Here is a 55,865-nt window from a genome sequence, read left to right as displayed (position 1 = left end):
GCTGCTAAGCTGCTGGTTCAATTCAGAAGTCTGAAAAGATGAATCAGTAACCCGATTGCCGGTGTTCAATATCATCGCTACCTGAACAGCGCAAAGCTGCAACCGCGGTGAACACGGGTACCGGCTGGACCAGGAAAATGAACCGGAATAACGAGGTATTCACGCTGCCAACGGGGAAGCTGGCAACGTGGATGCTGGACGTCGGAGAGAACGTCCCGCACGAAATCCGCGCCGCACTGGTCGCGAGCCTGTTCGGCACGCTGCCCATTTTCTTCGGCGGCGTCTTCAACACGATCGCGGTTGCATGGGTGCTCGAACGGCGCCATCCGAATCTCGCGTTCAAGGCGTGGCTCGCGGTCGAAATCGCCGTATGCATCGCGCGGCTATGTGTGCTCGTTGCGGCGCGCCGCCGCTCGCAGCGTGGCGAACCGACGCTCACCGGCATGCACGTGCTGCTCGCGCCCGCGTGGGGCGCGACGGTCGGCTATGGCGCGCTCGTCAGCGTGCTGAGCGGCGACTGGGTCGCGGCTACGCTGTCGTTCCTGTCCGCCGCGGCGATGGTGGGCGGCATCTGTTTCCGCAACTTCGGCGCGCCGCGGCTCGTCGCCGTGATGATCTTCCTGTCGCTCGGGCCGTGCTGCGTCGGCGCGCTGTTCGCCGGCCAGCCGGTGCTGCTGCTGACACTCGTGCAGATTCCGTTCTATCTGTTCGCGATGAGCGCGGCGTCGTGGCGCCTGAACGCGCTGCTCGTGTCGACGATGAAGTCCGAGCGCGAGAACGACCGTCGCGCGCGGCACGACGACCTGACCGGACTGCTCAATCGCGCGGGTCTGTCGCATGCCACCGCGCGCGGCCACGGTTATGACCATCCCGGCGGCGTTAGGCCCGGCATGGCGCTGCTGTATCTCGACCTCGACGGCTTCAAGCCGATCAACGATGCGTACGGCCACGGTGTCGGCGACAACCTGCTCGCGCGCGTCGCGGACCGGCTGCGCGCGCTCGCGGGACCGGACGCGCTGGTTGCGCGGCTGGGCGGCGACGAATTCGTGATCGTCACGGACGTCGCGAAGGAACCCCAGCATCGCGAACTCGGCGACCGCCTGATCGCCGAGGTGCAGAAGCCGTTCCAGTTCGGCTCGGACGTGTCGGTATCGGTGGGCGTCAGCGTGGGGATCGCGCTGGTGTCGAGCGCGGACGACGAGATCGACGGCGTGCTGCGCGCCGCCGACGAAGCCATGTATGTCGCGAAGCGCGAAGGCAAGGGGCGCTGGTCGATGGCGGCGCGGCCACCGCTTGCGCGGACCGGCGACTTCGCCGATTCGATGAGCGACACCGACGCCTGAGCGCGGCTTCACCCGCATTCCACCCGCGCGATGCATCTTCGCCGCGCGCATCGATCTATCAAAAGATGAGGGTTAACGCCAGGGCGAATCGTCCTTGACGAACCTGCGTTGATTACTTAGCCTGAAGGTTAATTAGCTAATGGGTTAAATGAAGATGCCAGCCGATGCACTGAGCGCCACGTTCGCCGCGCTCGCCGATCCGACCCGTCGCGCGATGCTGGCGCGGCTCGCGGAAGGCGAGGCCACGGTCAACGAACTGGCGGAACCGTTCGATATGTCGCTGCCGAGCATCTCGAAGCATCTGAAGGTGCTCGAGCAGGCGGGTCTGATCGAGCAGAGCCGGCAGGCGCAGTGGCGTCCGCGCCGTCTGCAGGCGGCGCCGCTGCGCGAGGTTGCGGGCTGGCTCGAGCGCTATCGCAGCTTCTGGGAAGGCAGTTTCGATCGCATGGCCGACTACGTCGGCGAGCTTCACATCACGGAGAAGCAGCATGGCAGACGAAAGAAATGAATCCGGCCGGAATGGATCCAGCGCGGCGCACGGGGCCGACAGCGGCTATGCGCTCACGATCACCCGCACGCTGAACGTGCCGCGCGCGCTCGCGTTCGAGGTGTGGACCACGCCCGAACATCTCGCGCGCTGGTGGGGTCCGCGCGACGAGACGGGCCGCGATTTCACCACGCCGTTCTGCGAAGTCGACTTTCGCCCGGGCGGCGCCTATCGCATCTGCATCCGCTCGCCACAGGGCGACGACTACTGGCAGCGCGGCGTCTATCGCGAGATCGTCGAGCCGGAGCGGATCGTGTTCACGTTCGCGTGGGAGCGCGACGGCAAGGTCGAACGCAATACGCTGATCGAGGTGACCTTCGACGAAGCCGGCCCCGGGCGCACGTTGATGACGTTCCGGCAATCGGGTCTTGAAAGCGAGGCATCGCGCGACGGTCACCGCGTTGGCTGGACGCAGCTGATCGATCGCTTCGCCGACCGGCTGGATGAAGTTGTGGCCGCAAGGAGCGCACAGGGCTGACAGCGTTGACAGCACTGCAGGGCAGCACGTTGTTGACCCCATGAGCACCTCATGAGCACCTCAGGAGACACAGCATGAAGAAGACCTATCAAGGCAGTTGCCACTGCGGTCAGGTGCGCTTCGAGTGCGACCTCGACCTTGCCGAAGGAACGAGCCGCTGCAACTGCTCGATCTGCAGCAAGGCGCGCTTCTGGAAGGCCTTCGTGCCGGGCGCCGCGCTGCGCGTGCTGGCGGGCGAAGCGGCATTGCAGGATTACCGCTTCGCGTCGCACTCGATCCGCCATCGCTTCTGCGGGCAATGCGGCATCAAGGTATTCGGCGAGGGCAGCAACCCGGCGTTCGGCGGCCAGTTCTTCGCGGTGAATCTGGCCTGCTTCGACGATCTGCCGGCCGATGAGCTGGCCGCCGCGCCGCTGCGTTTCGAAGATGGCCGCCACGACGACTGGGCGCACGCACCGGCCGATACGCGGCTGCTGTAACGGCGCCGCAGAGGCGCGCGGTGAGCATGGCGGGGCTCCGGTTCAGTGCCGCAGGGCCACGGCGGGTTCCTGCATGCCGTGCGCCTTCAGCAGCCCCGTGACCATCGCGGACTCGGCCCGCGTGATCTCGTCGAGCGACGCATCGGCAAGCTGCGCCGCGAGAATGTCGAGCGCGGCGCAGAGCGCGCGGTAGCCGTCGTCGTCGAGCTGCCACGCGCCAGCGGTTTTCTGCGCCTCGTCGAGTTCGACCATGATCGCCTGCGCCGCCTCGATGTAGTCCGCGTCCGGCGCCTGCAGTTCGAGCCGGCACAGTTCCTCGGCAACGAGCAGATAGCGCCCGAGCGTCGCGAACAGCTCGCGCGAGCCGTGGCCGCGGCGGAACGCGTCGAGCGCGATGTAGCACTGCAGCAGCATCGAGCGGGTCACGGGCTCGTGCGATGCGCGGCTATAGGTTAGCGCGCGCAGCAGCGGCGACATCGAAGGGCGCATGGGGCGATGGGATTGGGCTTTGCGGTTCACGGTCACTCCTCGACCTGGATACGTCGCGCCGCCTGCTTCCAGCTGCTTTGAACTGTCTCGAACCGAAATCGGCGGCGCTGACGGATATAACGCGCGGACCGCTTCGCCGTGCACGCGCAACGCGTGATATTTGTAAGCGAATATTCGGTGTTTACCCCCACTCCAATCCGCTTTTGTTATCGCGCCATCCAATACTCGGATTGTTGCGGTATCGGCGGCTTCGTATAGTCGTGACATCGGCAGTTCAAGAACACAACGGAGACAGCATGAATCGCATCGATCTGGATGGGCGCGTCATCGTGATCACGGGCGGCGCGCGGGGCATCGGCTACGCGGTGGCGCAGCGCGCATTGCGCTCGGGCGCGGCCGTTTCGCTGTGGGACGTCGACGCCGCGCGGCTCGCGACGAGTCAGCAGGAACTCGCGGAACTCGGCAAGGTATCGACGGCGATCGTCGAGCTGACGAGCGAGCAGTCGGTCGGCGAAGCCACCGCGGAAACCGTCAAACAGCACGGCAAGATCGACGTGCTGATCAACTGCGCCGGCATCACCGGCGGCAACGGCAAGACCTGGGAGCTCGAACCCGACGTGTGGCGCCGCGTGATCGACGTCAACCTGATCGGCCCATACCTCACGTCGCGAGCCATCGTGCCGCTGATGCTGAAGCAGGGCTATGGCCGCATCGTCAACATCGCATCCGTCGCGGGCAAGGAAGGCAACCCGAACGCGTCGCACTACAGCGCGTCGAAGGCAGGTCTGATCGGCCTGACCAAGTCCCTCGGCAAAGAGCTCGCCACCAGCAACATCCTCGTCAACGCGGTCACGCCTGCTGCCGCGAAAACCGAGATCTTCGACTCGATGAAGCAGGAGCACATCGACTACATGCTGTCGAAGATCCCGATGAACCGCTTCCTGATGCCGGAAGAGGCCGCGTCGCTGATCCTGTGGCTGTCGTCGGAAGACTGCGCGTTCAGCACGGGTTCGGTGTTCGATCTGTCGGGTGGGCGCGCGACTTACTAGCGGCGTGGGGCGGCGAATGCCTTGAGCCCGCAGAAGACGGGCGTACCGGAAAGACATGGGAGACAAGATGAGTGTGCCCACCACACCCGCCACACCCGCATCGTCAGGCGATGCCATAACGCTCGAACGCGCGATCGGCCGCGTGATGCGGCGCCTGCTGCCTTTTCTGCTGCTGATGTACGTGCTGGCGTTTCTCGACCGCGCGAACATCGGCTTCGCGCAGAAGGCGCTGCAGCACGACACCGGCCTGTCGGACGTCGCGTTCGCGTTCGGCGCGGGCGTGTTCTTCATCGGTTACGCGCTTTTCGAGGTGCCGAGCAATCTGCTGCTGCATCGGGTCGGCGCGCGCATCTGGATGTGCCGGATCATGGTGACGTGGGGGCTCGTGTCCGGCGCGATGGCGTTCGCGCACACGTCCACCGCGTTCTACGTGCTGCGCTTCCTGCTCGGCATCGCGGAAGCCGGCTTCTTCCCCGGCATCATCTACTACCTCACGCACTGGTTTCCGCAATCGGCGCGCGCCCGCGCGGTCGGTGTGTTCTATTTCGGCGCGCCGCTCGCGTTCATCTTCGGCAGTCCGCTGTCGGGGCTGCTGCTCGAACTGAATGGCACTGGCGGTTTTGCCGGCTGGCAGTGGCTCTTCGTCGTCGAGGGCGCGCTCGCATCGTTCGTCGGCGTGTGGGCGTTCTTCTATCTCGACAACCGGCCTGCCGATGTCGCCTGGCTCGACGAGAACGAACGCGCCGCACTGCGCGTCGCGATCGCGGGCGACGACCACGCCGCGGCATCGCACGGTCCGCGTCATGTCGGCGCGGCGCTCGTCGACCGGCGCGTGCTTGCGCTGTCCGCGATCTATCTGCTGATCCAGATGGCCGTGTATGGCGTGATCTTTTATCTGCCGCAGCAGGTCGCGGCGCTGCTCGGCACGAAAGTGGGCTTGCGCGTCGGCCTCGTGACGGCGCTGCCGTGGCTGTGCGCGGTCGCTGTGACGTGGTGGGTGCCGCGCCGCGCGGATCGCGCCGGCGGTCATCGAGGCTGGGCGATGCTGCTGCTGGCGCTCGCGGGTTGCGGCATCGCGGTATCGGGCCTCGCGCATCAGCCGGTGGTCGGTCTCGTCGCGCTGTGCTTCGCGGCGAGCGGCTTCATCGCCGCGCAGCCGCTGTTCTGGACCTTGCCGACGCGCTATCTGACGGGCGCCGCGGCGGCGGGCGGCATCGCATTGATCAATTCGCTGGGCGGCCTGGGCGGCTTCTTCGCGCCGTCGCTGCGCACGTGGGCCGAGCACGCGTTCCAGTCGAGTTCGGCGGGGCTCATCGCGCTGGCCGCGGCGAGCGTGCTCGCGGCGCTCGCGATCGGCACGCTGCGAACCGGCGAAGCTACCGAAACATACGAATCAATCGAATCAAGCGCGGGAACAACCGCAGGATCAACCGCACAGGCAAAACGGAGTTCATCGACATGAGCATGCCCACTATCCGGCACGTGCGTGCCTTCACGGTCCGCGGCGGCGGCGCCGACTATCACGACCAGGGGGACGACCACTGGATCGACGATCACATCTCGACGCCGATGGCGCGCTATCCCGAGTACCGGCAGAGCCGCCAGTCGTTCGGCATCAACGTGCTCGGCACGCTGGTCGTGGAGATCGAGGCGAGCGACGGCACCGTCGGCTTCGCGGTCACGACGGGCGGCGAAATCGGCGCGTTCATCGTCGAGAAGCACCTCGCGCGCTTTCTCGAAGGGCAGCTCGTGACCGACATCGAGAAGATGTGGGATCAAATGTATTTTTCGACGCTCTACTACGGGCGCAAGGGCATCGTGCTGAACACGATTTCCGGCGTCGACCTCGCGCTGTGGGACCTGCTCGCGAAGGTGCGCAAGGAGCCGGTGTATCAGCTGCTCGGCGGTCCGGTGCGCGACGAGCTGCAGTTCTACGCGACCGGCGCGCGCCCCGATCTCGCGAAGCAGATGGGCTTCATCGGAGGCAAGCTGCCGTTGCAGCACGGCCCGGCCGAAGGCGAGGACGGCCTCAAGCAGAACCTCGCGAAGCTCGCGGACATGCGCTCGAAAGTCGGCGACGACTTCTGGCTGATGTACGACTGCTGGATGAGCCTCGACGTGACTTACGCGAAGCGTCTCGCGAAGGGCGCGGCGGAGTACGGGCTGAAGTGGCTCGAGGAAGCGTTGCCGCCTGACGACTACTGGGGCTATGCGGACCTGCGCCGCAACGTGCCGCCCGGCCTGATGGTGTCGACGGGCGAACACGAGGCTACGCGCTGGGGCTTCCGGATGCTGCTCGAAATGGACTGCTGCGATCTGATCCAGCCGGACGTCGGCTGGTGCGGCGGCATCACCGAACTGATCAAGATCTCGGCGCTCGCGGATGCGCACAACGTGCTCGTCGTGCCGCACGGCTCGTCGGTGTACAGCTATCACTTCGTCGTCACGCGGCACAATTCGCCGTTCGCCGAGTTCCTGATGATGGCACCGAAGGCCGACCAGGTGGTGCCGATGTTCACGCCGCTGCTGCTCGACGAACCGGTACCGGTGAACGGCCGGATGAAGGTGCCCGAGACGCCGGGCTTCGGCGTGCGGCTGAACCCGGAGTGCAAGCTCGACCGGCCGTACACGCACTGATACGCACTAGACACGCACGAAGGAGACGACACAGTGCTGCTCAAGGACAAGGTGGTGATCGTCACCGGCGGCTCGCGCGGCATCGGCCGGGCGATCGCGGTGGCGTGCGCGGCGGAGGGCGCCGATGTAGCGATTAACTATTGGGGTGACAACGACGCGTCGTACGGCAAGCGCTCGGCGATCGCCGACGTGATCGGCGAAATCGAGAAGCTGGGCCGGCGCGCGATCGCGGTGGAAGGCAACGTCGCCGCGCCGCAGACCGGCACCGACCTCGTCCGCCATGCGGTCGATGCGTTCGGCAAGGTCGACGTGCTCGCGAGCAACGCGGGCATCTGCCCGTTCCACGCGTTTCTCGACATGCCGCCTTCGGTGCTGGAGCGCACCGTCGGCGTGAACCTGAACGGCGCGTTCTACGTGACCCAGGCCGTTGCGCGGCAGATGAAGGAGCAGGGCACCGGCGGCTCGATCGTCGCGACGAGCTCGATCAGCGCGCTCGTCGGCGGCGGCGAGCAGACGCATTACACGCCGACCAAGGCCGGCGTGCATTCGCTGATGCAGTCGTGCGCGATCGCGCTCGGGCCGTACGGCATCCGCTGCAATTCAGTGATGCCCGGCACGATCGCGACGGACCTGAACGCCGAGGACCTCGCGAACGAGGAAAAGCGCAGCTACATGGAGAAGCGCATCCCGCTCGGCAGACTGGGGCGGCCGGAAGACGTGGCCGACTGCGTGGTGTTTCTGGCGTCGGACCGCGCGCGCTATGTGACGGGCGCGTCGTTGCTGGTGGATGGCGGGCTGTTCGTGAACCTGCAGTGAACGTTCAGTGAAGCCGCGGTGAATCCGGAACGCGTCCACTGCATGCGATGTTCACTGAACCGCTCAGTGAAAGGTTCAATGAAGCCTTCAATGAGGGCTTCAATGCGCGGCGACCGTCTTGCCGCCGTGCTGCGCGGGCGCGTGATCGTCGGCGGCGAGCGGCTGGGAGAAACGCCGCAACAGGCCGACGAAGTGCTCGGCCGGTTCGGCAAGCGGTTCGCCCTTGCGCGTGAGGATGCCGAAGCCCGGCAGGCTCTTGCCGATCTCGATCGGCAGCGCGACGAGCAGCTTGCCGCGCACGTGATCGCGCACGACGGATTCCGGCAGCATCGCGACCGCGTCGTAGTTTTCGAGCAGTTGCAGCGTCGCGAAGATCGACGCGCATTCGGTCAGGTTGACGGGCGTGGCGAGGCCCGCGCGCGCGAGTTCTTCCTCGAACAGCACGCGCGCCGGGCTGGTGAGCGGTTGCGCGACCCACGGCCACGCGATCAGTTCGGCGAGCGTGACGGAGGCGGCGCGCGCCAGCGGATGACGGGTGCGCACGATCAGCACCAGCGGTTCGCGCGCGAGCGGCTCGAAGCTGAAGTCGTTGTGCTGCAGTGGTGTGGTGAGACGGCCGAGCGCGAGGTCCACTTCGCGGCGGTGCAGCAGTTGCACGACCTGATCGCTGGTTTCGCCGAGAATGCGCACGTTCAGCAGCGGCCGTTCGGTCTTCAGCGACGCGACCGCCATGGCAAGCAGATCGGGCGCGGCGCCCATGATCGCGCCGACGGTCAGCTGCCCGTGGCCGCCCTTGCGCTTCACGTCGAGGTCTTCGGCGAAGCGCGTGAGTTCGGCGAGCGCGCGGCGCGCGTACGCGAGCGTGACGACGCCGAGCGGCGTGGGCTGCATGCCGCGCGCGTTGCGCTCGAACAGCAGGAAGCCGAGCGCTTCCTCAATGTCGCCGAGCATGCGGCTCGCGCTCGGCTGCGCGACGTTGATCGCTTCGGCGGCCTGGTGAACGTTGCGCGCGTCGTCGAGCGCGACGAGCAGCGCGAGATGCTTGAACCGGAGACGATTGACGAGCGCGACCGTGGAGGCAGGGTGGTTCATGGAGCGAAGGGCGGTGGGCACCCGAAGCGATTCGGTTTCTGGATCGCTCAATCTCAACAACGGATTGAGTGGCTATCGCAGCCGGAATTATAGTCGTTCCATGCCTGACGCAGAGCAGGCCGCGGAACAACATTGGAGACAGGCACGAATGGAGACGATCGCTTTCCGGATGGTGCTCAACCCCGGCACGCGCGACGAGTACGAGCGCCGCCATCGCGAGATCTGGCCTGAACTGGCCGATGCGCTCCACGACGCCGGCGTGCGCGATTACCGGATCTTTCTCGACGAGGCCACGCATCACCTGTTCGCTGTGCTGTCGCGCACGGACGATCACCAGATGAATGCGCTGCCCACGCTGCCCGTGATGCGCAAATGGTGGGACTACATGGCCGACATCATGCAGACGGAAGGCGATCACACGCCGTTTGTGCAGCCGCTCGCGCCGGTGTTCGAACTCGCGCCGCGCGGCGATGCCGCCCAATCGCTTTCAGCGCATTGACGAGGAGCCCATGATGCAGGTCGTCGATCCGCACATCCATCTGTGGGACCTGAAAACCCACCGCTATCCGTGGCTCGAGAATCCGGGCGTGTCGTTCGTCGGCGATGCCCGCGATCTGCAGCACGACTATCTGATCGCCGACCTGCTCGCGGACGCGAACGAAATCGACGTGCTGAAAGTCGTGCATGTCGAAGCGAATCACGATCCCGCCGATCCGGTCGAAGAAACGCGCTGGCTGCAGTCGGTTGCGAACGATCCGGCTTCGCGCGGCATGCCGAACGGGATCGTCGCGTGGATCGATTTCAGCGCGGCGAATGCGGCCGAACTGCTGGAGGCGCACGCGTCGTTCGCGAATACGCGCGGCGTGCGGCAGATCCTCAACGTGCACGGCAACAAGCTGTACGACTACGTCGGCCGGCAATACCTGCAGGAAAAAACTTGGCGCGAAAACTTCGCGCTGCTGAAGCGCCACAACCTGTCGTTCGACATGCAGCTCTATCCGTCGCAGATGGACGAGGCGGCCGAGCTTGCTCGCGCACATCCGGATACGGCGTTCATCGTCAATCACGCGGGCATGTTCGTCGACCGCACGAGCGTCGTCGGCTGGCGTGCGTGGCGCGACGGGCTGCGCAAGCTCGCGGCGTGCAACAACGTGTCGGTGAAGATCAGCGGCCTCGCGATGTTCGATCACGCGTGGACTGTCGAAAGTTTTCGTCCCTATGTGCTCGATACGATCGACGCATTCGGCGCAGAGCGCGCGATGTTCGCATCGAACTTTCCGGTGGATCGTCTGTTCGGCTCGTACGGCGACCTGTGGCGCGCGTATGCATCGATCGTGAGCGACCTCAGCGCGAGCGAGCAGGCCGCGCTGTTCCGGACCAACGCCGAACGCATCTACCGCATCTAGACCCACGTGCCGCGCGCACAGCGTGGCGCGAGCCAGGAGGAGACAGGCCGTGCAGCAAGACCACAACGGCGTTCCGCGACTACAGCTGAAGCACGCGAGCAAGACGTTCGGCCGCGTGCGCGCGCTCGCCGACGGCGATCTCGTGCTGCGTGCCGGCGAAGTGCACGCATTGCTCGGCGAGAACGGCGCAGGCAAGTCGACGCTCGTGAAAATACTCGCGGGCGTGCATCAGCCCGATACCGGCGAGCTTTACATCGACGGTGTCGAGCGGCAGTTCGCGACACCCGCGCAGGCGCGCGATTCGGGCATCGCGGTGATCTATCAGGAGCCCACGCTGTTCTTCGATCTGTCGATCGCGGAGAACATCTACATGGGACGCCAGCCGGTGGATCGCGTCGGCCGCATCCAGTACGACACGATGCATCGCGAAGTGGATGCGCTGCTCGCGTCGCTCGGCGTCGATCTGCAGGCGGAACAGCTGGTGCGCGGGCTGTCGATCGCGGACCAGCAGGTGATCGAGATCGCGAAGGCGCTGTCGCTGAATGCAAGCGTGCTGATCATGGACGAGCCGACTGCCGCGCTGTCGCTGCCGGAAGTGGAGCGGCTGTTCGCGATCGTGCGCAAGCTGCGCGAGCGCGACGTCGCGATCCTGTTCATCACGCACCGGCTCGACGAAGTGTTCGCGCTGACCCAGCACGTGACGATCATGCGCGACGGAGCGAAGGTGTTCGACGCGCCGACTACCGAGATGACCACTGCGTCGATCGTCGCGAAGATGGTGGGACGCGATCTGGAGAGCTTCTATCCGAAGGCCGACGTGACCCCCGGCGACGTGCGTCTGTCGGTGCATGGGCTTACGCGCATCGGTGTGTTCAAGGACGTGTCGTTCGACGTGCGCGCGGGCGAGATCGTCGCGCTAGCGGGGCTCGTCGGCGCGGGCCGCAGCGAAGTGGCGCGCGCGATCTTCGGTATCGATCCGCTCGATGCCGGCGAGATCCGCATCGTCGGGAAGAAGCTTGCACCGGGACGTCCGGCCGCGGCCGTCAAGGCGGGCCTCGCGCTCGTGCCCGAGGATCGCCGCCAGCAAGGTCTCGCGCTCGAACTGAGCATCGCGCGCAATGCGTCGATGACGGTGCTGCAGCGGCTCGTGCGCTTCGGCCTGATCTCGGAGCGTAGCGAAGTCAATCTCGCGACGCAATGGGGCAAGCGCCTGCAGCTGAAAGCGGGCGATCCGCAGTTGCCGGTCGCCACGCTGTCGGGCGGCAACCAGCAGAAGGTCGTGCTCGGCAAGTGGCTCGCCACGCACCCGAAGGTGCTGATCATCGACGAACCGACGCGCGGCATCGACGTGGGCGCGAAGGCCGAAGTGTACGGCGCGCTCGCGGACCTCGTGCGCGAGGGCATGGCGGTGCTGATGATTTCGAGCGAGCTGCCCGAAGTGCTCGGCATGGCCGACCGCGTGCTGGTGATGCATGAAGGCCGCATCAGCGCCGAAATATCACGTGCCGACGCCACCGAGGAACGCATCATGAATGCCGCGCTCGGTCAGTCCAATCCGCCTCTGGGATACGCCGCATGATGCGCCACTCGACGACCCATCCACCCGCGATGCCACAGAACCAGAACGGCAACGGGCGCCCGCGCAACGGTTCCGGCGGCGTACTCGCGGCGCTCGCGAAGAGCCGCGAAACCACCTTGTTCGTCGTGCTGATTTTGCTGATCGGCGGCACCGCGCTCGCGCGGCCGCAGTTCCTGAACCTGCAGAACCTGCGCGACGTGCTGCTCAACGTATCGATCATCAGTCTGCTCACGGCGGGCATGACGGTCGTGATCCTGATGCGCCATATCGATCTGTCGGTCGGTTCGATCGTCGGCGTGACCGCGTATGCGGTGGGCGCGCTGTATGTCGCGCATCCGCAGATGCCGGTGATCGTCGCGCTCGGCGCGGGGCTGCTGATGGGCATCGTGGCCGGCGCGATCAATGCGCTGCTGGTAGCGGTGGGGCGCGTGCCGTCGCTCGTCGCGACGCTGTCGACGCTCTACATCTTCCGCGGCGCGGACTACGCGTGGGTGCATGGCGGTCAGATCAACGCGACGAGCCTGCCGCCCGAATACTCGCGTCTCGCAACCGGCGAAGTGTTCGGCATTCCGACGCTCGCGCTGATCGCGCTGGTCGTGCTGATCGGCCTCTCCGTTTATCTGAAGCAGTTCCGCGCGGGACGCGAGCACTACGCGATCGGCTCGAATCCGGAGGCCGCGCGGCTTGCCGGCGTGAGCGTCGAGAAGCGCGTGATGATGGGCTTCCTGATTTCCGGCGCGATCGCGGGCTTCGCGGGCGCGTTGTGGCTCGCGCGTTTCGGCACCGTCGACGCGAGCACCGCGAAGGGGATCGAACTGCAGGTGGTGGCGGCCGCCGTGGTGGGCAGTGTCGCGATCAACGGCGGTGTCGGCACGATTCTCGGCGCGACGTTAGGCGCGCTGGTGCTCGGCGTGATCAGCATCGCGCTCGTCGTGCTGCACGTGTCGCCATTCTGGGAGCAGGCCATTCAGGGCGCGCTGATCGTCGCCGCGATCGCCGCCGATACCTTGCTGGCCCGCTCCGTCGCCAAACGCATGATGAGGAAACGCGATCATGGCTAAACCCGATGCCGCGCTCTTGACGCGCAAACCGCTGGTGCCGCTGCACTGGGAAACGCTGCTCGCCGTGCTGCTGATCCTGTCGCTGATTCTCGGCCGCGTGCTGTCCGTCGACTTCTTAAGCGCGGCGAACATCGGCAACGCGCTGGCCGATCTGACCGAAGTCGCGCTGATGGCGCTGCCGATGACGCTGATCATCGTCGCCGCGGAGATCGATCTGTCCGTCGCGTCGGTGCTCGGCGCATCGAGCGCGCTGATGGGCGTGCTGTGGCACATGGGTCTGCCGATGCCGCTGGTGATGATCATCGTGATCTGCGCGGGCGCGCTGGCTGGCCTGCTGAACGGCCTCGTGATCGTGAAGCTGAACCTGCCTTCACTCGCGGTGACGATCGGCACGCTCGCACTGTTTCGCGGTCTCGCGTACGTGCTGCTCGGCGATCAGGCGGTCGCGGATTTCCCGGCCGGCTACACGGCGTTCGGCATGAACATGCTCGGCTCCACATTCATTCCGCTGCCGTTCACGATCGTGATCGTGTGCGCGGTGGTGTTCACCGTGCTGCTGCAGGCTACCGCGTTCGGCCGCAGCCTCTACGCGATCGGCGCGAACTCCACCGCCGCCGCGTTTTCCGGCATCGACGTCGCGAAGATCCGCCTGCGTCTGTTCGTGATGTCGGGCGCGGTCAGCGCGCTCGCCGGCATCATCTACACGCTGCGTTTCACCAGCGCGCGCGGCGACAACGGCGAAGGCTTCGAGCTTTCGGTGATCGCGGCGGTGCTGTTCGGCGGCGTCAGCATTTTCGGCGGACGCGGTTCGATGATCGGCGTGCTGCTGTCGCTCTTGATCGTCGGCGTGCTGAAGAATGCGCTGACGCTCGTCGACGTGTCGAGCGAAACGCTGACGATCGTGACCGGCGTGCTGCTGCTCGCATCGGTGCTGATTCCGAACATGGCGGCCCGCTGGCGCGCGATGCGCGACCGCCGGCTGCTCGCGAAGTCCGCGGCGGCAAGCTAGGCGTTTCACTCCGGATTCACTTTGCGGAAATCATTCATTCAAGTAGTCAAAGAAGCAAACGAAGCACATCAACAACCTCGGACACCCGTCCGAACATCAAGTGAGGAGACACGCATGTTCAAACCACTACGTCACGTAGGAAAGGCGGTCGGAACGGCGACACTGTGCGCGGCGATGCTGGGTATTGCCGCGAGCGCATCGGCGGCCGGCATCAAGGAAGGCCTGAAGATCGCGTTCGTGCCGAAGCAGATCAACAACCCGTACGAGGTGATCGCCGACAACGGCGGCCTCGACGCGATCAAGGAGTTCAAGGGCGAAGGCAAGGCGGTGGGCCCGTCGGATGCCGGCGCATCGTCGCAGGTGTCGTACATCAACACGCTGATCACGCAGCACCAGAACGCGATCGTGATCGCGGCGAACGACGCGAACGCGGTCGTGCCGTATCTGAAGAAGGCGATGGCGCAGGGCATCAAGGTCGTGACGTTCGACTCCGACACGGCGCCTGCCGGCCGGCAGCTGTTCGTCAACCAGGCGAACGCGGAAGGCATCGGCCGCGGCCAGATCGAGCTCGTGTCGAAGCTGATGGGCGGCGAGGGCGAGTTCGCGATCCTGTCGGCGACGCCGAACGCGACGAACCAGAACACGTGGATCAAGTACATGCAGGAGGAGCTGAAGAAGCCGGAGTACTCGAAGATCAAGCTCGTGAAGATCGCCTACGGCAACGACGACGACCAGAAGTCGTTCGTCGAGACGCAGGGTCTGCTGCAGGCGTATCCGAACCTGAAGGCGATCGTCGCGCCGACGACGGTGGGTATCGCCGCGGCCGCGCGCTACATCTCGTCGTCGTCGAGCAAGGGCAAGGTGCAGGTGACCGGTCTCGGCACGCCTAACCAGATGCGCGAGTTCGTGAAGAACGGCACCGTGAAGGCGTTCCAGCTGTGGGATCCGGCCGAACTCGGCTACCTCGCAGCCTATGCGGCGGCGAATCTCGCCTCGGGCACGATCACCGGCAAGCAGGGCGAGAGCTTCGACGCGGGCAAGCTCGGCAAGCGCACGATCGGCGCGAACGGCGAAATCATCCTTGGACCGCCGACCACGTTCGATGCCACCAACATCGACAACTACAACTTCTAACGCCGAACCGTTTTTCGAGAGCCGGTGCCCGCAAGGGCACGAGGGCCGCTGGGTGGACCGCTCACGATCGCCGCGAACGCGACGTGAGCGGTTTTTTTTACGTCCGGCTGACCAAAAGGTCAGCGCGACATGCTCGCGAGGATTCGCGCCGTAACCCGCTGCATTCACACTGGCATGCGAAAATAGCCGCTCCTTCCCGATCAGCGAACGCGAGCGCAGCAGGTTTCATCATGCCGTCCAGCACCTTCATCCCCAGTATTCCCGCGAAGTCCGAAGACGATTTCGAGGTTTCGGCCGGCACGCGGATGCGCGGCTACCGGCGCTTTTTCGGTCAGCTGCGCGTGGTGCGCACAACCGATAACCGCCAGCTGTTCCCGTTCGATGGCGCGCCGGACATCGGCCCGTTCACGACGCAGCAGGAGGCGCTGGCGGCGGCGCAGGTGATGGGGGAACGGATCGTGCAGGGCGATCTGGATCACCCGGAGATGTGAGCACGACGCGCTGAACTCAATGCTTCGCGCACAACCGTTCGATCGTGGTCACCAGCAGTTCCATCGAAGCCGGCTTGCGGATGCAGTCGTCCCATAGCGCGTTCACTTCCGCGCGCAGCGATGCATCGGCCGCGGTGTGGATCAACACCGGAATATGCGCGAGATCGGGGCGTCCGCGCAGCCGGCGGCACAGTTCGACGCCGTCCATCAACGGCATCATCCAGTCGGTGATCACGAGATCCGGCGCGCGCGCTTCGATCATCGCCAGCGCTTCCTGGCCATTTCGCGCGCAACGGACGTCGTACTGCTCGTTTTCGAGCAGCATCTGCCAGACATAGAGAAGATCGGGCTCGTCGTCGACGAGCAGGATCGAATGCATGCTCGGGTCGCATATTTGTTGCTGAGGTAACGCTGACGCAGCAACAGGTGTTCCCGCAGTGTGGTAACTGCACCATAACATCCGTGCTGGCGGTGCCGGTGCGGCGAATGTGCGGCGTTCAATAACGGTGCGCGAGCCGCAATCGCATCAGTTCGCGGGTCGCGGCATCGAATTCGCCGAGATAGCGAAACTCGCCGGCGGCAAGCGTCGCGACCGCCATTCCATCGCGGTACAGCACGCGATTGCCGGCGATTGCCGGTACCTTGTCGCCCGGCAGCAGCGTGCCGACCACGTTGAGCGGATCTGTGGCGGCGACCGCGATATATGCGCCGTCGTTTGCCTGACGGCGCACGTCGCGCAGCAGTGGAATCGCTTCGGCCAGCGCGAACTGTTCGCCCGATACGCCTTGCACGAAACGCCCGCCGCGTACCAGACCGCGCGCTTCGAAACGCTGCAGCGTGCGCAGCAGTTCGCGCCACGGCGGCAGCCATTCCGCCTCGCGCGCGAGCAGGTGCCAGAACACCACGCCATAGCGGCGCAGCAGCGTGTTCACCACATGTTCGAGTATCTCCGGTGGCGTTTGCCGGTATCGCTGCGCGCGCGTCAACGCGGTCGTGTCTGAAGAAGACGGAGCGGCCGCATCGTTCGCGGCATCGTTGCCTGCAACGGATTTGCGGCGCACGAGCGCCCAGCGTCCCGCATCGTCCATCCCGCCGATCGGCGCGGCCAGGCGCGGACGCGGCCGGCGGCTGCCGAACTGCGACGTGCGTTTTGCCGCGGGCCGCAACAGCGCGCGCAGTCCCGCGAAGCTGTCCGCGTTGACGAGGCCCGCGCTCACCAGTTCGCCGAGCGCGCCGTCGAGTTCGACGGGCAGGAGACGCGTGTCGGTCAGCAGTTCGTCGTAGAACATCGCGCCGTGCGCGGACAACGCATCGTGCGCCTGCTGCGCGCGCGTCGACAGTTCGGGCTGTCCGTTCGCATCGACGAGCGAGGTCCACACCGGCACGTCGCGGCGCGGCAGCAGCACGATCGGCGTGCTGCGCACCGGGCCGCCCGCCGCCCGCTCGCGTGCCGCGAGACGGGTCCACATGAGTTTGCCCGCGCGACACAGGTCGTCGAGCGCCATGATCGAATAGTCCTTCAGCCGCGCCGGCAGAATCTCTTCTTCCCAAGCGCTGGCCGCGGCTTCAAACCCTTCGAGCTGCGCGAGCGCGGCGGCGAGCGCGTCGCGTCCTTCGCCGCGCGTATCGGGCGTCAGATGCTGCCAGACGAACAGGAAGCGCATGAAGTCGTGCCGTTCGACCGGCTCGATCTCGCGTCGCAAACGGCGCACCGTATAGCGATGGATGCGCGCGAGCAGATGCCGCTCGCACCATTCTTCATCGGCGGTGCCGGGCGTGAAGCGGCCGCGCAATACGTAGCCTTCCGCTTCGAGGCGCGTCAACGCAAGCGCGACCGTCGACGCCTGCAACGCGAGTGCGCGTGCGATCGATGGCACCGGCAGTGGACCGAAGCCCGACAGCCGCGCGCGCAGCAGGTCGACGAGCGCATCGTCTTCGGTCCACGCTTCCGTGTAGCCCTTCGGCGGTTGCAGCGGCGGCACCATCGGCGCATGCGGATAGATCGCGCGCACGCAGGTCACGCGTTCCGCGGGCAGCCACAGCGCGTCGTGCTCCGCGATCTGCAGGCGCGCCGCGCGGCCATCGGCGGCCAGCGCCGCAAGCCATGCGAGCCAGTTTTCGTGCGGCTTTGCCTCGCGTTCGCCGATGCACGCGAGCGCGACGAGCGCGTCGTGCATCTCGTCGGCGTTGCGCGCCTGCGGCCACGCTTCATCGCGCACGCTCGCGATCGCGTCGGCATCGAGCGCGCCGAGATCGTCCGCGGACTCCGGATCGGTCCAGCGGCGATTCAGCACCGCCTGCGTGCGGCGCTCTTCGAGCGGCGCATCGTCGAGATACGCGTACGGCTTCGCGGTGAGAATTTCGGCGGCGAGTGGCGATGGCGCGGGCAGATCGCGCGACACAAGCGCGATGTCGCCGCGTTCCATGCGTCGCAGCAATGCGAGCCAGCTGTCCGCATCCATCGCTTCGTGCAGGCAGTCGTCGACGGTCTGGTCGACGAGCGGATGGCTCGGCAATTCGCGTTCGCCGACGATGTTTTCGAGGCACGCAGCCTGATCGGGAAACACCGCGGCGAGCAGGTCGTCGCTGCGCATCCGCTGCAGTTGCGGCGCGGTCTTGCGGCCGCCCGTGAAGCGCGGCAGCGCGAGCGAGGTGGTCGCGTTCCAGCGCCAGCGCACGCCGAAGAGGGGCGCATCGAGCAGCGCCTGAACCAGCAGATGCTCGGCGGTGTTCGAATGCAGATAGCGCCACACTTCGTCGAGCGGAAAACTGTGGGTGCCAGTCAGCGACAGGATGATCGCGTCTTCGGTTGCAGCGGCCTGCAGCTCGAAGTTGAACGAGCGGCAGAAGCGCTTGCGCAGCGCGAGACCCCATGCGCGGTTCACGCGGCTGCCGAACGGCGCATGGATCACGAGCTGCATGCCGCCGGACTCGTCGAAGAAACGCTCCATCACCAGCGTGTTCTGCGTCGGCAGCGTGGTGAGCGCGGCACGGGCGCGCGCGAGGTATTCGACCATCTGCCGCGCGGCGGATTCACCGAGTTGCAGTTCGTCGTGCAGCCAGTCGAGCGCGGGTTGCAGGCGGCTTGTATTGTCCGCCGTCGCATCGTGCTGCCCGAGCCGCGCATCGATCTGCGCGCGCAGTCGCGCGACGCCGAGCGACAGCTCGTCGCTGCGGCCCGGTGCTTCGCCGAGCCAGAACGGAATGTTCGGCGATTGCCCGTGCGCATCCTCGACGCGCACGCGGCCCGATTCGACGCGCAGGATCCGGTACGACGCATTGCCGAGCTGGAACACGTCGCCCGCGAGACTTTCCACCGCGAAATCTTCGTTCACCGTGCCGATGTTGACCGCCTGCGGTTCGAGGATCACCGCGTAGTCCGCGTTCTCCGGAATCGTGCCGCCGGACGTGACCGCGACGAGCTGCCCGCCGCGCCGCCCGCGCAGCAGGCCATGCACCGCGTCGCGATGCAGATACGCGGCGCGCGGCCCGTGCCGGCCCGTATAGCCTTCCGCGAGCATCTTCAGCACCGCGTCGTACTGCTCGCGTTCGAGCGCCGCATACGGCGCCGCGCGCCGCACGAGTTCGAAGAGCGCATCTTCGTGCCACTCGGCGTTCGCGGTTTCCGCGACGATCTGCTGCGCGAGCACGTCGAGCGGCGCGCGCGGAATCACGAGCGCATCGAGTTCGCCGCGACGCACGCAATCGAGCAGCGCCGCGCATTCGAGCAGGTCGTCGCGCGACACTGGAAAAAGCCGCCCCTTCGGCACGCCGCCCACGTGGTGCCCCGAGCGGCCCACGCGCTGCAGGAACGGCGCGATCGCGCGCGGCGAACCGATCTGGCAGACCAGGTCCACATCGCCGATATCGATGCCGAGTTCCAGCGAAGCCGTGGCGATCAGCACTTTCAGCTGCCCGTGCTTCAGACGCTGCTCCGCATCGAGCCGGTATTCCTTCGCGAGACTGCCGTGATGTGCGGCCACCGCTTCCTTGCCGAGCCGCTCGGTCAGATGCCGCGCGACGCGCTCCGCCATGCGGCGCGTGTTGACGAACACGAGGGTGGTGCGATGCTGCGCGACGAGTTCGGCCATGCGGTCGTACACGCGCTCCCACACGTCGTTCGGCAGCACCGCTTCGAGCGGCACCGGCGGCAGTTCGAGCGCGAGATCGCGAGGCCGCGTGTGACCGACGTCGACGATTGCGCAATCGGCCGGCGTGGAGTCGCCCACTGGCGCGCCGCCCACCAGAAAACGCGCGACGTCCTCGATCGGCTTTTGCGTCGCGGAGAGACCGATGCGCGTGAGCCGCCGGCCGCATAGCGCATCGAGCCGTTCGAGCGTCAGCGTCAGATGGCTGCCGCGTTTGGTGCCCGCCATCGCGTGAATTTCGTCGACGATCGCCGTGCGCGCCGTCGACAGCATCGCGCGGCCCGAACCCGATCCCAGCAGCACGTAGAGCGATTCCGGCGTCGTCACGAGAATGTGCGGCGCGCGTTTGCGCAGCGCGGTGCGCTCCTGCTGCGTGGTGTCGCCGGTGCGCACGGCGGTGCGGATGTCGAGCGGCGGCAGGCCGCGTTTCGCGAGTTCTTCGGCGATGCCCGCGAGCGGCACCTCGAGGTTCAGATGGATGTCGTTCGACAGCGCCTTCAGCGGCGACACGTACACCACCAGCGTTTCGTCCGGCAGCGTGCCGTTTGCCGCGAGCCCCGCCTGCACGAGTTCGTCGAGCGCGGAGAGAAACGCGGTCAGCGTCTTGCCGGAGCCGGTGGGCGCCGCGACGAGCGTCGAACGGCCGCTGCGGATCGACGGCCATGCGGCCGCCTGCGCGCGGGTAGGCGACGCGAACGCGCGCCGGAACCAGCCCGCGACGGCGGGATGGAACGCGGCGAGCGGATCGTGGCCTTCGTCTGCCGCGGCACTCGCTGCGGCAGACGGTTCGGCGATCACGGTCTCGCGGATGGCGGACGAAGCGCGACGGGGCATCGGAAAGGATCCTGGGCAACGAAACAGCCGCGCGTCGTACTGATTGCGATCCCGCGGCGTTCACCGGATATGCCGCCAGTCTCGCAGGTTTTCAACGCGCGTGCCCGGCCTCCAGAGAGGTGCCGTCCGCTCTGCGCGATCTGCCGCGCTGCAGTATGCTCAACCGGCTCATCAACATCACTCACACGATGGAGACGCGACACATGCGCTATAACCAGCTGGGCCGCACCGGCCTGTTTGTTTCGGAGTTGTGTCTGGGAACGATGACGTTCGGCGGCGGCGAGGGCATCTGGCGGCAGATCGGCGATCTGCAGCAGGCGGATGCGGAACGCCTCGTCGGCCGGGCGCTCGATGCGGGCATCAACTTCATCGATACCGCCGACGTCTACGCGCAGGGCCTGTCCGAGCAGATCACCGGCCATGCGCTGAAGAACCTGAAGGTGCCGCGCGACAAAGTCGTGGTTGCAACCAAGGTGTTCGGCATGACGGCGGACTACCCGAACGCGCGCGGCGCCACGCGTTTTCACATCATGGACGGCATCAAGGCGAGCCTGAAGCGCCTGCAGCTCGACCACATCGACCTGTACCAGATCCACGGTTTCGACCCGGCCACACCGGTCGAGGAAACGGTGCGCGCGCTCGATACGCTCGTGCAGCACGGCCACGTGCGCTACGTCGGCGTGTCGAACTGGGCCGCGTGGCAGATCGTGAAGGCGCTCGGCATCGCGGAGCGTCATGGCCTCGCGCGCTTCGAGTCGTTGCAGGCGTATTACACGATCGCGGGCCGCGATCTGGAGCGCGAGCTGGTGCCGATGCTCGAAAGCGAAGGGCTTGGCCTGATGGTGTGGAGCCCGCTCGCGGGCGGCCTGTTGAGCGGCAAATATGGCCGCGACAAGCAGGCCGAAGCCGGCAGCCGCCGCACGACTTTCGACTTCCCGCCGGTGGAACGTGAGCGCGCATACGACTGCGTCGACGCAATGCGCGCGATCGCGGAGCAGAAGGGCGTGTCGTGCGCGCAGATCGCGCTTGCGTGGCTGCTGCATCAGCGCGTGGTGATGTCGGTGATCGTCGGCGCGAAGCGGGTCGAGCAGCTCGACGACAACATCGCGGCCACCGGGGTCGAGCTGAGCGACGCCGAACTCGCGACGCTCGACGACGTGAGCCGCCTGCCCGCCGAATATCCGGGCTGGATGCTCGAGCGCCAGGGTGGTCCGCGGCGCGAACAGGTGGCGGGCGGACGGCACGCGGCCCGACGTTAAACGTTCACTGGCGGGCGGGTCCGCCGTTTGCTTGTTCGTAGAGATTTGCCGACCGTCGCATTGCCGCACGGTCGTGCGTGATACTCGCGAACGGAGCAGGCGCATGACCGCGAACAGGATCGGCTGGTTTCACCGGGCGCACGGCGCGCCGCGGCAGGACGCGCGCGCCGACGCCCCAGCCGCGCGGGAAGCCCGCGAGGTCGCCTCTGAACGCGGCTGGTCCGGCAATCTGCGCACGGTGGTCGCGCTGTTCGGCGCGCCGGCCGCCTGGGTGGCGCAGGTGGCGCTCTCCAGCGTGCCGGTGCGGCTCTCCTGTCCCTCGCCGGACGAGGTCATTTCTTCCCAGCCGTTGTCATGGCTGCAATGGCTGGTGCTCGCGGCGAGCGTGGGCTGCGTGCTGCTCGCGCTGGCCGGCGCCGCGCTCGCGTGGCGCGAACTGTGGCGTACGAGCCGCGTGCCGTGGGATGGTCCGTTGAGTTCGCGTCATGTTCGCGCGGAGCGTGCGTGGCTGCTCGCGCGGATCGGCGCGATGGTCAGCACGATGTTCGTGATCGGTCTCGCTTCGACCGACTTCGCGGTGCTGGTCGGGGCCGCGTGCGTGGCCCCGTGATTCGATTCAATGTTGCCTGATTCAAGGCCCTGACTCACGGACGAGCGGCGACTTCGTCGAGATGCAGCAGCAGATCGGCGGGGTCGTCATAGACGCGTAATGCGCCCGCGCGCTCCAGTTCCTCCGCGCCATACCCACCCGACAGCAGCCCGACGCCGAGCGAGCGGCAGCGTCGCGCGGCCAGCATGTCCCAGATGCTGTCGCCCACCACCACCGTGTGTTCGATCGGCACGTTGAGTCGCGCGGCCGCGGCGATGAAGAGATCGGGGTCGGGCTTCGCGTACTTCACGTCGTCGCGCGTGACGACGACCGCTTTCGACGGATCCACGCCGAGCGCCTCCAGATTCACCGCCGCCGTTTCCATCCGCCCGCTCGTGGCGATCGCCCAGCGCGTGCCGCTTTCATCGAGCGCCGCGAGCAGTTCCTTCGCGCCCGGCAGCGGACACACCTGCGCGCGCAGACGCCGGTACGCGTCCGCGTGTTTCTGGCGCAGCCGGTCTGCGCGGTTCGCATCGATCTCGCCGCCGGTTTCGCGCAGCAGCTGGTTCATGAAGAGTCCGCCGCTCATGCCGATGCGCCGGTGAATGCGCCACACCGACAGATCGATGCCTTCGTCGTCGAGCGCTTCTTTCCACGCGAGCACGTGTTGATAGACGCTGTCGACGAGCGTGCCGTCGAGATCGAACAGGAAGGCCGTGGCGATACGCATGAGCTTCTCCGGGCGGGAATGGGACTTACACCATCGCATCTTGTGCGGCGTCGCGCAAGCGGGCTCAGTGTACTGCGGCGCGCTGCGGCCAGCGGCGCATGACGGTGGGCACAACGCGTGGGCACAACGCTTGCGTCGTCCTTTACAAACGTAAGCAGGCGCGCGCGCCGGCGCGGCATTGCGCTGTACGGCGCGCCACTGCTCATCGCCATCGGTTCGAATGGGGAGAACATCATGACACCGCGCTTTTCGTTGCAGGCCCGCGTCGTTGCGCTTTCGGCTTGCGCCGCGTTCGTTACGTCCGCGTGGTCGGTTGGCGCGCTCGCGCAGACGAACGCGGTGGGTGCGTCGGAGACGACCGGCCAGCAGCTCTCCGCCGGCGACGAGGAATTCGTGCAGAACGCGGGCGAGGCCGGCGCGACCGAAATCGCGGCGAGCCGGCTCGCGCTGAAGCAATCGCAGAACGCGCAGGTCAGGCAGTTCGCTCAACGGATGATCCAGGATCACACGCGTCTCGCGCACGATCTTTCGGCCGTGGCGGCGCGTAAGGGCGTGACGGTCGAGCCGCAGCCGGACGGCCAGCTGATCGGCAAGCTGAAGACGCTGAAGGGCAAGACCTTCGATCAGGCGTACGTCGAGCAGGTGGCGCTGGAAGGACACGAGCAGGCCGTGCAGCTGTTCCAGGACGAAAGCCATGGCGGCACCGACCCGGACCTGAAGAACGCCGCCGCGAAGGCGCTGCCCACCATCGAACATCACCTGGAGATGGCGAAGCAGCTGACGGCGGCCACCGTGAAGGGTTCGTCATGAGCACGCCGACCGCTGCGATGGCGAGGCCGGCTTACGAGGACGCGAGCATGCACATCACCTTTCCCGACCACGATGCGCCCGTATTCGACGGCGCGAATCTGACGGTGCGCTTTACGGCGCTCGTCGATGGCGAGCCGGTGAGCTGCGCGATCAGCGCCGAGGCGCTGGAAGATCATTTCGGCGCTGCATCGCCGCTTGAAGACGACCTGTTGCGGGCCTATCGTAAAGGACATGCGCGCATCCGTTCGGTCTGCGCGGAAGCGCTCGACCAGAGCGATGGCGCGAGCGTGGAGCTGCATAGCGGTCTGTTTCGGGTGGAGGGCATGGAACCCGATCGCGGCGCTTGACGGATGCGGGGTCTTTGTTCCCGTTTGTTCCCGGTGCGGCATACCTTGGCCGGGCTTGGCATTGCGCATGCGTCAGCGTAGATAGCGAGGTATTCCGCCTCTCCACTCATCCAAACGACAGGAGGTGCCATGTCTCTGATCGTTGCTGCCCGTTTCGTCACGTTCTCCGAAGCCGAACATGCCGCGCGCAGGCTCTTCGAGCGCGGCTTCATCGAAGAGGACGTCACGCTGTTTTTCGTCAATCCGCGCGGCCAGCACGCGCGCCATCCGATCGGAGGCGACATGGACACCGACCCGGGCGTCTCCGAAGCGCCGAAGGGCGCGGGCAAGGGCGTCACGCTGGGCGCGGTCGCCGGTGCGGTGGTGGGCGTCGCGATTTTCGCGGCGTTCCAGGCGCCGCTGCTGATATCGATCATCGCGGCCGGGGTGGGCGCGTATATCGGCTCGTTGGTCGGCGCGATGATGGCCACGCGACGAGGCGGCGAGACGCATCAGCCGTTCTCGCATCATGAGTCGCGCGATTCGGGCGTGCTGGTGGCCGTGCACGTGAATCCGGACACGCAGCATATGGCCGCGCAGACGCTCCGCGATTCCGGCGGGCGGGACGTGGAGCGCGCAACGGGACGCTGGCAGAAGGGACGCTGGTCGGATTTCGATCCGACCGTCACGCCCACGCCGCTGGACGATGCGCCCGATGCCGTGCAATCGCCCGCGCATTGAGCGCGCAACGGGCTGGATTCGATGGCTGATGGTTGATGGCAAATGAAACGCGGCGGTCCGCATCGAGCGGCCGCCGCGTTTTTCGGTGACCTGACGTTTTGTGAAGTCGCGTTGCGCGGGGTTCACACCTGGATCTGCACGCGATGCCGTGCGGCGCCCGCATGATGCAGCGTGCCGCGCACCTCGCGTGGATCCTGTCCGCTGCGGCAGGCGGCATCGATCACCGGATTCGCGGTGGCCGACGTCGACGCTGGCTCGTTGCACGCGATGGTGGGCTGCTGCCCGGTGTTCGAGGCGGACAAGGTGTCCTCGCGAATCTGCATCGCGAGCGCTGAACTCGCCAGCGCGACGAGCAGCAGGAATTCTGTGCGTCGAACTTTCATCTGTTTCTCCCTCTCGTTGCTCGCCCTGTTGGATGGATGATCTGCGTTCCGTGCGCAGTGGGCGATGCGTTGATGTCCGCAAACACCGTGCCAACCGATGCCGCCTGCAGGGAATCCCGATGCGGCGGGCGTTGCGCGGGGTCGAAACCGGGGTTGAATCCACGCGAGCCTGCCTGCCGCGAGCAGCTTTTACGTGGTCCGCGGCGCGCTTTTGCCTGCATCGGCGATGCCAGCGGCGGCGATCGTCGGGCATAGCGGATGCGCGATCAGATCAGGGCTGCGGCACGTGGCCGTGCACCGCACGGCATGCCGCGGAGATCGGAAACCCACGGGAAGGAGGCTTTATGGCGACCAATGTCGTTGGCGTGCTGAACGAACTGATCGAAACCTCGAAGGACGGCGAGCGCGGGTTCCGCAAGGCGGCCGAAGACGCGCACGAAACGCAGCTGAAGACGTTGTTCCTCGACACGGCGCAGGACTGCGCGGAAGGGGCGCGTGAACTGCAGGACGTCGTGCAGCGAATGGGCGGCAAACCCGAAACGTCGGGCACGATGGCGGGTGCGATGCATCGCGGCTGGGTCGACATGCGTTCGGCGGTGGCGGGGCGCAGCGACCTCGCGATTCTCGAAGAGTGCGAGAAGGGGGAGGACGTCGCGAAGAAGCGCTATACCGAGGCGCTGCAGGCCGATCTGCCGGCCGACGTGCACGGCGTGATCGAGCGTCAGTACCAGCACGTACTGCAGAACCACGACCGGATCCGCGACGTGCGCAACCAGTTCCGGGCTGCACAGCGTTGAGTGGACAACTGGCGACGCTGCGATGAAAGAGGCCGGCCCGCCTGAATCTCAGGCGGGCCGGCCTTGATTCTGCCGCAGCGTATGAAGCGGATGCGCTGCGGCGTGTTGCGGTGTATCAGTCCGCGGCGACCTTCAGATGGTTCTTGATGCCCTTCACGCCTTCGACGTTCTGCGCGACGTCGCCGGCCGCGGACTTGTCGTCGGTCGACGGCACCGTACCCGTCAGCCACACCACGCCATGACGCGTATGCACATGGATGTGGGTCGACTTCACGTTCTTGGCCGTCAGCAGATCGGCCTTCACCTTGGTCGTGATCGTGCCGTCGTCGATGTGCTGGCCGACCGTTTCGGACGCGGAGGACGGCACGGCGGAACTCTGCGCGTTGACGTTCAGCGCGAACGTGACACATGCGATGGCGCCGGCGGCCTGCAGTAGCGAAATGGCTTTCATGGTTTTCTCCCTGGAGTTGGATGGTCAAAGGTCAAAGACTTGCTGTTTCTGGAGGACAGCAGAATCGACAGTCACCCGCAAATGCTGTGCCGCAACCTTTTCCGCAATCGGGTCGAAAGACGGAAAGCCTTGCCGGTCGGGCGTTTCAGCGGGGTCGGCAAAGCGCTGCATCGCACCCTGCGATCGTGTCCGCAATTTTCAGCGGCCTTGTAAAGATTCCTGTCGAAGTGCGCGCTGGCGCGCTGGCGCGCGAGACAAAGCATTGCAAAAACAGCAGCTTGCAAAAACTGGTATGGCCTTTGCTGTTAAGTGGCCCAAACCCTTAACGCGAAGAACACAGGACGGATCTGCCATGTCTCTTTCGATTCAGCTACGTGCCCGACAATCGCTCGCTCTGACGCCGCGCATGCAGCAGTCGGTGCGTCTGCTGCAGCTCTCGTCGCTCGAATTCCAGCAGGAGCTGCGCACGGCGCTCGACACCAATCCGTTCCTCGAATACGACGGCCAGCAGCCCGACGAAGCGGCCGCGCCCGCCGAACAGGCCGATGGTGCGATCGGCGAAGCCGAACCGGTGATCGCCGGCAGCGTGGACGGCGGCGCCACCGAAGCGATGACCGACACGTCCGCGAGCGATCGCGACGAACCGATGAGCGGCATCTCCGACGAGCCGTACGGACGCGGTTCGCGCAGCAACAACGACGTGGACGGCAGCGATCCCGCCGACTGGGCGCGCATGCAGCCGACGCTGCGCGAGCAGCTTCACGAAGCGCTGCGGATGAACCGCCTGAGTGGCCGGGATCGCGAAGTCGCGCAGCTGGTGATCGACGCGCTCGACGACGACGGCTACCTGCGCCAGACGCTCGAGGAACTGGCGGCCGCCGTGCCGATGGAGCCCGCGCTGACCGAGGAGGAACTGCGGGTCGCGCTGCGGCTTGTGCAGTCGCTCGATCGCCCGGGGCTTGCTGCGCGCTCGCTGTCCGAATGCCTCGCGCTGCAGCTCGATGCGCTCGACGAAGACACGCCGTGCCGCGCCGTGGCGCGCGAAGTGGTCCAGCATCATCTGGAGCGGCTCGCGCGACGCGAACAGGCCGAGCTGCAGAAGCAGATCGGCTGCAGCGCGGACGATCTGCGCGTGGCCTGCGCGCTGATCCGCAAGCTCGATCCGAAACCGGGCAGCCATTTCGGCATCGCGGAAGACAACTACGTGGTGCCGGACGTGATCGTGCGCCAGGTGAAGAACAAGTGGACCGTCGCGATCAATCCCGCCGTGCTGCCGCGCGCGCGGCTGCATCGCCGCTATGCGGAGCTGTTCGCGCAGTCGGCTGGCGCGAGCCATTCGCCGCTTGCGCAGCAGCTGCAGGAAGCGCGCTGGCTGATCCGCAACGCGCAGCAGCGTTTCGATACGATCCAGCGCGTGGCCGAATGCATCGTCACGCATCAGAAGGCGTTTTTCCAGTACGGCGAGATCGCGCTGAAGCCGCTCGTGCTGCGTGACGTCGCGGATGAACTCGGTCTGCACGAATCGACGATCTCGCGCGCGACGGGCAACAAGTACATGGCGACGCCGCGCGGCATCTTCGAGTTCAAGCACTTCTTCCCGCGCGAACTCGGCACCGAAAGCGGCGGTACCTGTTCGGCCGCTGCCGTGCGTGCGCTCCTGAAGGAGATGATCGCGGCGGAAAACGTGCGCGATCCGCTGTCGGACGTGACGCTCGCGAAGATGCTCGCGGAGCAGGGCGTGCTGGTGGCGCGCCGGACGGTCGCGAAGTACCGGCATCTGATGAAGGTGCCGCCGGCGGAGTTGCGGCGTCAGTTGTGAGCGTTGGATGAGGCTTGCTGCGGGTCTTTGACTGTTCGAAGGTGGTGAGTACTGGAAATGCGGCTGGTCGCGCGATGCGACCGGCCGCTTCGTTTTTTGCGGCATGGTTTTGCCGCGTCCCGTCGCATGCGATTCGACGCGTGTCGCGCTGGTTATAATCGTCAGCGCCCCGTCGACGACGACCTTCACACGCGTAGTACGCGCTCCACACCATGCCTTTCAGCCCGATCCAGACCGTTTCCCGCAAGCGCCTGTCCGACGTCGTCGCCGACCAGATCAAGGCGCTGATTTCGGCGGGCACGTTGCTGCCGGGCCACCGGTTGCCGGCCGAGCGGGAACTGGCCGCGCAGCTGTCGGTGTCGCGGCCGTCGCTGCGCGAAGCGCTGGTCCGCCTCGAAGCCGACGGCTATATCGCAACGGCGGGGCGTGGCGGCTTTATCGTGATCGACATGACGCAGTCGCTGTTCTCGGGGCCGCTCGCCGAACTGCTGATCCAGCATCCGCGCACCAGCGCGGACGTGCTGGAACTGCGCCAGGGGCTGGAATCGATCTGCAGCGCGTATGCCGCCGAACGCGCGACCGCGGCGGACCTCAAGAAGATCTCGCGTGCGTTCGATGCGCTGAAAGCGTGCTCGCTGAACGGCGATCACGAGGCGCTCGCCGAATGCGACGCGGCCTTCCATATCGCGGTCGCCGACGCGACGCACAACATCGCGCTCGCGCACGTGATGCACGGTATCCATACGCTCGTGGCCGAATCGATGCGCCAGTCGCATCGGATGATCGACTACGACGACGCGGCCGAGCGGCAACTGCTCGCGCAGCACCAGGCGCTGCACGACGCGATTCTCGCGCGCGATCCGGCGAAGGCGCGCAAGGCGGCGGAACGCCATCTCACCTACGTGCGGGAACTGTACGCCGAGCATGCCGCGGGGGAGTGAACGCGCGCGCGGTGTTCGGAAATCGAGGCTGATTCGTGATCGAATCGCGGCCGGCTTGAGTCTGACAAGCGAAGATTGACACGTTTTCGGCCTGTCTTTATAGTCTTGGTCAGACCAAACTGACCAGTTTGACCTGGTCATCCACGATCCCCCAGTCCCCACCGTGCAGATGAAAGTCGCCCTGTTCATTCCCTGCTTCATCGACGCGTTCTATCCCGAAGTCGGCATTGCCACGCTCGAGCTGCTCGAACGCTTCGGCATCGACGTGCACTATCCGCCGGACCAGACCTGCTGCGGCCAGCCTATGGCGAACAGCGGCGCGCATACGGATGCGGCCGGCACCGAAAAGCTGTTCGTGCGCAACTTCGCGGGCTACGACTACATCGTCGGGCCATCGGCGAGCTGCGTGCATCACATCCGCAAGCACCTGTTCGCGATCGAGCAGACCGATGAGGTCAAGCAGGTGAGCGCGAGCGCGTACGAGCTGGTGGAGTTCCTGCACGACGTGGTCGGCGCGCGCGAATTTCCGTGGGCCGAGTTTCCGTACCGCGTGGGTCTGCATACAAGCTGCAGCGCGTTGCGGCATCTGCGCGAAGCGTCGGCTTCGGAAATCGCGGAGCCCGCATTTTCGAAACCGCGCAGGCTGCTGCAAGGCGTGAAGGGCATCGAGTTCGTCATGCCGGCGCGCCCGGACGAATGCTGCGGCTTCGGCGGCACGTTTTCTGTCACGGAAGAGGCGGTTTCGGTGCGGATGGGCCAGGACAAGGTGCGCGACCACCTGAGTGCGGGCGCGCAGTACATCGTGTCCGGCGACATGTCGTGCCTGATGCACCAGCAGGGCTGCGCGGAACGCATGAAGGCGGACGCGCGCTTCATCCATATCGCGCAGGTGCTGAACGGAGCGAACGCATGAACCGCATCGATCACGCGAAGTCCGCACGCACGTTTCTCGACAAGACCGAACACGTCGCGTTCCACGACAAACGCCTGTGGGACCTGCGCATGAAGCGCGACGCGCAGGCGCATGCGATTCCCGAGTGGGAAGCGTTGCGCGATCACGCATCGCGCGTGAAGGAGCACACGCTGTCGCATCTCGCGGACTACCTGGACCAGTTCGCCACGAATGCCGAAGCGAACGGCGTGGTCGTGCACTGGGCCGCGAATGCGGAAGAGCACAACGAAACGGTCTACCGGCTGATGTCGGAGCGCGGCATGACGTCGCTCGTGAAGAGCAAGTCGATGCTTACCGACGAATGCGCGATGCGCGCGTATCTGGAGCCGCGCGGCATCACGGTGATGGAAACGGATTTGGGCGAGCGCATCCAGCAGCTCGACAATCAGGACCCGAGCCATATGGTCGTGCCGGCCGTGCATAAACTGCGCGGCGACGTCGCGCAGCTGTTCGGGCGCACGATCGGCAGCGATCCCGCCAACAGCGACATCCAGTATCTCGCGGAAAGTCAGCGCGTCAATACGCGGCCGTACTTCATCCGCGAGAAGACGGCGGGCATGACGGGCTGCAACTTCGCGGTGGCGGAGACGGGCACGGTAGTCGTGTGCACGAACGAGGGCAATGCGGATCTGTCGGCGAACGTGCCGCCGCTGCATATCGTGTCGATCGGTATCGAGAAGGTGATTCCGCGCGTCGCCGATCTCGGCGTGTTCGTGCGAATGCTGTCGCGCAGCGCGCTCGGCTCGCCGATCACGCAGTACACGTCGCATTTCCGTGCGCCGCGCGAAGGCGCCGAGATGCACTTCATCCTCGTCGATCACGGCCGCTCCGAACGGCTCGCGATGGAAGCCTTCTGGTACTCGCTGAAATGCATCCGCTGCGGCGCGTGCATGAATACCTGCCCGGTGTACCGGCGCAGCGGCGGGCTGTCGTACGGCGGCACGTATTCCGGTCCGATCGGCGCGATCATCAATCCGACCTACGATCTGAAACGCTACAGCGCGTTGCCGTTCGCATCGACGCTGAACGGCAGCTGCACGAGCGTGTGCCCGGTGCGGATCAACATTCACGAGCAGATCTACAAGTGGCGCGAAGTGATCGCGTCGAAACACGAGGTGCCGTTCGTCAAGCAGGAGGTGCTGAAGATGGCGGGGCGCCTGCTCGCGAGCCCGACGCTGTATCGCGCGACGGTGGCGTCGCTCGGCGGCGCGTTGCGACGGCTGCCGAACTTCGTGCTGTACAACCCGCTGAACATCTGGGGACGTCAGCGCGAACTGCCGGATGCGCCGAAGCAGACCTTCCACGAGTGGTACAACGCGAATCGCGTTGCGCGTGATGGCGACGGTCACAGCAACGGTCGCGGCAACGGTGATGGAGGCAAAGCATGACGAGCCGGGAAGCGATGCTGGCCACCATTCGCGCGGCGCAACCTGTCGCGCGGCCGCTGCCCGAAGTGCCGCGCTTTGCGTCGATCGGCGGCGATCTGCGCGAACGCTTCGTGAAAGCGCTGGCGCTGATGAACGGCGACTGCATCGAACTGGAATCGGGCGCGCACGTCGATGCGTGGATACGCGAGCGGTTCGGCGCTGACGTGTCCATCGCTTCGGCAACGCCGGAAGTGCAGGGCACGCGTGCGCTCGATGCGACCATAGAGCCCGCGTCGCTGCACGACGTCGATATCGGTGTGGTACGCGCGCGCTTCGGTGTCGCGCACACGGGCTCGGTGTTTCTGAGCGAGCGCGAATACGTGGTGAATGCGCTCGGCTATCTCGTGCAGAACCTCGTGATCCTGCTCGATCCGGCGCAACTGGTCGACGATCTCCCCGACGTCTATGCACGCGACGATTTTCTGTCGGCACGCTATGCGGTGCTCGTGACCGGACCGTCCGCGACCGCGGATATCGAAGGGGTGCTGGTGCGTGGCGCGCAAGGCGTGCGGTCGTTGACGGTCGTGTGGCTGAAAGGCTGAGCTGACGCAAGCTCCGCGCGCGATGTGGCGCGTGGATTGCTTCACGGTGCGGTCGGTATCCGATTTTGGCCCCGCCGATTGCCCGATGAAGCCCACCCGCGCGCTCGAAGCACTCAATTTCTTTATGGCCGATGTGCAGGCAGGCATCGGTCCGTTCATCGGCGTGTTCCTGCAGGCGCGCGGCTGGGGCGCCGATGCGATCGGCAGCGTGATGACGCTCGGCGGCATCGCCGGAATGGTGGCGACGTCGCCGGCGGGTGCGCTGGTGGATGCGACACGCCACAAGCGCACGCTGATCGTAGTGGCCGGCGCGATGACGATGCTTGCATCGCTCGCGCTGTGGGTGTCGGACCGCTACTGGATGGTCGCGGCTTCGCAGGTAGCCAGCGCGGTGACCGGCGCGGCGCTCGGCCCGGCGGTGGCAGGCGTGACGCTCGGGATCGCGCGCGAGGCCGGTTTCGATCGCCAGTTCGGCCGCAACCAGGTGGCGAATCATGCGGGCAACGTGGCCGGCGCGGCGCTCGCCGGCTGGTTCGGCTGGCGTTTCGGCTTTGCCGCGGTATTCGTGCTCGCCGCGATATTCGGCGCGCTGACGGTGGCGAGCACGCTGATGATCCCCGCCAGGGCCATCGATCACGACAGCGCGCGTGGTCTCGAAGCGGCAGCGCAAGGATCGGGCGAACCGCACGCGAGCGGCTTCTCCATCCTGTTCCACAGCCGGCCGCTGCTGCTGCTGGCCACTTCCCTCGCGCTATTCCATCTCGGCAACGCGGCCATGCTGCCGCTTTACGGCATGGCGATCGTGGCCGCGCATCAGGGCGACCCGAACGCGTTCACCGCCGAGACCATCGTGATCGCGCAACTCGTGATGGTGGCCGCCGCATGGCTCGCGCCGCGCATGATCCGCTGGCGCGGCTACTGGTGGGTGATGCTCGCGAGCTATCTCGCGCTGCCGCTGCGAGGCGCGCTCGCGGCCGCGCTGATGAGCGCATGGGGCGTGTGGCCGGTGCAGATGCTCGATGGCATCGGCGCGGGGCTGCAGAGCGTCGCGGTGCCGGCGCTCGTCGTGCGGCTGTTGCGCGGCACGGGGCGTGTGAATGTCGGGCAGGGTGTGGTCGCGACGATGCAGGGGCTGGGAGCCGCGCTAAGCCCGGCGCTTGGCGGTGTAATCGCGCAGCATCTGGGCTATGCGCATGCGTTTCTTGTGCTTGGTGCGGTGTCCACGGGTTCGCTTGCGCTGTGGATCGGCGGTGGTGCGGTCGTGCGGCATGCATGTCGGATGTCGCCGGATCGGGCAGACGAAGAGGGCAATGCCGATGCAGTGGCTCGGTCATAGCACAAATTCTTGAAGCTTGCCGTTTTCCTGAAAACAGCAATGATCCTTTGCGAGTAACGCGCTTAATTATTAATGGCCGTCTTTCTAGAATTGTCTAAGCAGCGATCTGCGGTTTTCGCTACGTGCAGTACTGCGAATGATTGCCATAGAGAAATTCGAATAGATCGTTTGTGCCGGAATTTCAGTCCAATCAAGGAGGAGCAGGTCATGAACCAGGCAACGCGCGCACTAATGACGGCGGTGGCCGCACTTGCGGTATCAGGTGGCGCTTATGCGCAGGCGAACAACACGCTGGCGACCCCGTCCGTCGTGTCGCCGGCGGCCGCAACGAGCGGTTACGGCACGCCGGGCGCCACGAACTCGGACAGCGGCACGAGCGCCGGGGCGATGAATGCGGCTCAACCGGGTGGCACGAGCAATAACCCGACGTCCCTCACGAACCTTCCCGGCAGCCACAACACGCTGGCGACGCCGAGCGTCACGTCGCCGGCTGGGCAGTAACTGCGGGCGAGACTGGCAGGCAGGCGCAGATTGGTGCAAAGCGGCTGAGCGTTTCAGCCGCTTTGCACGCAGTGCTTGTCACGGAGCAGAGGCAAAGCTATCTACTCGTCCACACGATATCGTCGTCCACCGCGTAAATCCGGCAACCGGTGTGCCCGTTGCCGCACGCAACCAGCGCGTCCATCATTGGATCGAGGCCCGTGGCCGCGCCCCAGGCCCCGTCCGGTGCAATGGCAAACGCGCGCGGCCGTCGCATGGTCAGAAAGCGCGCGTACGCCTGCCGCCCGGCCGGAAGCAGATAGGGTATGGCGTTCACGTTCGAGATCGCGGCGAAATCGGTCCGCGGCGGAGCGAACGGCTGACGCGGCCAGACCACGGTGTTGTCGATCGCATACAGTTGGCAGTACTGGGAGATTTTCCAGCACTGGTGCAACGCCATGATCGCCGGATCGAAACCTCCAGAAATCCATGTTCCGTTCGTGCTGCCGATGGCAATCGCACGCGGCAACGGTTGCGCAAGGAACTTGCGATAGATCTCGTTCTTCTGTTTGTCGCTCAGATAAGGCACGGCGCCGAGATCGTTGACGTCCGCATATGACGTTGCCCTGGGCACGTTGCCGGGCAGATATTCCGGGTCAACCTCGCTGGCCGGCATCCCGATGCTCGCGAGAAATGCATCGGCCCTGGCGACCCACAGCGGCAGACCGGCGCCCGACGCGGTCATCGCATGCGCGTCTTTCTGGAACGCGCCATAGTCGACCAGTTCCGCTTTTCCGCCTGCCGACGAATACCGTTGAAACATGGCGTGCCACGTTGCGGTAGAGAAGATCTGGTCGTTGTCGCCATAAAACCAGATCGAACGCAAACGGGTCGTTGCGCCAAGCTGGCCGGCACTCGTCATCAGGCTTTCGTCGGGCGTATGACAGTCGCTTTCCTTGACGCCGCCGGCGAAATTGAGCAGACCCTTCACGTCGGGCGGATTCTGCGAACCGAATACGAGCGTGTTCCATCCACCCATGCTTTTGCCTGCGACCACGATTCGCGAACTGTCGATGCCGGGCAGTTCCTTCACGTAGTCCAATGCTTTGCGGATGTCTTTCGACGCGTCCTGACCCATGGCGATCACGTCGCATCCGTGCGGTTTCAGGTGTCCTTCTGAACCGGCATAGCCGCGCAGCATCGGCATCGCGACGGCGTATCCGCGCGAAAGGAAGTAGTAAGGAATGAACTCGTCGCCGACTCTCGGCGCATTCTGCGGGTCATGGGACGCGCCATGGTTGATCAGCGCGAGCGGAAACGGTCCGCCACGGAAAGGCATGTAGATCGTCACCTGAAGCCGGATCCGGGGCGAAGCCTGGACCGGCACCATCAGGATCTGTTCATTCAGCGGCGCTTCGGGTGCGCCTCCAGGAACGCCTTGAAGGCTGACAGGGCGCGCCTCCGCGTGTGCCGAGGCGCACATCGCCAGGGTCAGCGCGGTCAGTGCGATAGTGAGCTTGCGTAGCGGATTCACCAGGTTCGTCGGGGCCAATGGCAATGTGCGGATAGCGGCGATCGGTCACGTTAACGGCCAGACGGTGAAAGGACTTGAATGCGTGGCGGCGGTAAGCGGTGATGCTTGGAATGCTTCAGGGTCGCGTCAAAAAAGCCTCTGCGTTCTGGTATCGTGCGGGCAGGGCAGACTTTTGGGCATTCGCTGGGAATCTCACATGATTGCGATCAGGCGGCCACGGTTTTGCCGGGCTCCCACGTTTTGGGCCAAGTGTTTAGGGTTGCTGATAGGCAGCCTGATCGGTCTCGCCAGCATGGATGTCCCGGCTCAGACCGTGTTGCGGATCGCGCGCATCGCCGATGTCCCGGATCAGGAGGTGGGCGCGGAAATTCTCGCTGTCGTCTATGCGAAGCTCGGCATCCACGTCGAATTTGTCGATGTGCCGGCTAAGCGGTCGCTGATCGAGTCGAGTTCGGGCCACCTGGACGGCGAGGTTCAGCGCGTGCTCGACGTACAGCGAGAGTATCCGACGCTCATTGCCGTCAAGGAACCATTCAACTATATCGAGCCGACGGCCTTCGTGAAGACGTCGAGTTTCAACGTCAACGTCAACGGCTGGGAATCGCTGCGTCCTTACCGCATCGGCATCGTGCGCGGTGTGGGTTCGTCCGAGCGCGGGACGGCCGGCATGCCGCAGGTCGAGGCCACCGCCACGATGGATCAGATGATGTTGATGCTCGCCGGCGATCGCATCGATGTTGCGGTCAACGACCTCTTCAGCGGCATGCTCGTCCTGCGCAGGCTGGGTCTGGACGAGCAGTTGCAAGCGGTGTCGCCGCCCCTGCAGCATATCGACATGTACCATTTTCTTAACGTGCGCAACCGCGAACTCGTGCCTCGGGTCGAGGCCGTCATCCGGGAAATGCGGGCAAGCGGGGAACTGGAGGCGCTGCGAGCGCAGATTACGCATCGCATGCTGAATGAACCGCTTCAAGGTTCGACTTCGGCAGGTCAGCAGTGATCGACCGTGGTTTTGCTCTTTCGACCCGAAGTCAAATGCCCTGACGATCCGCGTCAGGTCGACTGACCGGTATCCGACATCACGATATTGACCGTCTTGCTCGAATCGCCCGCGAGACCCATCGCGGCGGCATCGTCGGTCGGGTACATGTACGGCGTGATCTGGTCGCCATCGCCGGCCTTGCGTCCATCGGACAGCGTGACTGTCATGTCCATGTCGTTGCCGTCGTAGTCCTTGTCGCCGTCCACCTTGCTGATGTCGGGGTTGCCTTCGCCCGCTGCCTGGCCGTTTGCCGCGCCGCCGTCCTCGTACAGCACTTCGTTGGGGTGCGTGTTGCCCTGTGCGTCCGACGGGGAAATGCGCACGCCGATATCGGCCGAGCTCGCCACGAAGGTGCCGGTCTGTCCCGGCTGCAACGTGATCGTCCCTTTGTTCACGCCTTGCACCGAGTACGTGAACGACTCGGTGTGATTCGTGTCGTTCGTCACGTTGAAGGTCTTGTCGTTGCCCGTACCGGTATCCACCACCTTCACGGAGTTCGGATTGACGCCACTCACCGCGCTCGCCTGCGGCACGCCGCCAGCGTTGTCGGTCACGCCCGGTGCTGAACCGGAGCTACCCGACGTGGTGCTTTTCTCGGAGGTTGCCGTAACGGGGGGTGTCACCGGCGATTGAGCGGGGGGCTGGGCTGACGGAGTGGCTGGACTCTGAGCCTGGAAATCGGCAAGCGAAAGATCGTCGAACGAAGCGGTGCTGGCACTGGACACGCCTCCCGACTGTGTCACTCCGCCTTTCCAGTTCGCCGCCAGTTCCTGCATGAGCTGGTTGAGCATGTCCTCGATCTGCGCCAGCATCTGGGACGCCTGCGGAGACATCTGGTCCTGCCCCGCGTCCGCGCTGTAGTTCGAGAAAACGTTATCGTAACCTGCGGGTTCGACAGCGACGGACATGCTGTTCTCCGGATAGGGGCGCGACTCCATCGTCCGCTTTTGTGCCCGTTTCGCATGCGCGAAATCGAAGTCATGTATGCGAACGCGAAGTTGCGTTGCCGGCCAGGCCAGGATGAAGGTGCTGAGCGAGTGGATCGCCGCGAACCGGATGCAATCAACGCATCGGCCAGGGGAGTTCGATCATCCCAAATCATCGAGGTCTTCCGGCGTCAGGCTGAGAGAGGTCGCGCGCAGGTTTTCTTCGAGGTGATCGATAGATCGGGTTCCGGGGATGGGCAGCACGACAGGCGATTTCGCGAGCAGCCACGCAATAGACAGGGCGGCATGCGTACAACCGTGACGCATGGCGACCTGCTTCACCTTGAGTGCTCGCAGACCGCGTGTGCCGCCCAGCGGATACCAGGGCAGAAAGGCAATCCCGAGAGGCTCGCACGCGGCGAGCACGTCTTCGCTGGTCTGGTCTCGCAGGTTGTACTCGTTCTGAACCGACACGATGGGCGCGATGCTGCGTGCCAGTTCGAGTTGCGCGACGGTGACGTTTGAGATGCCGAGATGGCGAATTTTGCCTGCACGCTGCAAATCGGCCAGCGCTCCGACCGATTCGGCAAACGGCACGTTGGGGTCCGGCGCGTGGAACTGATACAGGTCGATGCGCTCGAGGCGCAAGCGTTGCAGACTGCCTTCGACTGCGTGCCGCAAATGATCGGGGCGGCCGTCCCGCACCCAGGATCGGCGGTCTGGTCTTAGCAGACCGCCTTTCGTCGCAATGACCAGTCCGGAAGGATAGGGGTAGAGCGCCTCCGAGATCATCAGCTCATTCGTTTCAGGTCCGTAACTATCCGCGGTGTCGATGAAATTCACACCAAGCTCGACTGCGCGTCGCAGAACCCGGCTGGGATGATCCCGATCCCTTCGTCTCCCCCACGCCGAGTCGCCACACAAACGCATTGCGCCGAAACCCAACCGGTTGACCGTCAGGTCGCCGAGAGCAATCGTTCCAGCGTGCGCCGCGTCGCTATAGAAAGATGGCTTCAATTGCACCTCCGTCTTGTGCGCATCCAGCATGCGCGAAATCGAAGTCATGTATGCGAAAGCGAAGTTGCGGTTTGCGCATCAGGCTCCCGCTATAGAACAGGCTGGTTGTCACGGTCATGACCGAACGTCATGCGGCTCATGAAAACTTGTCGATTGTTCGCTACGCGCGCTTGCATCGAGAATAAAAACACTGAATGCGCTTGTAAGCGGGCACTGGACTGAAGAATCGCAGGGATGCCCGCCGAACGACATCGTAGACCTATGCACATGGAGGACGTCGTGGCGACCGAATATTTCCAGCCTTTGGGTGGCAATGAGATGCCTCGTTGCGGCGGCATCGCGACGATGATGCGGCTGCCGAACGTCGATTCCGCGGAAGGACTCGACGCGTGTTTCGTCGGCGTGCCGTTCGATCTCGGCACGTCGAACCGTACCGGCGCGCGCTTCGGTCCGCGGCAGATTCGCACGGAGTCTGTGCTGCTGCGTCCGTACAACATGGCGACGCGCGCCGCGCCGTTCGATTCGCTGCGTGTCGCGGATATCGGCGACGTCGCGATCAATCCGTACAACCTGCACGATTCGATCGCCCGCATCGAAACCGCCTACGACGCAATGCTGAAGCATGGTGTGAAGCCGATCACGCTCGGCGGCGATCACACGATCACGTTGCCGGTCCTGCGCGCGATTCATCGCAGGCACGGCAAGGTGGGCCTGATTCACGTCGACGCGCACGCCGATGTGAACGACACGATGATGGGCGAAAAGATCGCACACGGCACGCCGTTCCGCCGCGCAGTGGAAGAAGGGCTGCTGGATTGCAACCGCGTCGTGCAGATCGGTCTGCGCGGCACCGGCTACGCCGCGGAAGATTTCGACTGGTGCCGCGACAACGGCTTTCGCGTGGTGCAGGCGGAGGAGTGCTGGAACCGCTCGCTCGCGCCGCTGATGGATGAGGTGCGCGAGCGCGTGGCCGGCGGCCCGGTGTATCTGACCTTCGACATCGACGGAATCGACCCGGCTTACGCGCCAGGCACCGGCACGCCCGAGATTGCCGGCCTGACGGTGCCGCAGGCGCTCGAGATCGTGCGCGGCGCGTGGGGGCTCGATCTGGTGGGTGGGGACGTCGTGGAGGTCGCGCCGCCGTACGATCCGTTCGGCACCACCGCGCTGCTCGCGGCGAATCTCGCGTACGAAGCGCTGTGCGTGATGCCGGGCGTGAAGCGCCGCGCCTGACCGGCGAGGCGCGCTTCCGGTATCGGCGCGCAATGAAGGAACCCCGTTTCTTCATATTAAACAGGAATGCGAATCAAAACTCCGCTGCGGACGATCGCGACCATGCTCCACGCGACGTCGCGCGGGATTCGAACCAACCAGGAACGTGACGATCGATGAACCATCCCGAAACCTCCGTCCGCTTCGACGAAGCCACAGCCAAAGCCACGGCTGCCGTGCGGCCTGCGATACGGATTCCAACCTGTGGCGAGGCGCTGGTGACCCTGCTCGAGGGTTACGGCGTCGAGTACGTGTTCGGCATTCCGGGCGTTCATACGGTCGAGTTGTATCGGGGCCTCGCAGCCTCGTCGATCCAGCACGTGACGCCGCGCCACGAACAAGGCGCGGGCTTCATGGCAGACGGCTACGCACGGGTGACCGGCAAGCCCGGCGTCTGTTTCATCATCACCGGCCCCGGCATGACCAACATCGCGACGGCGATGGCGCAGGCCTACGCGGACTCGATGCCGATGCTCGTGATCTCGAGCGTCAATGCGCGCCGCGAACTGGGCAACGGCGACGGCCGGCTGCACGAGCTGCCTTCGCAACGTGACGTGTTCGCGGGGCTCACCGCGTTCTCGCACACGCTGCTCGACGCGGCCGAATTGCCCCAGGTGCTGGCGCGCGCGTTTTCCATCTTCGAAAGCGCGCGCCCGCGACCGGTGCACATTGAGATTCCACTCGACGTGATCGTCGCGCCGGCCGACGGCATGAACATGGCGCCTGCGCTGTTGCCGGCCAAACCCGCGCCGAGCGCGAACGCGCTTGCGGTGGCCGCGGATCTGCTCGCGGACGCGCGCCGGCCGCTGATTCTCGCGGGCGGCGGAGCGGTGCACGCGGCGGCCGAACTGCGCGAGCTCGCCGAGCGGCTGCAGGCGCCCGTCGCGTTGACGATCAACGCGAAGGGCTTGTTGCCCTGCGGTCATCCGCTGCTGGTCGGTTCGACGCAGTCGTTGCCGGCGACCCGCTCGATGGTGTGCGACGCCGACGTGGTGCTCGCGGTGGGGACGGAGCTGGGCGAGACGGATTACGACGTCGTCTTCGATCGGGGCTTTGCGATCAAAGGCCAGTTGATCCGCCTCGACATCGACGCGCAACAGCTGATGCGCAATTTTCGCGCGGACCTGGGCATCGCCGGCGATGCGCAGCAGGCGATGCGAAGTCTCTCGACGCTGCTGCATGACCGGCCGGTGCCGGCACCACAGCCCGATTGGGGCGCGGCGCGTGTCGCGCAGGTACGGCGCGCGCTGGCGGCGTCATACGATGCGCCGACGCGTTCGCAGAAGCAGCTGCTCGACACGATCGCCGATGCGCTGCCCGGCGTCATCATTGCCGGCGATTCGACGAGCCCGGTGTATGCGGGCAACTTCGTGTACGACCCGCCCGGGCCGCGTGCCTGGTTCAATTCATCGACAGGGTACGGCACGCTCGGCTATGGCCTGCCCGCGGCGATCGGCGCGAAGCTCGCGGCGCGCGAGCGGCCGGTGGTCTGCCTGATCGGCGATGGCGGCATCCAGTTCACGCTGCCCGAACTCGCGAGCGCCGTGGAAGCCAGGGTGCCCGTGATCGTGCTGCTGTGGAACAACCTCGGCTATGGCGAAATCCGCAAGTACATGGCCGCGCGCGATATCGCGCCGGTGGGCGTCGACATCTACACGCCGGACTTTCTGCAGCTCGCGACCGGTTTCGGCTGCGAAGCGCGGCGCGCCAGCACGCGGGAGACGCTTGCGGCCGAACTGAAACAGGCCACGTCGCGCGATGTTCCGACCGTAATCGAAGTGTTCGAAGCGGACTGGTTTGCGCAGGTGCCGGCATGACGACGTTGCCGTTTCCTCACATCGATAGTGCGCCACGCACCCAGCTTTATATCGACGGCACCTGGTGCAACAGCGCAGGCGGACGACGCCTACAGGTCGTCAATCCGTCGACGGAAGCCGTGATCGCGGAGGTGGAAGCGGGCAGTGCGGCGGATGTCGATATCGCGGTGCGCGCGGCCGCCAACGCATTTCCCGCGTGGAAAGCCACCACCGGCGCTCGGCGCGCTGCGCTGCTGCATGCAATTGCGCGCGGCGTGGAAGCACGCCGCGACGTGCTGGCCGCGCTGCAGTCGCGCAACAACGGCAAGCCGCTTGCCGAAGCGCAGATCGACGTGAGCGACGTGGTCGCCACGTTCGACTATTACGCGGATCTCGCCGCGCAGCTCGACGACACCGCGGAATCCGCGGTCGCGCTGCCCAGCAGCGACTACCGGGCCGTGATCCGCCGCGAGCCGGCGGGCGTGGTGGCGCTGATCGTGCCTTGGAACTTCCCGATGGTCACGACCGCGTGGAAACTCGCGCCGGCGCTCGCGGCGGGCTGCACGGTCGTGCTGAAGCCGTCCGAAGTCACGCCGCTGCCTGAGCTGGAGCTCGCCGCGATCGTGGCCGAAGCGGGCCTGCCATCCGGAGTGTTCAACGTCGTCACCGGGACGGGCGTCGACGTCGGCGCGCCGCTTGCCGCGCATCCGCGGGTTGCCAAAGTGTCGTTCACCGGCAGCACCGGAGTCGGCGAGCAGGTCATGAAGACGGCCGCCGAAACCATCAAGGGCGTGAGCCTGGAACTGGGCGGCAAATCGTCCATCGTCGTGTTCGCCGACGCGGATCTCGATCTTGCCGTCGAGCTTGTGGCGGGCGGCGGATTCTTCAACGCCGGACAGATGTGTTCGGCGACGTCGCGCGTCGTGGTGGAGCGTCCAGTCGCGGACGCACTCGTCGCGCGGCTTGCCGAACGGGCGAAGCAGCTCGTCGTCGGCGATCCGTTCCAGCCTGGCGTGCAGATGGGGCCGCTCACGAACCGCGCGCAGTACGAGCGCGTGCAGCGCTACATCGCGCAGGGGAAAGCGGATGGCGCGCGCGAGGTGATCGAAGGCTCGGTGCCGCCAGGTCCAGGCTATTTCGTCAGGCCGACGATCTTCGTCGAGGTCGCGGCGGACAGCGTGGTGTGGCGCGAGGAAATCTTCGGACCGGTGCTCTGCGTGCGCGCGTTCGATACCGAAGACGAAGCCATCGGCATCGCGAACGATACCGACTTTGGGCTCGTCGCAACGGTCGTCACCCGAGATTCCACCCGCGCGAAGCGGGTCGCCGATGCGCTCGAAGCGGGCGTGGTCTGGGTCAACGCGCCGCAGGCGATCTTTCCTCAGACCTCGTGGGGCGGCTACAAGCGCAGCAGTATCGGCCGCGAGCTGGGCCCGTTCGGGCTCGCCGCGTTCCAGGAAATCAAGCAGGTGCTGTCCGCGGTGGAAGCCGTCTGACGACGCATCGGCAACCCGGCGTCATGAGTTCCAGTGATGGTTCGCATGCACAGATTTCGTTTGTTGACGGAAATTCGCCCACATAGAGTGTATTCACGGTCGAGGCTGCCGATGGGCAGGCCGGATCGATCCACCGCGACAGGGCGCACACAGGAGACGACCATGCAGGACTTCAAGCCAGGCAGAAGGCAAGCCATCAAATCGATCGGCACCGCGCTGGCCGCCACGGCGCTGCCGATGCCATTCATCAGTACCGCTAAGGCCCAGCAACGCAGCTTCGCGGGCAAGACGCTGCGGCTCCTGACGTGGTCTGACGATACCGGCGCGGCGGCACTGCGCAACATCGCGAACACGTTCAGCCAGCAGACCGGCGCGCAGGTCATCGCCGACCGCGCGGACGGCACCTCCGGCATGGTCGCGAAGGTGAAAGCCGCCGGCGACCGTCCGACCTACGACGTGATCACGCTCGCCGGCGTGGGCGCCTCGGGTCTCGGCGACGCGGGCCTGCTCGCGAAGCCCGATCTCGACAAGCTGCCGAACCTCAAGGACGTGTCGCCGCAGTACCGCACCGGCGCGAACGGTTTCGGCATCGGCTATCTGCTGTGGTCCGACGGTCTCATCTACAACACGTCGACCGTGAAGACAGCGCCGGCTTCATACGAAGCGCTTTGGAATCCGAAATATTCGGGGCGTCTGTTTCTGCCGCCGCCCGAATGGGCGGAAGCCGTCGATCTCGCGATCATCGCCGCGAAGCTGGCGGGCGGCTCGCAGCAGAACATCGAGCCGGGGTTCAAGAAGCTGACTGAGCTCAAGGACCGCGTGATGACGCTCGGCGAAAACCCGAACCAGGTGGCCGACCTGTTCCGCACGGGTTCGCTCGATATCGGCGGCATCTATTCGCCGGCCTTCTTCCCGGATCAGATCAAGAAGCCCGAGTACAAGATGGGCGTCACGTACGGGATGAAGGAAGGCTTCGCGACGCAGCTGATGTTCTCGGTGATCCCGAAAGCGCATCCCGGCGACATCGACCTGATCCACGCGTTCATCAACCACACGCTCGACGCTGGCGTGCAAGGCCGCATGGCCGCCGACGTATTGAACGGCCCGGTGAACTCGAAAGCGCTGATCCCCGCCGAGAGCCGCGCGCTCGTGCCTTCGCCGCAGCAGATCGCCGAGAAGGCCGTGCTGCACGACGACAAGGCGCTCGCGGTCGTGCAGGCCGCGTGGATCAAGCGCTATACCGAGATCTTCTCGGCGTGACGGTCATGTCCGCGCTTTCTTCCCGCCGCGTGGAAACAGCGGCATCAGCGGCAGCGCCCGACGATGCGCCGGCGGTGCCGCGCGTGTCGCCGCTGCTGCTGCTCGCGCCGATCCTCGTGTTTCTTGCGGTGCTCGTCATCGCGTCGCTCGCGGTGCTGCGGATGAGCTTCGGCGTGTCGGGCAACGAGTGGCGCGCGTTCACGTTGCAGAACTACGCCGACCTTGCCGACACGTACTTTCTGCGCTCGCTGTGGCTGACGCTTCGGCTCGCGTTCCAGAGCATGGTCTGCGCGGTGCTGCTGGCGATCCCCGTGGCGCTCGCGATGGCGCGCACGGAATCGAGGCTCGCGCGCCGTCTTCTGCTTGCCGGCGTGCTGTTGCCGCTGCTCGTTAATCTGCTGTTGCAGGGCTACGGCTGGCTCGTGATCCTAGGGCCGGCGGGGCTGCTCAATCATGCACTGCTCGGCAGCGGTCTCGTGCAGCGTCCGCTGCTGTGGCTCTATCGCGAGAACGGCGTGCTGCTCGGTCTGATCCAGACGGCGTTCCCACTGGCCGTGCTGCCGATCTCGAGCGCGATGCGCGCGGTGTCGCGCTCCTACGAGGAAGCCGCGGCGACGCTCGGCGCTACGCGCTGGCAGGTGCTGCGTCACGTGATGTTGCCGCTCGCAATGCCGGGGCTTGTATCGGGTGCGCTGCTGGTCTTCGCGTACAACGCGAGCGCATTTGCGGTGCCGCTGCTGCTGGGTGGCCGACGCGTGCCGATGCTGGCGGTGCTGGTGCATGACCAGGTGGCTCCGCTTCTCAACTGGCCGGCCGCGGCGGCATCCGGCGTCGTGCTGATGGTCGCGACGCTCTCGGTGATGGCGCTGTCGCAGCGACTCGCGTCGCGTACGAAACACCACGGGGAGTCCCGCTGATGAGTACCCTGCGCCTTCCTTCGGCGATGCCGGGCCGTCTGAGCCGCACGACAGGTCTGCTCGCGACGATCGTGCTGTTTCTCGCCGCGCTGCCGATCCTGACGATCGTCACGATGTCGTTCGGCAATTCGGACACGCTCGAATTTCCGCCGCGCAGCTTCGGCCTGCACTGGTATCACGCCGCGTGGCAAACGTTCGTCTCGCCCGATGCCGGCGACGCGCTGTCGATGGGCCGGGCGCTCACGACGAGCCTCGTCGTCGCGCTCGCGACGATGGTGATCGCTACCGCCGTGTCGGCGCCCGCAGCGTATGCGCTGTCGCGCTACCGCTTTCGCGGCAAGTTCATCGTCGAACAGCTCGTTGCGCTGCCGCTGGTCTATCCGCTCGTGATGCTCGGTCTCGCATTGCTGCTGGTGTTCAACGTGCTGCCCGTCGAACTCGGCATGCTGCGCCTGATCGTCGCGCACGTGATTCTGGTGTTGCCGTTCACGGTGAAGAACTGCGCGGCATCCGTCGCGTCGATCGGTCCGGAGTTCGAGGAAGCTGCCTGCGTGATGGGCGCGAGCCCCCGCCGCGCGGTGATCGACGTCGTGTTGCCGCTGATGCGGCCGGGCATTCTCGCCGGCATGCTGTTCGCGTTCATCGTGTCGTTCAACGAATTCACGGTGACGTTCTTCCTGTACAGCATCAACACGATGACGCTGCCGGTCTGGCTCTACAGCCGCACGGTGTCGTCGCTGGACCCGACTGTGTTTTCGTTCGCCGTGTTCATCGTGCTGATCGACTTCGGCCTGATCTGGCTGCTCGAAAAGCTCGTCGGCGACGAAGGCGTCGCACTGTAACCGCTGTCGCCCGCAGGCGGACACGAGGATCTCCCATGACTCATCTGACACTGCAGTCCATCACCAAGCGTTTCAATGCCGCGTACGCGGTCGATCATGTCGACCTGACCGTGCCGGACGGGAAACTCGTCTGCTTTCTCGGGCCGTCCGGTTGCGGCAAGACGACGCTGATGCGGATCATCGCCGGGCTCGAAACGCCCACGGCGGGCACGGTGACGTTCGCCGGCCGCGATCTGACCCAGGTGCCGGCGAACCGCCGCGACTTCGGCATGGTGTTCCAGTCGCTCGCGCTGTTTCCGCACATGACGGTCGCGGAAAACGTCGCGTATCCGCTGCGGCTGCGCGGCGTCGACCGCAACGCGCGGGCCGCGCGCGTCGCCGAACTGCTCGACATGATCCAGCTGCCGCACATGGCGGACCGCAAGGTCACGCAGCTGTCCGGCGGGCAGCGGCAGCGCGTGGCGATCGCGCGGGCGATCGCGTCGTCGCCGAAACTGCTGCTGCTCGACGAGCCGCTGTCCGCGCTCGACGCGAAGCTGCGCGAAGCGATGCAGGTGGAAATCCGCCTGCTGCAACAGCGCCTCGGCATCACGACGATCATGGTCACGCACGATCAGCGCGAGGCGATGACGATGGCCGACGAAATCGTCGTGATGGAAAAGGGCCGCGTCGCGCAGGTCGGCAAGCCGCTCGACATCTACCGCGATCCCGTCAACGAGTTCGTCGCGGACTTCATCGGGCTCGGCAACATCCTGCCGGTCACATTCAGCGGCGACCGGATCGGGCTGCCCGGCGGGCAATCGATCGCGGCGCACGCGGCGATGCGCATTCCCGATGCGCCGGGCGACATCCGGCTTTTGATCCGTCCGGAAGACGTGTGTATCCGGTCCGCTGCCGCGAACGCCGGTCAGAACGCGTTGCCGGGCAAGGTGACGTTCGTGCGCGACGTCGGCGCGTCGATCGAAGCGACGATCGACTGCGACGGCTTCACGCTGACGGCGGCCACCACACCACGCGAGACCCCGGACCTGCGGATCGGCATGCCGGTGTTCGCGGAACTGCCGGCCCATGCATGCAAGCTCATCGCGGCACGCGCCGAACATTGAATCCGTTTCACCTTATCTAACCACCCGACAGCAGCAGGAGACCCGCCATGAACGCTTCGCCCCGAATCCCCCATCGCCTGCATCGCGTATTCGCACGCGCGATGGCCGCCGTTGCCTTTGCGGGCATCGGCAGTGTTGCCTCGTTCGCGCCGCTCGCGCATGCCGATGCGCTGGATACGATCCAGAAGTCGGGCGTCGTGCGGATCGGCGTGTTCGAGGACTATCCGCCGTTCGGCTCGATCGGGCCGGACATGAAACCGCAAGGCTACGACATCGACGTGGCCAACCTGATCGGCAAGACGCTCAACGCGAAGGTCGAACTGGTCCAGGTCACGGGCGACAACCGCATGGCGTACCTCGCGGACCACAAGACGGACATGCTGCTGTCGGTCGGTCAGACGCCGGAACGCGAGAAGGTGATCGATTTCTCGCGGCCGTACGCGCCGTACTACCTGGCCGTGTTCGGACCGAAATCGCTGCCGGTGAAGAACGCGAACGACCTCGCCGGCAAGACGATCGCCGTTGCGCGCGGCACGCTCGAAGACCTGAGCATCAGCAAGGTCGCGCCAGCGTCGGCGACGGTCAAGCGCTTCGACGATCCGAACGGCGCGATTTCGGCGTTCCTGTCCGGGCAGGCGCAGCTGCTGGTAGTCGGCAACGACGTCGGCGCGACGATCATGGCCCGTCATCCGGCGAACGATCCGGAGCAGAAATTCTCGCTGTTCAGCTCGCCCGATCACGTCGGCCTGAACAAGAACGAGCCGCGCCTGAAGGCGAAGATCGACGACGCGATCGCGGCAGCGAAGAAGGACGGCACGATGAACGCGATCTCGCAGAAGTGGCTGCGCGCGCCGCTGCCCGCGGATCTCTGATGCGTCGGGCTTCCGGTTCAATGCAACGAAGGGTGGCGCCGCGATGACCTACACGTTCGACTTCAGCGACTTCGGGCTCTACGCAGGGATGCTTGTGCGCGGCGTCGCGGTGACACTGTTCCTGACGGCCGTCTCGACGGTGCTGGGCGGCATCGTGGGGATCGTCGGCGCGACGCTTGCGGTCGCGGGCGGGAAGACGGTGCGCGCGCTCATCGCGGCCTACGTCGAGCTGATCCGCAATACGCCGTTCCTCGTGCAGCTCTTCTTCGTATTCTTCGGACTGCCTGGCCTCGGCGTGCATATCGACGAGATGCAGGCCGCCGTGCTGGCGATGACGGTCAATCTCGGCGCGTATGCGCTCGAAATCGTCCGCGCGGGGATCGACTCGGTGCCGCGCGGCCAGGTTCAGGCCGCGATGGCGCTCGGGCTGCAGGGCCGTCAGGTGTTTCGCCACGTCGTGCTGCCGCAGGCGCTCGCGAACGTGTTTCCGGCGCTGCTCGGCCAGGTGCTGATCGTGATGCTCGGCTCGGCGGTGGTGTCGCAGATCTCGGTACCCGACCTCACGTACGCGGCCAATTTCATTCAGTCGCGCAACTTCCGGTCGTTCGAAAGCTACATCATCATCACCGCAATCTATCTGCTGCTGTCGATCGTGCTGCGTCTGCTGATCAACCGGCTCGGCAAAAAGCTCTTCGCAGGGCGGGCCGCGAGAGGCGGGGGCGCGCCACGCCGCGGGTTACGCGCGCTGTTTTCCGCCCAGGCCCGCGCGCGTGCCCGCGAGGCCGCAGCCGACCTTCCGACGGGGCGTTCGTCATGATCGAATTCACGCTATGGGATATCGCGCGCAACCTGCTGCTGGCTGCACGCTGGACCGTCGTGCTCTCGCTGATCGCGTTCGCGGGCGGCGGCGTTGCGGGCCTCGTGCTGCTCGCGATGCGGGTGTCGCCACTGCCGTGGCTGAGGCGCGTCGTCGTGCTGTATGTCGAGCTGTTTCAGGGCACGCCGCTGCTGATGCAGCTCTTCCTGGGTTTCTTCGGTCTGCCGATGATCGGCGTCGACGTGTCGCCATGGCTTGCCGCGATCGTGACGCTCACGCTGTACACGAGCGCCTATCTGGCCGACATCTGGCGCGGTTGCGTCGAAGCGGTGCCGCGCGGGCAGTGGGGCGCGGCGGCGAGTCTCGGCATGACGTGGTCGCAGCAGTTGCGCTACGTCGTCTGGCCGCAGGCGTGGAAGATCGCGGTGCCGCCCACCGTCGGCTTTCTCGTGCAGGTCGTGAAGAGCACCGCGCTGACGTCGATCATCGGTCTGACCGAACTGACCAAGACCGGCACGATGATCACGAACGCCGCATTCCGGCCGTTTCCGATCTACGGCATGGTCGCGCTCATCTACTTCGCGATGTGTTTTCCGTTGACCTGGTACGCGCGTGTGCTCGAGCGCCGTTACCAGCGCGGCCGGCACCGCTGAAACTCCCCATTCCAGGAAGCAGGTTTCGACATGATTTCCATCAGCAATGTATCGAAGTGGTACGGCCAGTTTCAGGTGCTGACCGACTGTACGACCGAAATAAGGAAGGGCGAGGTGGTGGTGGTCTGCGGTCCGTCAGGCTCCGGCAAGTCGACGTTGATCAAGACCGTCAACGGGCTCGAGCCGTTCCAGAGCGGCGAACTGAGGATCGACGGCGAGTCGGTGGGCGACGCGCGAACGAACCTGTCGAAACTGCGCGCGAAAGTCGGAATGGTGTTCCAGCATTTCGAGCTGTTCCCGCACATGTCGGTGACCGGCAACCTGACGCTCGCGCAGATGAAGGTGCTGGGCCGGGGGCGCGACGAAGCCACCGACAACGCGCTGCGTCTGCTGCAACGGGTGGGCCTGCGCGCTCATGCGGATAAGTATCCCGCCCAGCTTTCGGGTGGCCAGCAGCAGCGTGTCGCTATCGCCCGTGCGCTGTCGATGGACCCGGTCGCGATGCTGTTCGACGAGCCCACATCGGCGCTGGATCCGGAGATGATCAACGAGGTGCTCGACGTGATGGTCGAGCTCGCACAGGAAGGCATGACGATGATGTGCGTGACGCACGAGATGGGTTTTGCCCGCAAGGTCGCGCACCGCGTGATCTTCATGGATCACGGACGGATCGTCGAAGACGACCTGAAAGAAGCGTTTTTCGCGAACCCCAGGTCCGAGCGGGCGCGAGATTTTCTGGCCAGGATCCTGCATTAGGCGTTCGCCGATGCACGCGAGCTGAATGGTGACGCCCGCTCGTGTTCCATCCCACGCTGAACGACTGCAATCATGAGACGCCTTCCTCCATTGAACGCACTGCAGGTGTTCGAGGTGGTGGCCCGCCACCGCAGCTTCACCCGCGCAGCCGAGCATTTATGCTTGACGCAAGGCGCGATCAGCCGCCAGATTCTGGCGCTGGAGGACTACTACAAGTTTCCGCTGTTCATCCGCGGCATGAAAGGGCTCACGCTGACGGCCGAAGGCGAGATGCTGCTGCCGACGGTCAGGGAGAGCTTTGGACGGATCGAGGAAGTCTCGTCGCGGCTCACGCGACAGCGCACCGACGTCGCACTGAAAGTGCCGACCTGCGTAATGCGCTGGATGCTGCCGAGGATCATGAGTTTTCAGGGCGGCCATCCCGACCTGCAACTGCAGATCACGACGACCTGGCAACACGACGTCGATTTCCAGCTCGAGCCCTTCGATGCCGCGATCGTCTATGGTTCGTCGCCGGGCGCTGATGTTCACGCGATACCGCTGTTCGACGAGCAGCTTACGCCGGTATGCACGGCCGAATTACTGCGCGATACGCCGGTCACGGACGTCGACGATCTTGCGCGCGTGATGCTGCTGCATCCGACGCGAGATCATCGCGACTGGAAAATGTGGCTCGGCCGTGCCGGCGCATCCGGTGTCGATGCGAATCTCGGGCTCAGTTTCGACACGCTCGATCTGGCCACCAACGCAGCGATGCAGGGCTTCGGCGTGGCGATCGGCGACCGGACGCTGGTCAGCGAAGACGTGGCGGCGAGACGCCTCGTGCTGCCCTTCGATACGTTTGTCGAGACCGGATCGCGCTACTACTTCGTGTATCCGGACTGTGTTGCCGATCAACCGAAGATGAAGGTGCTGAGCGAGTGGATTGCCGCGAACCGGATGTAGACTAGGTTTCACCTCAGTTGCCTGTCGGAACGAAGCCATGCTGACCATCGACGAAATCCGGGCAATTCCGCTGTTCTCGACACTCTCCGACGACGAACTCGAACATCTCGCGCACACCTGCGCGGACCTGCATCTGTGTGCGGGCGAGTTCGCGGTGCATGAAGGCGGGGAGCGCGCACTCTACGCCGTCGTGTCCGGCAAGATGGAAGTCATCAAGACGTTCGACGGGATCGAGCGCACGCTGGGCTGGCGTCTGCCCGGAACCATCTTTGGCGAAGTGCCGCTCGCGCTGAGTTCGCCGTTTCCCGGTGCCTATCGGGCCGCGGAGCCGTCGCGTGTGATGCGCGTGGACGCCCAGCGTTACTACGTGCTGGCCGCGGCGTCACCGGACATCGCGTTCAGGATGGGAGCCCTTGCACGCGAGCGCATTGGCGGACTGCAGGGTCTCTCCGCCGAGCCGCCCAAGGTCCGCGTGACCATGATCGGCAACCGCTGGGACAACGCCTGTACCGCGTTGCGCCAGTTCCTCGCCCGCAACCAGATCAGCTGCGACTGGATGACGCCGGATGCGCCGGAAGTGGCCACGCGCTGGCCCGGGACCTGTCCACCCGAGCAGGATTGCCCGACATTGCGGCTGGCGGACGGGACGGTATTGAGTCGTCCCACGACACGAGAGCTTGCGGAATTGCTGGGACTGCAGACCCAGCCTCGCTTCACCGAATACGACACGATGATCATCGGCGGCGGGCCGGCCGGTCTCGCCGCAGCCGTGTACGGGGCATCGGAAGGCCTGCGTACGGTGGTACTGGAGCGCGAAGCGCCAGGCGGTCAGGCCGGGACCTCTTCGCGTATCGAGAATTACCTCGGCTTCCCCAACGGCGTGTCGGGCGACGAACTGGCGAGCCGCGCGCTGCAGCAGGCAAGGCGGCTCGGTGCGGAGATCCTCGTGACACGGTCGGTTGCCCGGATCGATGTCGCCAGCCGCAGCGTTCATCTCGACGGGGGCGGCGTCATCCAGACGCGAACCATCATTCTCGCGACTGGCGTCATGTGGCGCCGTCTTGCGATCGACGGCTTCGACCGGTTCATCGGTAAAGGCATCTACTACGGCGCGTCGCGCAGCGAAGCGAACGCAACGCACGGTCTCGACGTGTATCTGATCGGCGGTGGAAATTCGGCCGGCCAGGCGGCGCTGTATTTTGCCAATCATGCGCGCACGGTGACGCTGGTCCTGCGAGGCGATTCGCTGGAGAAGAGCATGTCCCGCTACCTCGTCGAGCAGCTTCGCGGGAAGTCGAATGTGGACGTGCAACTGCGATCGGACGTGGTCGGTGCGTACGGCGAGACCCATCTCGCAGCAATCGACCTACGCGATGGGGCACGCGCGGAAGTGCGTCGACACGACTGTGGCGCACTGTTCGTGTTCATTGGCGCCGACGCGGAGACCGACTGGTTGCCGGAAGAAATCGCACGCGATGCGCGCGGCTATGTGCTGACCGGCGACGACGTCGTCAAGGCAGGGCGCTGGTCGCATGGCAGGGATCCCTATCTTCTCGAATCGAGCGTGCCTGGCGTATTTGCCTGCGGCGATGTGCGATTGAGCCCGGTCAAGCGCGTGGCTTCAGCGGTCGGCGAGGGCAGCATGGCGATCGCGTTTGCTCACAAATATCTGCAGCAGGACGGCAGATGGTAGTGGGTGCGGCGATGAGGTGCAGGTGGGCCTGTTGAATCATCAAATCGAAATCAGGATTTTTGCTTGTTTGAACGTTGTGTCGATAAATTCCATTCGGATTTTAACCATTGCAGAAAGGCGTTAATTTTCCACGTCTCCATTTCGCGCTTTCTGACGGAAATGAAATGCGATTCGCGAATTATCACGCCCTCATGAATTCCATTCATCTTGATCAGTCGCCCGTCCGCCAGCTCGCGCTCCGCGAGCGAGGTCGACTCCAGTACGACACCGAGACCGTCGGCAGCGGCGGCGATCTTCATCGACAGCCGATCGAACGTCAATGCGGGGCTGATGGGCTGCCTGATACCGGTTCGTCCGTACCACGTTGACCATGAAATGCAACTGCCCCGGGATTCGATCGGAACGGAATTCAATACGGTGTCGCGGTCGGTCGAGAACCGGTTTCTGACCTCGGGTGCGCACATCGGCGCGAATTCATCGACTCCAACCGGGAAGGTGGAAATTTCATCGCGCTGGAGGTACCCGCAGTAGGAAATAATCACGTCAACCTCCCGGCGCTTGATCAGATCCACCGGTTCCGCGTCCGACAGGATAGTCAGGCGCATCTGAGGATAGATCGCTACGAGGTTCTTGATGCGCGGGCCAAGCCAGTTCGTGGCGAAACTGGGCGCGCAATGGACGATGAGATCCAGACGGGTGGAAGGGGCGGCCAGGTCCTGCCATGCCGATTCGATCGAATCGAAGGTACCGCTCAGATTGCGTGCGAACTGGCGGCCATCCGTTGTCAACGTCACGCGGCGATGTAGTCGCTCGAACAACGGTCTTCCCAGATAAGCCTCAAGCTCCTTGATCTGGTGGCTGACCGCCGACGGCGTGAGGTTCAGCTCGGCGGCAGCGCCGGAGAAACTTTCCAGTCGGGCCGCCGCCTCGAACGTCCGAAGCAGGACGAAATTGGGGATGCGTCGCATGCCAATCTCAGTTGAGTTTGATTCAAGTATCGGTTGAACGCTTTTCGTTTGTCAACGCGAAATCAGCAGGCGAGGATATGTCGAGAACTTCACGCAATGTCTCTGGATAATCATTCCCCCGAGTTGAAATGATTGACGATTCGCAGTTCGGCAGTCGCGACAGGCGCGGCGACTGGCTACCTCACGATCCGGTCGCCTATCCACCTGCGCCTTGGCGTCTGCATCTGTTTTTAAAGTGGATTTTCAAAATCCCGGGTTATCTGTTTCCATGGACGATTTCATATGTCGCGCTGAGCGCGGTAATCTGGCTCTATGCGACCCCTTCGATTGAAACGATGCGCACGTTCTCGATATCGTGGCTTGCTTTTCTGCTGGCGAGAAATCTGGTCGTGGTGTCGGCGGTATATGGGGCGTGGCATTATTTCCTGTACATCAAGAGGACCCAGGGCTCGAGATTCAAACTCAATGGACGCTGGCCGGCGGTCGATAACGACACGTTTCTTTTCAAACGCCAGAATGCCGACAACCTGTTCTGGTCGCTTGCGAGCGGGGTACCGATCTGGACGGCGTGGGAGGCGTTCGGATACTGGATGTTCGCGAACCACTACGTTCGCTGGATCGATTTTCATCGGAACCCGATCATGTTTTGCGCGATTGTCGTGCTGATTCCGGTCTTTCATGATCTGCACTTCTATCTCGTACATCGATTTCTGCACTGGCCGCCGATGTATCGCATGGTGCATCGCCTTCACCACAACGCGGTGAACGTGGGTCCATGGTCCGGCCTGTCGATGCATCCGGTCGAGCATCTTCTGTACTTCTCCGGAGTCCTGATTCATTTCGTCGTTCCGTCCCATCCCTTTCACGTGTTGTTCCAGTTGCTGGCGACTGGCCTCGGGCCCGCGAGGGGGCATGCTGGATTCGACCGGCTGGCGCTGAACGGCCGCCAGACGATGCCTCTGCACACGCAGATGCACTATCTGCATCACAAGTATTTCGAATGCAACTACGGCGACGGGCCGCTGCCGCTCGACAGATGGGCCGGCACGTTCCATGACGGCTCGGCGGAAGCGAAGGAACGCATCACGCGACGTTTTATGGAGCGTGCCGACCGGATGGGCATCGGCCGGAAAGTCGGCTGACCGGCATGAATGGAGGCGAGAAGATGAGCAACTGGATATACGTATGCGCACCTGACGATCTGCAGGTGGAAGAGGCCAGACGATTCGATCACGGCGGACGCACCTTTGCCGTCTATCGCGGTCCCGACGAAAACTGGTATGCGACCGACGGGCTGTGCAGTTACGAAGAGGTACACCTGACAGATGGTTTTGTTTTTGATTTCATCATCGAATGCCCGAAACACAACGGTCAGTTCGATTTTCGAACCGGGGAAGCAAAGGGGCCGCCGGTCTGCCGTGCCATCAGGACCTATCCGGTCAAGGACGAAGCGGATGGCATCTATATCGACCTGGCCTAGATCGCTCGCTGGGAGGAGGCGATACGATGGCCGCCTCAATGCCACGTGAAATCGTCGTTATCGTCCGGAATCGAATTCCACACTTGCTGCCAGCTGTGCCACGCCGCGACGCCGGTCGCGATGCGCAGGTAACGCCAGCATCGCTCGCCGTGCGGGCACAACGCGAAACGCGTGGCGCCGCGCGGGGTTTTCGCTCTCGTACTCATGGCTTCTATATGAACGCGTCCCGTTTGCAACAGTTTTCGTGTGTTTCGACAGACAGGATGGGCTGCATCTCTATATCCGGCCTTGCTGCAGC

At 65.1% G+C, this 55,865-nt stretch carries 57 protein-coding genes; 44 read left to right on the top strand and 13 right to left on the bottom strand.

Translation table 11 applies throughout. From position 1 onward, the window contains the following. Window positions 1-137: 137 nt before the first annotated feature. From DVS29_RS29525 to DVS29_RS29510, 4 genes are all read left to right on the top strand, one after another. On the top strand, window positions 138-1,343 hold the full coding sequence (locus DVS29_RS29525) for a GGDEF domain-containing protein (RefSeq protein WP_118184071.1): 1,206 nt from the start codon (window positions 138-140) through the stop codon (window positions 1,341-1,343). A gap of 148 nt (window positions 1,344-1,491) precedes the next feature. Next, window positions 1,492-1,851 carry an ArsR/SmtB family transcription factor gene (locus DVS29_RS29520; RefSeq protein ID WP_338069351.1) on the top strand — a complete coding sequence of 120 codons (360 nt, stop codon included), beginning with the start codon at window positions 1,492-1,494 and terminating at the stop codon, window positions 1,849-1,851. Further along, window positions 1,832-2,368: an SRPBCC family protein gene (locus DVS29_RS29515; RefSeq protein ID WP_118184070.1), complete on the top strand. Its 537-nt coding sequence runs from the start codon at window positions 1,832-1,834 to the stop codon at window positions 2,366-2,368. Before DVS29_RS29520 ends, DVS29_RS29515 begins: the two co-directional genes overlap by 20 nt. A gap of 74 nt (window positions 2,369-2,442) precedes the next feature. Beyond that, window positions 2,443-2,847: a GFA family protein gene (locus tag DVS29_RS29510; RefSeq protein ID WP_118184069.1), complete on the top strand. Its 405-nt coding sequence runs from the start codon at window positions 2,443-2,445 to the stop codon at window positions 2,845-2,847. A 42-nt stretch (window positions 2,848-2,889) separates the two neighbouring features. Here DVS29_RS29510 and DVS29_RS29505 read toward each other — a convergent pair whose 3' ends face one another. Further along, a complete protein-coding gene (locus tag DVS29_RS29505; protein WP_118184091.1) occupies window positions 2,890-3,366 on the bottom strand; it encodes a hypothetical protein in 477 nt (158 codons plus the stop codon). A gap of 266 nt (window positions 3,367-3,632) precedes the next feature. Here DVS29_RS29505 and DVS29_RS29500 point away from each other — a divergent pair, with 266 nt between their 5' ends. From DVS29_RS29500 to DVS29_RS29485, 4 genes are all read left to right on the top strand, one after another. After that, window positions 3,633-4,385 carry an SDR family NAD(P)-dependent oxidoreductase gene (locus DVS29_RS29500; protein WP_118184068.1) on the top strand — a complete coding sequence of 251 codons (753 nt, stop codon included), beginning with the start codon at window positions 3,633-3,635 and terminating at the stop codon, window positions 4,383-4,385. Window positions 4,386-4,530: 145 nt separating this feature from the next. Then, complete coding sequence (locus DVS29_RS29495) at window positions 4,531-5,847, top strand: MFS transporter (RefSeq protein ID WP_240655837.1); 1,317 nt, start codon at window positions 4,531-4,533, stop codon at window positions 5,845-5,847. Further along, window positions 5,844-7,022, top strand: coding sequence for an L-rhamnonate dehydratase (rhmD, locus tag DVS29_RS29490; RefSeq protein WP_118184067.1), 1,179 nt, complete (start codon window positions 5,844-5,846; stop codon window positions 7,020-7,022). The genes DVS29_RS29495 and rhmD overlap by 4 nt, the downstream gene beginning before the upstream one ends. A 33-nt stretch (window positions 7,023-7,055) precedes the next feature. After that, window positions 7,056-7,838: an L-rhamnose 1-dehydrogenase Lra1 gene (locus DVS29_RS29485; RefSeq protein ID WP_118184066.1), complete on the top strand. Its 783-nt coding sequence runs from the start codon at window positions 7,056-7,058 to the stop codon at window positions 7,836-7,838. A 99-nt stretch (window positions 7,839-7,937) separates the two neighbouring features. Here DVS29_RS29485 and DVS29_RS29480 read toward each other — a convergent pair whose 3' ends face one another. Further along, window positions 7,938-8,930 carry a LysR family transcriptional regulator gene (locus DVS29_RS29480; RefSeq protein WP_118184065.1) on the bottom strand — a complete coding sequence of 331 codons (993 nt, stop codon included), beginning with the start codon at window positions 8,928-8,930 and terminating at the stop codon, window positions 7,938-7,940. Window positions 8,931-9,078: 148 nt separating this feature from the next. On the opposite strand from DVS29_RS29480, the gene rhaM reads away from it, so the two are divergent. From rhaM to DVS29_RS29445, 7 genes are all read left to right on the top strand, one after another. Next, the gene (rhaM, locus tag DVS29_RS29475; RefSeq protein WP_118184064.1) at window positions 9,079-9,429 is read left to right on the top strand and encodes an L-rhamnose mutarotase; all 351 of its coding nucleotides are present in this window, start codon (window positions 9,079-9,081) and stop codon (window positions 9,427-9,429) included. Window positions 9,430-9,442: 13 nt separating this feature from the next. Continuing rightward, entirely contained in the window at window positions 9,443-10,336 is an 894-nt protein-coding gene (locus DVS29_RS29470; RefSeq protein WP_118184089.1) for an amidohydrolase family protein, read from the top strand. A 49-nt stretch (window positions 10,337-10,385) separates the two neighbouring features. Next, the gene (locus DVS29_RS29465; RefSeq protein WP_118184063.1) at window positions 10,386-11,915 is read left to right on the top strand and encodes a sugar ABC transporter ATP-binding protein; all 1,530 of its coding nucleotides are present in this window, start codon (window positions 10,386-10,388) and stop codon (window positions 11,913-11,915) included. Continuing rightward, entirely contained in the window at window positions 11,912-12,976 is a 1,065-nt protein-coding gene (locus DVS29_RS29460; protein ID WP_118184062.1) for an ABC transporter permease, read from the top strand. Before DVS29_RS29465 ends, DVS29_RS29460 begins: the two co-directional genes overlap by 4 nt. Further along, the gene (locus DVS29_RS29455) at window positions 12,969-13,985 is read left to right on the top strand and encodes an ABC transporter permease (protein WP_118184061.1); all 1,017 of its coding nucleotides are present in this window, start codon (window positions 12,969-12,971) and stop codon (window positions 13,983-13,985) included. The genes DVS29_RS29460 and DVS29_RS29455 overlap by 8 nt, the downstream gene beginning before the upstream one ends. Before the next feature lie 114 nt (window positions 13,986-14,099). Next, a complete protein-coding gene (rhaS, locus tag DVS29_RS29450; protein ID WP_118184060.1) occupies window positions 14,100-15,119 on the top strand; it encodes a rhamnose ABC transporter substrate-binding protein in 1,020 nt (339 codons plus the stop codon). A gap of 230 nt (window positions 15,120-15,349) precedes the next feature. Beyond that, complete coding sequence (locus tag DVS29_RS29445) at window positions 15,350-15,610, top strand: DUF6723 family protein (RefSeq protein WP_118184059.1); 261 nt, start codon at window positions 15,350-15,352, stop codon at window positions 15,608-15,610. A 16-nt stretch (window positions 15,611-15,626) separates the two neighbouring features. Here the strand turns inward: DVS29_RS29445 and DVS29_RS29440 are convergent, their stop codons facing one another. Together DVS29_RS29440 and DVS29_RS29435 are read right to left on the bottom strand one after the other, a co-directional pair. After that, window positions 15,627-15,989 carry a response regulator gene (locus DVS29_RS29440; RefSeq protein WP_118184058.1) on the bottom strand — a complete coding sequence of 121 codons (363 nt, stop codon included), beginning with the start codon at window positions 15,987-15,989 and terminating at the stop codon, window positions 15,627-15,629. A gap of 118 nt (window positions 15,990-16,107) precedes the next feature. Further along, entirely contained in the window at window positions 16,108-20,592 is a 4,485-nt protein-coding gene (locus DVS29_RS29435; protein WP_118184057.1) for a DEAD/DEAH box helicase, read from the bottom strand. A gap of 203 nt (window positions 20,593-20,795) precedes the next feature. Between DVS29_RS29435 and DVS29_RS29430 the strand changes: the two genes are divergently transcribed. Both DVS29_RS29430 and DVS29_RS29425 read left to right on the top strand, forming a co-directional pair. After that, window positions 20,796-21,851, top strand: a complete 1,056-nt coding sequence (locus DVS29_RS29430; RefSeq protein WP_118184088.1) for an aldo/keto reductase — start codon at window positions 20,796-20,798, stop codon at window positions 21,849-21,851. Window positions 21,852-21,954: 103 nt separating this feature from the next. Next, a complete protein-coding gene (locus DVS29_RS29425) occupies window positions 21,955-22,461 on the top strand; it encodes a hypothetical protein (protein WP_118184056.1) in 507 nt (168 codons plus the stop codon). Window positions 22,462-22,495: 34 nt separating this feature from the next. On the opposite strand, the gene DVS29_RS29420 is transcribed toward DVS29_RS29425, so the two are convergent. Further along, window positions 22,496-23,170 carry an HAD family hydrolase gene (locus DVS29_RS29420; protein WP_118184055.1) on the bottom strand — a complete coding sequence of 225 codons (675 nt, stop codon included), beginning with the start codon at window positions 23,168-23,170 and terminating at the stop codon, window positions 22,496-22,498. 234 nt (window positions 23,171-23,404) lie between these two features. Between DVS29_RS29420 and DVS29_RS29415 the strand changes: the two genes are divergently transcribed. The 3 genes from DVS29_RS29415 to DVS29_RS29405 all read left to right on the top strand — a co-directional run bounded on the left by DVS29_RS29415 (window position 23,405) and on the right by DVS29_RS29405 (window position 25,047). Beyond that, window positions 23,405-23,980 (top strand): DUF4142 domain-containing protein, encoded by a 576-nt coding sequence (locus DVS29_RS29415; protein ID WP_118184087.1) that lies wholly within the window; start codon window positions 23,405-23,407, stop codon window positions 23,978-23,980. Continuing rightward, a complete protein-coding gene (locus tag DVS29_RS29410) occupies window positions 23,977-24,327 on the top strand; it encodes a DUF1488 family protein (protein WP_118184054.1) in 351 nt (116 codons plus the stop codon). Before DVS29_RS29415 ends, DVS29_RS29410 begins: the two co-directional genes overlap by 4 nt. A 129-nt stretch (window positions 24,328-24,456) precedes the next feature. Beyond that, window positions 24,457-25,047 carry a hypothetical protein gene (locus DVS29_RS29405; RefSeq protein WP_118184053.1) on the top strand — a complete coding sequence of 197 codons (591 nt, stop codon included), beginning with the start codon at window positions 24,457-24,459 and terminating at the stop codon, window positions 25,045-25,047. Between the two features lie 122 nt (window positions 25,048-25,169). Here the strand turns inward: DVS29_RS29405 and DVS29_RS29400 are convergent, their stop codons facing one another. Next, the gene (locus DVS29_RS29400) at window positions 25,170-25,430 is read right to left on the bottom strand and encodes a hypothetical protein (RefSeq protein WP_118184052.1); all 261 of its coding nucleotides are present in this window, start codon (window positions 25,428-25,430) and stop codon (window positions 25,170-25,172) included. Between the two features lie 344 nt (window positions 25,431-25,774). Here DVS29_RS29400 and DVS29_RS29395 point away from each other — a divergent pair, with 344 nt between their 5' ends. After that, on the top strand, window positions 25,775-26,227 hold the full coding sequence (locus tag DVS29_RS29395) for a PA2169 family four-helix-bundle protein (RefSeq protein ID WP_118184051.1): 453 nt from the start codon (window positions 25,775-25,777) through the stop codon (window positions 26,225-26,227). A gap of 115 nt (window positions 26,228-26,342) precedes the next feature. On the opposite strand, the gene DVS29_RS29390 is transcribed toward DVS29_RS29395, so the two are convergent. Both DVS29_RS29390 and DVS29_RS37470 read right to left on the bottom strand, forming a co-directional pair. Continuing rightward, window positions 26,343-26,678: a BON domain-containing protein gene (locus tag DVS29_RS29390; RefSeq protein ID WP_118184050.1), complete on the bottom strand. Its 336-nt coding sequence runs from the start codon at window positions 26,676-26,678 to the stop codon at window positions 26,343-26,345. 24 nt (window positions 26,679-26,702) lie between these two features. After that, on the bottom strand, window positions 26,703-26,849 hold the full coding sequence (locus DVS29_RS37470) for a hypothetical protein (RefSeq protein WP_164708016.1): 147 nt from the start codon (window positions 26,847-26,849) through the stop codon (window positions 26,703-26,705). Window positions 26,850-27,030: 181 nt separating this feature from the next. Here DVS29_RS37470 and DVS29_RS29385 point away from each other — a divergent pair, with 181 nt between their 5' ends. From DVS29_RS29385 to DVS29_RS29355, 7 genes are all read left to right on the top strand, one after another. After that, on the top strand, window positions 27,031-28,497 hold the full coding sequence (locus tag DVS29_RS29385; RefSeq protein WP_118184049.1) for an RNA polymerase factor sigma-54: 1,467 nt from the start codon (window positions 27,031-27,033) through the stop codon (window positions 28,495-28,497). Window positions 28,498-28,709: 212 nt separating this feature from the next. Beyond that, window positions 28,710-29,438: a FadR/GntR family transcriptional regulator gene (locus DVS29_RS29380; protein ID WP_118184048.1), complete on the top strand. Its 729-nt coding sequence runs from the start codon at window positions 28,710-28,712 to the stop codon at window positions 29,436-29,438. Window positions 29,439-29,607: 169 nt separating this feature from the next. After that, the gene (locus tag DVS29_RS29375) at window positions 29,608-30,351 is read left to right on the top strand and encodes a (Fe-S)-binding protein (RefSeq protein ID WP_118184047.1); all 744 of its coding nucleotides are present in this window, start codon (window positions 29,608-29,610) and stop codon (window positions 30,349-30,351) included. Continuing rightward, the gene (locus tag DVS29_RS29370; protein ID WP_118184046.1) at window positions 30,348-31,778 is read left to right on the top strand and encodes a lactate utilization protein B; all 1,431 of its coding nucleotides are present in this window, start codon (window positions 30,348-30,350) and stop codon (window positions 31,776-31,778) included. Before DVS29_RS29375 ends, DVS29_RS29370 begins: the two co-directional genes overlap by 4 nt. Then, window positions 31,775-32,359 (top strand): LutC/YkgG family protein, encoded by a 585-nt coding sequence (locus DVS29_RS29365; protein ID WP_118184045.1) that lies wholly within the window; start codon window positions 31,775-31,777, stop codon window positions 32,357-32,359. Before DVS29_RS29370 ends, DVS29_RS29365 begins: the two co-directional genes overlap by 4 nt. Before the next feature lie 85 nt (window positions 32,360-32,444). Next, entirely contained in the window at window positions 32,445-33,695 is a 1,251-nt protein-coding gene (locus DVS29_RS29360) for an MFS transporter (protein WP_118184086.1), read from the top strand. Window positions 33,696-33,902: 207 nt separating this feature from the next. Further along, window positions 33,903-34,196, top strand: a complete 294-nt coding sequence (locus DVS29_RS29355; RefSeq protein ID WP_118184044.1) for a hypothetical protein — start codon at window positions 33,903-33,905, stop codon at window positions 34,194-34,196. A 97-nt stretch (window positions 34,197-34,293) separates the two neighbouring features. Here DVS29_RS29355 and DVS29_RS29350 read toward each other — a convergent pair whose 3' ends face one another. Beyond that, entirely contained in the window at window positions 34,294-35,709 is a 1,416-nt protein-coding gene (locus DVS29_RS29350; protein WP_124800731.1) for an alpha/beta hydrolase family protein, read from the bottom strand. Between the two features lie 259 nt (window positions 35,710-35,968). Here DVS29_RS29350 and DVS29_RS29345 point away from each other — a divergent pair, with 259 nt between their 5' ends. Beyond that, complete coding sequence (locus tag DVS29_RS29345) at window positions 35,969-36,709, top strand: substrate-binding periplasmic protein (RefSeq protein WP_205962540.1); 741 nt, start codon at window positions 35,969-35,971, stop codon at window positions 36,707-36,709. A 53-nt stretch (window positions 36,710-36,762) separates the two neighbouring features. On the opposite strand, the gene DVS29_RS29340 is transcribed toward DVS29_RS29345, so the two are convergent. Further along, the gene (locus DVS29_RS29340) at window positions 36,763-37,659 is read right to left on the bottom strand and encodes a hypothetical protein (protein WP_124800730.1); all 897 of its coding nucleotides are present in this window, start codon (window positions 37,657-37,659) and stop codon (window positions 36,763-36,765) included. Between the two features lie 180 nt (window positions 37,660-37,839). Then, window positions 37,840-38,724, bottom strand: a complete 885-nt coding sequence (locus DVS29_RS29335) for an aldo/keto reductase (RefSeq protein ID WP_118184085.1) — start codon at window positions 38,722-38,724, stop codon at window positions 37,840-37,842. A 249-nt stretch (window positions 38,725-38,973) separates the two neighbouring features. On the opposite strand from DVS29_RS29335, the gene speB reads away from it, so the two are divergent. From speB to DVS29_RS29270, 13 genes are all read left to right on the top strand, one after another. Continuing rightward, the gene (gene speB, locus DVS29_RS29330; RefSeq protein ID WP_118184084.1) at window positions 38,974-39,927 is read left to right on the top strand and encodes an agmatinase; all 954 of its coding nucleotides are present in this window, start codon (window positions 38,974-38,976) and stop codon (window positions 39,925-39,927) included. A gap of 155 nt (window positions 39,928-40,082) precedes the next feature. After that, complete coding sequence (locus DVS29_RS29325) at window positions 40,083-41,783, top strand: 5-guanidino-2-oxopentanoate decarboxylase (RefSeq protein WP_205962539.1); 1,701 nt, start codon at window positions 40,083-40,085, stop codon at window positions 41,781-41,783. Next, on the top strand, window positions 41,780-43,258 hold the full coding sequence (locus DVS29_RS29320) for an aldehyde dehydrogenase family protein (protein WP_118184040.1): 1,479 nt from the start codon (window positions 41,780-41,782) through the stop codon (window positions 43,256-43,258). The genes DVS29_RS29325 and DVS29_RS29320 overlap by 4 nt, the downstream gene beginning before the upstream one ends. Window positions 43,259-43,420: 162 nt before the next feature. Then, window positions 43,421-44,518: an ABC transporter substrate-binding protein gene (locus tag DVS29_RS29315; RefSeq protein WP_118184039.1), complete on the top strand. Its 1,098-nt coding sequence runs from the start codon at window positions 43,421-43,423 to the stop codon at window positions 44,516-44,518. Window positions 44,519-44,523: 5 nt separating this feature from the next. Next, window positions 44,524-45,435: an ABC transporter permease gene (locus tag DVS29_RS29310; RefSeq protein ID WP_118184082.1), complete on the top strand. Its 912-nt coding sequence runs from the start codon at window positions 44,524-44,526 to the stop codon at window positions 45,433-45,435. Further along, entirely contained in the window at window positions 45,435-46,277 is an 843-nt protein-coding gene (locus tag DVS29_RS29305; protein WP_118184038.1) for an ABC transporter permease, read from the top strand. The genes DVS29_RS29310 and DVS29_RS29305 overlap by 1 nt, the downstream gene beginning before the upstream one ends. 35 nt (window positions 46,278-46,312) lie before the next feature. After that, on the top strand, window positions 46,313-47,383 hold the full coding sequence (locus tag DVS29_RS29300; protein WP_118184037.1) for an ABC transporter ATP-binding protein: 1,071 nt from the start codon (window positions 46,313-46,315) through the stop codon (window positions 47,381-47,383). A gap of 47 nt (window positions 47,384-47,430) precedes the next feature. Further along, window positions 47,431-48,255: a transporter substrate-binding domain-containing protein gene (locus DVS29_RS29295; protein WP_118184036.1), complete on the top strand. Its 825-nt coding sequence runs from the start codon at window positions 47,431-47,433 to the stop codon at window positions 48,253-48,255. A gap of 43 nt (window positions 48,256-48,298) precedes the next feature. Further along, window positions 48,299-49,072, top strand: a complete 774-nt coding sequence (locus DVS29_RS29290; protein ID WP_118184035.1) for an amino acid ABC transporter permease — start codon at window positions 48,299-48,301, stop codon at window positions 49,070-49,072. Further along, entirely contained in the window at window positions 49,069-49,725 is a 657-nt protein-coding gene (locus DVS29_RS29285) for an amino acid ABC transporter permease (protein WP_118184034.1), read from the top strand. Before DVS29_RS29290 ends, DVS29_RS29285 begins: the two co-directional genes overlap by 4 nt. Window positions 49,726-49,755: 30 nt before the next feature. After that, the gene (locus DVS29_RS29280) at window positions 49,756-50,481 is read left to right on the top strand and encodes an amino acid ABC transporter ATP-binding protein (protein ID WP_118184033.1); all 726 of its coding nucleotides are present in this window, start codon (window positions 49,756-49,758) and stop codon (window positions 50,479-50,481) included. A 72-nt stretch (window positions 50,482-50,553) separates the two neighbouring features. Further along, complete coding sequence (locus tag DVS29_RS29275; RefSeq protein WP_118184032.1) at window positions 50,554-51,426, top strand: LysR substrate-binding domain-containing protein; 873 nt, start codon at window positions 50,554-50,556, stop codon at window positions 51,424-51,426. Window positions 51,427-51,463: 37 nt separating this feature from the next. Further along, window positions 51,464-53,119, top strand: coding sequence for an FAD-dependent oxidoreductase (locus DVS29_RS29270; RefSeq protein ID WP_118184031.1), 1,656 nt, complete (start codon window positions 51,464-51,466; stop codon window positions 53,117-53,119). A gap of 50 nt (window positions 53,120-53,169) precedes the next feature. On the opposite strand, the gene DVS29_RS29265 is transcribed toward DVS29_RS29270, so the two are convergent. Then, window positions 53,170-54,087 carry a LysR family transcriptional regulator gene (locus tag DVS29_RS29265; RefSeq protein WP_118184030.1) on the bottom strand — a complete coding sequence of 306 codons (918 nt, stop codon included), beginning with the start codon at window positions 54,085-54,087 and terminating at the stop codon, window positions 53,170-53,172. Between the two features lie 128 nt (window positions 54,088-54,215). On the opposite strand from DVS29_RS29265, the gene DVS29_RS29260 reads away from it, so the two are divergent. Together DVS29_RS29260 and DVS29_RS29255 are read left to right on the top strand one after the other, a co-directional pair. Beyond that, complete coding sequence (locus DVS29_RS29260; protein ID WP_205962538.1) at window positions 54,216-55,229, top strand: sterol desaturase family protein; 1,014 nt, start codon at window positions 54,216-54,218, stop codon at window positions 55,227-55,229. Window positions 55,230-55,252: 23 nt separating this feature from the next. Next, complete coding sequence (locus DVS29_RS29255) at window positions 55,253-55,567, top strand: MocE family 2Fe-2S type ferredoxin (protein WP_118184029.1); 315 nt, start codon at window positions 55,253-55,255, stop codon at window positions 55,565-55,567. Window positions 55,568-55,602: 35 nt separating this feature from the next. On the opposite strand, the gene DVS29_RS37465 is transcribed toward DVS29_RS29255, so the two are convergent. Next, on the bottom strand, window positions 55,603-55,865 hold a 263-nt coding region (locus DVS29_RS37465; RefSeq protein WP_205962537.1), incomplete at its 5' end, for a hypothetical protein.

It is taken from the genome of Paraburkholderia phosphatilytica, assembly GCF_003443895.1.
Taxonomy (GTDB): Bacteria; Pseudomonadota; Gammaproteobacteria; order Burkholderiales; family Burkholderiaceae; genus Paraburkholderia; species Paraburkholderia phosphatilytica.
This window is presented reverse-complemented; position numbering and strand designations above follow the sequence as displayed.

Bases quoted from the DNA above. Each gene is read 5' to 3' on its own strand.
- DVS29_RS29525 (WP_118184071.1), top strand. From the start codon at position 138: ATGAACCGGAATAACGAGGTATTCACGCTGCCAACGGGGAAGCTGGCA.
- DVS29_RS29520 (WP_338069351.1), top strand. From the start codon at position 1,492: ATGAAGATGCCAGCCGATGCACTGAGCGCCACGTTCGCCGCGCTCGCC.
- DVS29_RS29515 (WP_118184070.1), top strand. From the start codon at position 1,832: ATGGCAGACGAAAGAAATGAATCCGGCCGGAATGGATCCAGCGCGGCG.
- DVS29_RS29510 (WP_118184069.1), top strand. From the start codon at position 2,443: ATGAAGAAGACCTATCAAGGCAGTTGCCACTGCGGTCAGGTGCGCTTC.
- DVS29_RS29500 (WP_118184068.1), top strand. From the start codon at position 3,633: ATGAATCGCATCGATCTGGATGGGCGCGTCATCGTGATCACGGGCGGC.
- DVS29_RS29495 (WP_240655837.1), top strand. From the start codon at position 4,531: ATGCGGCGCCTGCTGCCTTTTCTGCTGCTGATGTACGTGCTGGCGTTT.
- rhmD (WP_118184067.1), top strand. From the start codon at position 5,844: ATGAGCATGCCCACTATCCGGCACGTGCGTGCCTTCACGGTCCGCGGC.
- DVS29_RS29480 (WP_118184065.1), bottom strand. From the start codon at position 8,930: ATGAACCACCCTGCCTCCACGGTCGCGCTCGTCAATCGTCTCCGGTTC.
- rhaM (WP_118184064.1), top strand. From the start codon at position 9,079: ATGGAGACGATCGCTTTCCGGATGGTGCTCAACCCCGGCACGCGCGAC.
- DVS29_RS29470 (WP_118184089.1), top strand. From the start codon at position 9,443: ATGCAGGTCGTCGATCCGCACATCCATCTGTGGGACCTGAAAACCCAC.
- DVS29_RS29460 (WP_118184062.1), top strand. From the start codon at position 11,912: ATGATGCGCCACTCGACGACCCATCCACCCGCGATGCCACAGAACCAG.
- DVS29_RS29455 (WP_118184061.1), top strand. From the start codon at position 12,969: ATGGCTAAACCCGATGCCGCGCTCTTGACGCGCAAACCGCTGGTGCCG.
- rhaS (WP_118184060.1), top strand. From the start codon at position 14,100: ATGTTCAAACCACTACGTCACGTAGGAAAGGCGGTCGGAACGGCGACA.
- DVS29_RS29445 (WP_118184059.1), top strand. From the start codon at position 15,350: ATGCCGTCCAGCACCTTCATCCCCAGTATTCCCGCGAAGTCCGAAGAC.
- DVS29_RS29440 (WP_118184058.1), bottom strand. From the start codon at position 15,989: ATGCATTCGATCCTGCTCGTCGACGACGAGCCCGATCTTCTCTATGTC.
- DVS29_RS29435 (WP_118184057.1), bottom strand. From the start codon at position 20,592: ATGCCCCGTCGCGCTTCGTCCGCCATCCGCGAGACCGTGATCGCCGAA.
- DVS29_RS29430 (WP_118184088.1), top strand. From the start codon at position 20,796: ATGCGCTATAACCAGCTGGGCCGCACCGGCCTGTTTGTTTCGGAGTTG.
- DVS29_RS29425 (WP_118184056.1), top strand. From the start codon at position 21,955: ATGACCGCGAACAGGATCGGCTGGTTTCACCGGGCGCACGGCGCGCCG.
- DVS29_RS29420 (WP_118184055.1), bottom strand. From the start codon at position 23,170: ATGCGTATCGCCACGGCCTTCCTGTTCGATCTCGACGGCACGCTCGTC.
- DVS29_RS29415 (WP_118184087.1), top strand. From the start codon at position 23,405: ATGACACCGCGCTTTTCGTTGCAGGCCCGCGTCGTTGCGCTTTCGGCT.
- DVS29_RS29410 (WP_118184054.1), top strand. From the start codon at position 23,977: ATGAGCACGCCGACCGCTGCGATGGCGAGGCCGGCTTACGAGGACGCG.
- DVS29_RS29405 (WP_118184053.1), top strand. From the start codon at position 24,457: ATGTCTCTGATCGTTGCTGCCCGTTTCGTCACGTTCTCCGAAGCCGAA.
- DVS29_RS29400 (WP_118184052.1), bottom strand. From the start codon at position 25,430: ATGAAAGTTCGACGCACAGAATTCCTGCTGCTCGTCGCGCTGGCGAGT.
- DVS29_RS29395 (WP_118184051.1), top strand. From the start codon at position 25,775: ATGGCGACCAATGTCGTTGGCGTGCTGAACGAACTGATCGAAACCTCG.
- DVS29_RS29390 (WP_118184050.1), bottom strand. From the start codon at position 26,678: ATGAAAGCCATTTCGCTACTGCAGGCCGCCGGCGCCATCGCATGTGTC.
- DVS29_RS37470 (WP_164708016.1), bottom strand. From the start codon at position 26,849: ATGCAGCGCTTTGCCGACCCCGCTGAAACGCCCGACCGGCAAGGCTTT.
- DVS29_RS29385 (WP_118184049.1), top strand. From the start codon at position 27,031: ATGTCTCTTTCGATTCAGCTACGTGCCCGACAATCGCTCGCTCTGACG.
- DVS29_RS29380 (WP_118184048.1), top strand. From the start codon at position 28,710: ATGCCTTTCAGCCCGATCCAGACCGTTTCCCGCAAGCGCCTGTCCGAC.
- DVS29_RS29375 (WP_118184047.1), top strand. From the start codon at position 29,608: ATGAAAGTCGCCCTGTTCATTCCCTGCTTCATCGACGCGTTCTATCCC.
- DVS29_RS29370 (WP_118184046.1), top strand. From the start codon at position 30,348: ATGAACCGCATCGATCACGCGAAGTCCGCACGCACGTTTCTCGACAAG.
- DVS29_RS29365 (WP_118184045.1), top strand. From the start codon at position 31,775: ATGACGAGCCGGGAAGCGATGCTGGCCACCATTCGCGCGGCGCAACCT.
- DVS29_RS29360 (WP_118184086.1), top strand. From the start codon at position 32,445: ATGAAGCCCACCCGCGCGCTCGAAGCACTCAATTTCTTTATGGCCGAT.
- DVS29_RS29355 (WP_118184044.1), top strand. From the start codon at position 33,903: ATGAACCAGGCAACGCGCGCACTAATGACGGCGGTGGCCGCACTTGCG.
- DVS29_RS29340 (WP_124800730.1), bottom strand. From the start codon at position 37,659: ATGTCCGTCGCTGTCGAACCCGCAGGTTACGATAACGTTTTCTCGAAC.
- DVS29_RS29335 (WP_118184085.1), bottom strand. From the start codon at position 38,724: ATGCTGGATGCGCACAAGACGGAGGTGCAATTGAAGCCATCTTTCTAT.
- DVS29_RS29325 (WP_205962539.1), top strand. From the start codon at position 40,083: ATGAACCATCCCGAAACCTCCGTCCGCTTCGACGAAGCCACAGCCAAA.
- DVS29_RS29320 (WP_118184040.1), top strand. From the start codon at position 41,780: ATGACGACGTTGCCGTTTCCTCACATCGATAGTGCGCCACGCACCCAG.
- DVS29_RS29315 (WP_118184039.1), top strand. From the start codon at position 43,421: ATGCAGGACTTCAAGCCAGGCAGAAGGCAAGCCATCAAATCGATCGGC.
- DVS29_RS29310 (WP_118184082.1), top strand. From the start codon at position 44,524: ATGTCCGCGCTTTCTTCCCGCCGCGTGGAAACAGCGGCATCAGCGGCA.
- DVS29_RS29305 (WP_118184038.1), top strand. From the start codon at position 45,435: ATGAGTACCCTGCGCCTTCCTTCGGCGATGCCGGGCCGTCTGAGCCGC.
- DVS29_RS29300 (WP_118184037.1), top strand. From the start codon at position 46,313: ATGACTCATCTGACACTGCAGTCCATCACCAAGCGTTTCAATGCCGCG.
- DVS29_RS29295 (WP_118184036.1), top strand. From the start codon at position 47,431: ATGAACGCTTCGCCCCGAATCCCCCATCGCCTGCATCGCGTATTCGCA.
- DVS29_RS29290 (WP_118184035.1), top strand. From the start codon at position 48,299: ATGACCTACACGTTCGACTTCAGCGACTTCGGGCTCTACGCAGGGATG.
- DVS29_RS29285 (WP_118184034.1), top strand. From the start codon at position 49,069: ATGATCGAATTCACGCTATGGGATATCGCGCGCAACCTGCTGCTGGCT.
- DVS29_RS29280 (WP_118184033.1), top strand. From the start codon at position 49,756: ATGATTTCCATCAGCAATGTATCGAAGTGGTACGGCCAGTTTCAGGTG.
- DVS29_RS29275 (WP_118184032.1), top strand. From the start codon at position 50,554: ATGAGACGCCTTCCTCCATTGAACGCACTGCAGGTGTTCGAGGTGGTG.
- DVS29_RS29270 (WP_118184031.1), top strand. From the start codon at position 51,464: ATGCTGACCATCGACGAAATCCGGGCAATTCCGCTGTTCTCGACACTC.
- DVS29_RS29265 (WP_118184030.1), bottom strand. From the start codon at position 54,087: ATGCGACGCATCCCCAATTTCGTCCTGCTTCGGACGTTCGAGGCGGCG.
- DVS29_RS29260 (WP_205962538.1), top strand. From the start codon at position 54,216: ATGATTGACGATTCGCAGTTCGGCAGTCGCGACAGGCGCGGCGACTGG.
- DVS29_RS29255 (WP_118184029.1), top strand. From the start codon at position 55,253: ATGAGCAACTGGATATACGTATGCGCACCTGACGATCTGCAGGTGGAA.